General features: G+C 70.9%; 45 protein-coding genes and 3 pseudogenes. 25 read left to right on the top strand and 23 right to left on the bottom strand.

Annotated elements, in window-relative coordinates:
- The coding region (locus FM076_RS09170; protein ID WP_180217741.1) for a BTAD domain-containing putative transcriptional regulator at positions 1-3,083 on the top strand (3,083 nt) is incomplete at its 5' end.
- Positions 3,084-3,107: 24 nt separating this feature from the next.
- Here the strand turns inward: FM076_RS09170 and FM076_RS09165 are convergent.
- The 3 genes from FM076_RS09165 to panB all read right to left on the bottom strand — a co-directional run bounded on the left by FM076_RS09165 (position 3,108) and on the right by panB (position 5,980).
- Positions 3,108-3,989 (bottom strand): ABC transporter permease, encoded by an 882-nt coding sequence (locus tag FM076_RS09165; protein ID WP_428814762.1) that lies wholly within the window; start codon positions 3,987-3,989, stop codon positions 3,108-3,110.
- The gene (locus FM076_RS09160; protein WP_173869419.1) at positions 3,986-4,987 is read right to left on the bottom strand and encodes an ATP-binding cassette domain-containing protein; all 1,002 of its coding nucleotides are present in this window, start codon (positions 4,985-4,987) and stop codon (positions 3,986-3,988) included. Before FM076_RS09160 ends, FM076_RS09165 begins: the two co-directional genes overlap by 4 nt.
- Before the next feature lie 165 nt (positions 4,988-5,152).
- Positions 5,153-5,980, bottom strand: a complete 828-nt coding sequence (gene panB / locus FM076_RS09155; RefSeq protein WP_173869418.1) for a 3-methyl-2-oxobutanoate hydroxymethyltransferase — start codon at positions 5,978-5,980, stop codon at positions 5,153-5,155.
- 331 nt (positions 5,981-6,311) lie between these two features.
- On the opposite strand from panB, the gene FM076_RS09150 reads away from it, so the two are divergent.
- On the top strand, positions 6,312-7,370 hold the full coding sequence (locus tag FM076_RS09150) for an endonuclease/exonuclease/phosphatase family protein (RefSeq protein WP_173869417.1): 1,059 nt from the start codon (positions 6,312-6,314) through the stop codon (positions 7,368-7,370).
- Positions 7,371-7,579: 209 nt separating this feature from the next.
- A complete protein-coding gene (locus FM076_RS09145) occupies positions 7,580-8,779 on the top strand; it encodes an MFS transporter (protein ID WP_173869416.1) in 1,200 nt (399 codons plus the stop codon).
- Positions 8,780-8,914: 135 nt separating this feature from the next.
- On the opposite strand, the gene FM076_RS09140 is transcribed toward FM076_RS09145, so the two are convergent.
- Entirely contained in the window at positions 8,915-9,559 is a 645-nt protein-coding gene (locus tag FM076_RS09140) for a TetR/AcrR family transcriptional regulator (protein WP_173869415.1), read from the bottom strand.
- Between the two features lie 358 nt (positions 9,560-9,917).
- Here FM076_RS09140 and FM076_RS09135 point away from each other — a divergent pair, with 358 nt between their 5' ends.
- Positions 9,918-10,085: a hypothetical protein gene (locus tag FM076_RS09135; RefSeq protein ID WP_173867890.1), complete on the top strand. Its 168-nt coding sequence runs from the start codon at positions 9,918-9,920 to the stop codon at positions 10,083-10,085.
- Positions 10,086-10,141: 56 nt separating this feature from the next.
- Entirely contained in the window at positions 10,142-10,861 is a 720-nt protein-coding gene (locus FM076_RS09130) for an SDR family NAD(P)-dependent oxidoreductase (protein ID WP_173869414.1), read from the top strand.
- A gap of 107 nt (positions 10,862-10,968) precedes the next feature.
- On the opposite strand, the gene FM076_RS09125 is transcribed toward FM076_RS09130, so the two are convergent.
- Positions 10,969-12,720, bottom strand: a complete 1,752-nt coding sequence (locus FM076_RS09125) for an NAD+ synthase (RefSeq protein ID WP_173869413.1) — start codon at positions 12,718-12,720, stop codon at positions 10,969-10,971.
- A 195-nt stretch (positions 12,721-12,915) separates the two neighbouring features.
- Here FM076_RS09125 and FM076_RS09120 point away from each other — a divergent pair, with 195 nt between their 5' ends.
- Both FM076_RS09120 and FM076_RS09115 read left to right on the top strand, forming a co-directional pair.
- Positions 12,916-13,992 carry a LuxR C-terminal-related transcriptional regulator gene (locus tag FM076_RS09120; protein ID WP_173869412.1) on the top strand — a complete coding sequence of 359 codons (1,077 nt, stop codon included), beginning with the start codon at positions 12,916-12,918 and terminating at the stop codon, positions 13,990-13,992.
- Between the two features lie 124 nt (positions 13,993-14,116).
- Positions 14,117-15,331, top strand: coding sequence for a S8 family peptidase (locus FM076_RS09115; protein WP_173869411.1), 1,215 nt, complete (start codon positions 14,117-14,119; stop codon positions 15,329-15,331).
- A 163-nt stretch (positions 15,332-15,494) separates the two neighbouring features.
- Here the strand turns inward: FM076_RS09115 and FM076_RS09110 are convergent, their stop codons facing one another.
- Both FM076_RS09110 and FM076_RS09105 read right to left on the bottom strand, forming a co-directional pair.
- Positions 15,495-15,683, bottom strand: a complete 189-nt coding sequence (locus tag FM076_RS09110) for a hypothetical protein (protein ID WP_173874615.1) — start codon at positions 15,681-15,683, stop codon at positions 15,495-15,497.
- Positions 15,684-15,688: 5 nt separating this feature from the next.
- On the bottom strand, positions 15,689-15,850 hold the full coding sequence (locus tag FM076_RS09105) for a hypothetical protein (RefSeq protein ID WP_173869410.1): 162 nt from the start codon (positions 15,848-15,850) through the stop codon (positions 15,689-15,691).
- Positions 15,851-15,982: 132 nt separating this feature from the next.
- Here FM076_RS09105 and FM076_RS09100 point away from each other — a divergent pair, with 132 nt between their 5' ends.
- Together FM076_RS09100 and FM076_RS34925 are read left to right on the top strand one after the other, a co-directional pair.
- Positions 15,983-16,933 (top strand): helix-turn-helix domain-containing protein, encoded by a 951-nt coding sequence (locus FM076_RS09100; protein ID WP_428814761.1) that lies wholly within the window; start codon positions 15,983-15,985, stop codon positions 16,931-16,933.
- Positions 16,890-17,012: pseudogene (locus FM076_RS34925) on the top strand (DUF397 domain-containing protein); the annotation flags it as partial. The gene FM076_RS09100 and the pseudogene FM076_RS34925, both read left to right, overlap by 44 nt.
- On the opposite strand, the gene FM076_RS09095 reads toward FM076_RS34925, so the two are convergent.
- Complete coding sequence (locus FM076_RS09095) at positions 16,984-17,232, bottom strand: hypothetical protein (RefSeq protein ID WP_207730266.1); 249 nt, start codon at positions 17,230-17,232, stop codon at positions 16,984-16,986. The pseudogene FM076_RS34925 and the gene FM076_RS09095 overlap by 29 nt on opposite strands.
- Positions 17,233-17,477: 245 nt before the next feature.
- On the opposite strand from FM076_RS09095, the gene FM076_RS09090 reads away from it, so the two are divergent.
- The 4 genes from FM076_RS09090 (at position 17,478) to FM076_RS09075 (ending at position 20,746) form a co-directional block, all read left to right on the top strand.
- Entirely contained in the window at positions 17,478-17,954 is a 477-nt protein-coding gene (locus tag FM076_RS09090; protein WP_173869407.1) for a hypothetical protein, read from the top strand.
- An 80-nt stretch (positions 17,955-18,034) separates the two neighbouring features.
- Positions 18,035-19,363 carry a hypothetical protein gene (locus FM076_RS09085; RefSeq protein WP_173869406.1) on the top strand — a complete coding sequence of 443 codons (1,329 nt, stop codon included), beginning with the start codon at positions 18,035-18,037 and terminating at the stop codon, positions 19,361-19,363.
- Between the two features lie 407 nt (positions 19,364-19,770).
- Entirely contained in the window at positions 19,771-19,950 is a 180-nt protein-coding gene (locus FM076_RS33135; protein WP_207730265.1) for a hypothetical protein, read from the top strand.
- 55 nt (positions 19,951-20,005) lie between these two features.
- On the top strand, positions 20,006-20,746 hold the full coding sequence (locus FM076_RS09075; protein WP_173869404.1) for an ATP-binding cassette domain-containing protein: 741 nt from the start codon (positions 20,006-20,008) through the stop codon (positions 20,744-20,746).
- Between the two features lie 647 nt (positions 20,747-21,393).
- Here FM076_RS09075 and FM076_RS09070 read toward each other — a convergent pair.
- Entirely contained in the window at positions 21,394-21,582 is a 189-nt protein-coding gene (locus tag FM076_RS09070; RefSeq protein ID WP_173874615.1) for a hypothetical protein, read from the bottom strand.
- Positions 21,583-21,587: 5 nt separating this feature from the next.
- Positions 21,588-21,749 carry a hypothetical protein gene (locus FM076_RS09065; RefSeq protein WP_173869403.1) on the bottom strand — a complete coding sequence of 54 codons (162 nt, stop codon included), beginning with the start codon at positions 21,747-21,749 and terminating at the stop codon, positions 21,588-21,590.
- A 138-nt stretch (positions 21,750-21,887) separates the two neighbouring features.
- Here FM076_RS09065 and FM076_RS09060 point away from each other — a divergent pair.
- Positions 21,888-22,676: pseudogene (locus FM076_RS09060) on the top strand (helix-turn-helix domain-containing protein); the annotation flags it as partial.
- A gap of 28 nt (positions 22,677-22,704) precedes the next feature.
- The gene (locus tag FM076_RS33565; protein ID WP_243274389.1) at positions 22,705-22,902 is read left to right on the top strand and encodes a DUF397 domain-containing protein; all 198 of its coding nucleotides are present in this window, start codon (positions 22,705-22,707) and stop codon (positions 22,900-22,902) included.
- A 7-nt stretch (positions 22,903-22,909) separates the two neighbouring features.
- On the opposite strand, the gene FM076_RS09050 is transcribed toward FM076_RS33565, so the two are convergent.
- Entirely contained in the window at positions 22,910-23,557 is a 648-nt protein-coding gene (locus FM076_RS09050; protein ID WP_173869401.1) for an FMN reductase, read from the bottom strand.
- Positions 23,554-24,747 (bottom strand): LLM class flavin-dependent oxidoreductase, encoded by a 1,194-nt coding sequence (locus FM076_RS09045; protein ID WP_243274388.1) that lies wholly within the window; start codon positions 24,745-24,747, stop codon positions 23,554-23,556. The genes FM076_RS09050 and FM076_RS09045 overlap by 4 nt, the downstream gene beginning before the upstream one ends.
- 328 nt (positions 24,748-25,075) lie before the next feature.
- Here FM076_RS09045 and glnA point away from each other — a divergent pair, with 328 nt between their 5' ends.
- Entirely contained in the window at positions 25,076-26,437 is a 1,362-nt protein-coding gene (glnA, locus tag FM076_RS09040) for a type I glutamate--ammonia ligase (RefSeq protein WP_173869400.1), read from the top strand.
- A 75-nt stretch (positions 26,438-26,512) separates the two neighbouring features.
- Here glnA and FM076_RS09035 read toward each other — a convergent pair whose 3' ends face one another.
- The 6 genes from FM076_RS09035 to FM076_RS09010 form a co-directional block, all read right to left on the bottom strand.
- On the bottom strand, positions 26,513-27,778 hold the full coding sequence (locus tag FM076_RS09035; protein ID WP_173869399.1) for a tyrosine-type recombinase/integrase: 1,266 nt from the start codon (positions 27,776-27,778) through the stop codon (positions 26,513-26,515).
- Between the two features lie 375 nt (positions 27,779-28,153).
- A complete protein-coding gene (locus FM076_RS09030; RefSeq protein ID WP_173869398.1) occupies positions 28,154-28,354 on the bottom strand; it encodes a helix-turn-helix transcriptional regulator in 201 nt (66 codons plus the stop codon).
- Complete coding sequence (locus FM076_RS09025; RefSeq protein WP_345944932.1) at positions 28,351-29,931, bottom strand: DNA primase family protein; 1,581 nt, start codon at positions 29,929-29,931, stop codon at positions 28,351-28,353. Before FM076_RS09025 ends, FM076_RS09030 begins: the two co-directional genes overlap by 4 nt.
- A gap of 80 nt (positions 29,932-30,011) precedes the next feature.
- Positions 30,012-30,332, bottom strand: a complete 321-nt coding sequence (locus FM076_RS09020) for an HNH endonuclease (RefSeq protein WP_173869397.1) — start codon at positions 30,330-30,332, stop codon at positions 30,012-30,014.
- Entirely contained in the window at positions 30,329-30,787 is a 459-nt protein-coding gene (locus FM076_RS09015) for an XRE family transcriptional regulator (protein ID WP_180217739.1), read from the bottom strand. Before FM076_RS09015 ends, FM076_RS09020 begins: the two co-directional genes overlap by 4 nt.
- Complete coding sequence (locus FM076_RS09010) at positions 30,784-31,200, bottom strand: helix-turn-helix domain-containing protein (protein ID WP_173869396.1); 417 nt, start codon at positions 31,198-31,200, stop codon at positions 30,784-30,786. Before FM076_RS09010 ends, FM076_RS09015 begins: the two co-directional genes overlap by 4 nt.
- Before the next feature lie 213 nt (positions 31,201-31,413).
- Here FM076_RS09010 and FM076_RS09005 point away from each other — a divergent pair, with 213 nt between their 5' ends.
- From FM076_RS09005 to FM076_RS08990, 4 genes and pseudogenes are all read left to right on the top strand, one after another.
- Complete coding sequence (locus tag FM076_RS09005) at positions 31,414-31,746, top strand: winged helix-turn-helix domain-containing protein (protein ID WP_173869395.1); 333 nt, start codon at positions 31,414-31,416, stop codon at positions 31,744-31,746.
- A gap of 160 nt (positions 31,747-31,906) precedes the next feature.
- Positions 31,907-33,154 carry an XRE family transcriptional regulator gene (locus tag FM076_RS09000; protein WP_173869394.1) on the top strand — a complete coding sequence of 416 codons (1,248 nt, stop codon included), beginning with the start codon at positions 31,907-31,909 and terminating at the stop codon, positions 33,152-33,154.
- A 1,886-nt stretch (positions 33,155-35,040) separates the two neighbouring features.
- Positions 35,041-35,127: pseudogene (locus FM076_RS08995) on the top strand (glutamine synthetase); the annotation flags it as partial.
- A gap of 131 nt (positions 35,128-35,258) precedes the next feature.
- A complete protein-coding gene (locus tag FM076_RS08990; RefSeq protein WP_173869392.1) occupies positions 35,259-38,255 on the top strand; it encodes a bifunctional [glutamine synthetase] adenylyltransferase/[glutamine synthetase]-adenylyl-L-tyrosine phosphorylase in 2,997 nt (998 codons plus the stop codon).
- 104 nt (positions 38,256-38,359) lie between these two features.
- Here the strand turns inward: FM076_RS08990 and FM076_RS08985 are convergent, their stop codons facing one another.
- From FM076_RS08985 to FM076_RS08975, 3 genes are read right to left on the bottom strand one after another with little or no spacing between them, the layout of a single operon-like run.
- Positions 38,360-39,238 (bottom strand): phosphatase PAP2 family protein, encoded by an 879-nt coding sequence (locus FM076_RS08985; protein WP_173869391.1) that lies wholly within the window; start codon positions 39,236-39,238, stop codon positions 38,360-38,362.
- A 36-nt stretch (positions 39,239-39,274) separates the two neighbouring features.
- A complete protein-coding gene (locus FM076_RS08980) occupies positions 39,275-40,348 on the bottom strand; it encodes a substrate-binding domain-containing protein (protein ID WP_173869390.1) in 1,074 nt (357 codons plus the stop codon).
- Between the two features lie 25 nt (positions 40,349-40,373).
- Positions 40,374-42,071: a glycoside hydrolase family 13 protein gene (locus tag FM076_RS08975; protein WP_173874611.1), complete on the bottom strand. Its 1,698-nt coding sequence runs from the start codon at positions 42,069-42,071 to the stop codon at positions 40,374-40,376.
- Between the two features lie 251 nt (positions 42,072-42,322).
- Here FM076_RS08975 and FM076_RS08970 point away from each other — a divergent pair, with 251 nt between their 5' ends.
- The 5 genes from FM076_RS08970 to FM076_RS08950 are packed head-to-tail and all read left to right on the top strand — an operon-like array spanning position 42,323 to position 48,166.
- Positions 42,323-43,594: an extracellular solute-binding protein gene (locus FM076_RS08970; protein WP_173869389.1), complete on the top strand. Its 1,272-nt coding sequence runs from the start codon at positions 42,323-42,325 to the stop codon at positions 43,592-43,594.
- A 52-nt stretch (positions 43,595-43,646) separates the two neighbouring features.
- Positions 43,647-44,573 (top strand): carbohydrate ABC transporter permease, encoded by a 927-nt coding sequence (locus FM076_RS08965; protein WP_173869388.1) that lies wholly within the window; start codon positions 43,647-43,649, stop codon positions 44,571-44,573.
- Between the two features lie 5 nt (positions 44,574-44,578).
- Complete coding sequence (locus FM076_RS08960; RefSeq protein ID WP_173869387.1) at positions 44,579-45,409, top strand: sugar ABC transporter permease; 831 nt, start codon at positions 44,579-44,581, stop codon at positions 45,407-45,409.
- A 46-nt stretch (positions 45,410-45,455) separates the two neighbouring features.
- Positions 45,456-47,108, top strand: coding sequence for a glycoside hydrolase family 13 protein (locus FM076_RS08955; protein ID WP_173869386.1), 1,653 nt, complete (start codon positions 45,456-45,458; stop codon positions 47,106-47,108).
- Positions 47,105-48,166 carry a LacI family DNA-binding transcriptional regulator gene (locus FM076_RS08950; RefSeq protein ID WP_173869385.1) on the top strand — a complete coding sequence of 354 codons (1,062 nt, stop codon included), beginning with the start codon at positions 47,105-47,107 and terminating at the stop codon, positions 48,164-48,166. Before FM076_RS08955 ends, FM076_RS08950 begins: the two co-directional genes overlap by 4 nt.
- On the opposite strand, the gene FM076_RS08945 is transcribed toward FM076_RS08950, so the two are convergent.
- Entirely contained in the window at positions 48,112-48,792 is a 681-nt protein-coding gene (locus FM076_RS08945; protein WP_173869384.1) for a response regulator transcription factor, read from the bottom strand. The genes FM076_RS08950 and FM076_RS08945 overlap by 55 nt on opposite strands.
- A gap of 178 nt (positions 48,793-48,970) precedes the next feature.
- Entirely contained in the window at positions 48,971-49,558 is a 588-nt protein-coding gene (locus tag FM076_RS33560) for a hypothetical protein (RefSeq protein ID WP_243274386.1), read from the bottom strand.
- Positions 49,559-49,992 lie beyond the last annotated feature (434 nt).

Below are 49,992 nucleotides of genomic sequence, written 5' to 3'. Positions count from 1 at the left end.
CCGAGGCCGTGCTGCCGACGGTACGGCAGCTGGCCGCCGAGCACCCGCTGGACGAACCGCTCCAGGCCCTGCTGCTGCGCGCCCTGCGGGACGCGGGCCGTGCCGCCGAGGCCCTGGCCGCGTACGAGGACATCCGTGCCCGCCTCGCCGAGCGGCTCGGCACCGACCCCGGCGCCGAGCTCCGCGCCCTGCACACCGAACTGCTGTCCGGGGGCCACCCCGCACCCCCGTCCCCATCCGCACCCTCGACCCCACCCGCTGCCCCCTCCTCCCCGTCCCCCTCCCACCACGCTCCGTCCCCCTCCCACCACGCTCCGGCGCCCTCCCACCACACGCCGACGCCGATGCCGATGCCGGCTCCGGCCCCGACTCCGAAGGCGGCCCAGGCCCCCGCCCCGGCCCCGGCGGACCCCCGGCACCCTGGCGCCCCGAGGGCCGCCGACGCCCCGCGTACTCCGGGTGGTGCGGTGGGCCGGGGAGCCCCGCGCGTCCCGGCGGGTGTGGGCACCCCCGGTGCCCTGCGCGCCCGGCTGACCTCCTTCGTCGGGCGCGAGGAGGAGATCCGCGTGCTGGGGAAGGAGCTGGGTGCCGCGCGGCTGGTGACGCTCACCGGGCCGGGCGGCGCGGGCAAGACGCGGCTGTCCCTGGAGGCCGCCGCCCGGGCGAGCGCCGGGCCCGGGTCCGGGTGGGAGGACGGCGTGTGGGTGGTCGAACTGGCCGCCGTACGCGAGCAGGACGGCCACCGGGCCACGGCCGAGGCCGTCCTCACCGCGCTGGGCGGACGGGAGACCGTGCTGACCGGCTCCACCGCCGAGGGGCTGCGCGCGGCGGCCGACCCGGCCGCCGGCGATCCGCTGGCCCAGCTCGCCGAGTACTGCGCGGCCCGGCGCATGCTGCTGGTGCTGGACAACTGCGAGCACCTCATCGACGCGGCGGCGCGGGTCGTCGAGACGCTGCTGGTGGAGTGCCCCGGCGTCACCGTGCTGGCCACCAGCCGCGAACCCCTGGGCGTGCCCGGCGAGTCGGTGCGGCCCGTCGGGCCGCTGCCCGATCCGGTCGCGCTGCGGCTGCTGGCCGACCGGGGCGCCTCGGCGCGCCCCGGCTTCAGCACGGACGAGGACCCGGAGGCGTGCGCGGAGATCTGCCGGCGCCTCGACGGGCTGCCGCTGGCGATCGAGCTGGCGGCGGCGCGGCTGCGGTCCCTCACGCCCCGCCAGCTCGCCCAGCGGCTCGACCACCGCTTCCGCCTGCTGACCAGCGGCAGCCGCACCGTGCTGCCCCGCCAGCAGACGCTGCGCGCGGTCGTCGACTGGTCGTGGGAGCTGCTGGGTGAGCGGGAGCGGGCCGTGCTGCGGCGGCTGTCGGTCTTCGCGGGCGGCTGCGCGCTGGAGCAGGCCGAGGAGGTCTGCGCGGATCTCGACCCGGCGGGTGAGGAGGCGGGCGGCGGCATCGCCGCGCTGCTGGGTTCCCTTGTCGACAAGTCGCTGGTGACGGCCGTACCCGGTGAGGACACCGGCGGCATGCGCTACCGGCTGCTGGAGACCGTCGCCGAGTACGCCGCCGAGAAGCTGGAGGAGGTCCCCGGCGAGCGGGAGCGGGCCGAGCGCCGCCACCTGGTGGCCTACCGCGAACTGGCCCGCACCGCCGACCCGCTGCTGCGCGGACCGCGGCAGGCGGCGTGGCTGGAGCGGCTGGAGCGCGAGCACGACAACCTCCGTACGGCGCTGCGCCGGGCACTGGCCGCCCGCGACGAGCACGAGGCGCTCTGCATGGTGCTGTCCCTGAACTGGTTCTGGCAGCTGCGCGGCCACCGCGGCGACAGGCAGACCTGGGCCACCGCGTCCCTCGCCCTCGGGCCCGACCCCTTCGCCTCGCCGGTGCGCCCCGCGCCGCCGCTGTACGAGTCGTGCACCCAGTCGCCCCCGCCCATGAGCGAGGAACTGCTGTGGGAGGCCAGACGCGGGGTGCGGCTGATGCTGCTGACGGACGCCGAGGAGGGCATCGAGCAGTTGCGGAGCCCCGAGCGGCAGGCCGAGCTGCGCAACATCACCCGCGTCTACAGCCCCGGCATGCCCCAGGTCTGCCGGCTGCCCGGCTGCATGTGGCTGTTCGCCTGGCTGATGACGGACAGCTTCGACGCGCTGCGACGGCTCGCCGACGCGGCGGTGGAGGGCTGCCGCCGGCTGGGCTACGAGTGGGAGCTGGCCTATGTGCTCCAGCTACGGACCAAGATCACCAGTGACCGTCCCGCCTCCTGGGACCAGGCCGCGGCGGACGCGGCCGAGAGCCTGGAGATCTTCCGCAGGGTCGGGGACGCCTGGGGCGAGGCCGAGGCGCTCTCGGGCCGGGCCGAGGCGCTCACGGCCCGCGGCCGGTTCGCCGAGGCCGCCGAGGACTGCCGGCTGGCCATCGCGCGGGCCGAGCTGCTCGGCGCGCACAGCCAGGTGCCCTACCTCAAGGCGCGGCTCGGCTCCGTCCTGGTGGAGCTGGACGACCCGGAGCAGGCAGCGGAGGGCGAGCGGCTGCTGCGGAAGGCGGCCGAGGAAGCCGAGCGCCTGCCCGGGGACGGCCCCAACTTCGCGGCGATCCAGCTGGCCGTGCACCTGACCCGCACGGGCGAGGCCGCGCGGGCCCGGGAGCTGCTGGAACCGCTGGAGGCGGAGTTCGAGGACCGGGCGCCGCAGCTGTTCGCGGGCATGGTGCAGGGCATCCTGGCGTGGACGTACCTCGTCTCGGGCGAGCCGGCCGAGGCGCTGGCCAAGGTGCGGGTCTCCATCGGCAAGACCCGCGACCTGATGGCGGACGCGATCACCCCGCACCTGACGCTCAGCCAACTGCTGACGGCGGCGCGGGCGCTGGCCGCGCTCGGCCGGGGCGAGGAGGCGGGCAGGCTGCTGGGCGCCTACGACAGCCTCACGGGGCTGCCGCCGGGGTGCTTCCCGCTCCCCGTCGAGCGCGAGTCGCGGCAGGCCGCCGAGCGGGCGGTGCGCGAAGCGCTGCCACAGGAGGCGTTCGCCGCCGCCCACGCCGCGGGCGACGGCCTCCGTCTGGAAGAGGCCGTCGCCCTGGTACGGGAGGCGTGACGGGCCGCGCCTGCGCACCCGGCGTCAGACCTTGCTGCGGAACTTGGCGATGGCGAACGGCGCCGTCACCAGCGTCAGGCCGACGGACCAGATCACCGTCCACATCACCGGGCCGGCGATCCCGCCGTGGCCCAGCATCAGGCCGCGGGCCGCGTCGGCCAGGTGCGTGAGCGGGTTGACGTCGGTGAACGCCTTCAGCCAGCCGGGCATCGTGCCGGGCGGCACGAAGACCGAGGAGCCGAACTGCAGCGGCATCAGCACCAGGAAGGAGACGCCCTGCACCGCCTGCGCGGTGTTCATCGTCAGACCCAGCAGGATGAATATCCACAACAGCGAGGCCCCGAACAGCGCGGTCAGGCCGATGGCGCCGAGCATGCCCAGCCAGTGCCCGTGGATCTCGAAACCGCACAGGAAGCCCACGGTCAGCAGCACGACGATGGCCACCAGCATGCGGCCGACCTCGACCAGGGATTTGGCGATCAGCACCGAGGAGCGGGCGATCGGCATGGACCGGAAGCGGTCCATCACGCCCTTGCGGAAGTCCTCGTTGATGCCCGTGCCGACGGCCATCGCGATGGACATGCCCATCATGCCCATCATGCCGGGGATCAGATACTGCACGTACTGCTGCCGGCCCTGGCCGCCGCCCTGGCCGCCGATGGCGCCGCCGAAGACGTAGACGAACAGCAGCGTGAAGACGATGGGCATCAGCAGCGCGTCCATCATCGACTCGGGGTCCTGCTTGATCTGGAGCGCGTTGCGGCGGACCAGCGCCCCGATGTGCCGCAGGTTGGCCCGCAGCCCGATACGGCCCTCGTCCGCTCCGGGCTTCTGCGGCGCCGGGGTGCGGCCGGGCGGGATCCGGGTCTCCTCGGCGCGGGGCGTCTTGACGGTGGCGGTGCTCACGCCGCGACCTCCTCGAGCTCGTTCTCGTCGTCCTGGTGGGTGGCCTTCTGGCCGGTGAGGGCCAGGAACACCTCGTCCAGGCTGGGCAGATGGGTGGCGATGTCGGCGATGGCGAAGCCGCGCTCGCCCAGCAGGCCCACCACGGCCGTCAGCTGTTCGTCGCTGACGATGGGCACGCTGACCACGCCCGCGTCCTCGCTGGCCGTCGCGCCCGCGATCCCGTCCAGACCCGACTGGGCCAGGGCGCCGACCATCCGGGCCAGCTCGCCCGGGTCGGCCGGCCGGATCTCCAGCGTGCGGCCGCCGACCTTCGCCTTCAGCTCGGGCACCCGCCCCTCGGCGATGACCCGGCCCCGGTCGACGACCGTCAGCTCGCTGGCGAGCTGCTCGGCCTCCTCCATGTACTGCGTGGTGAGCAGCACGGTGTTGCCGTCGGCGACGATGTTCTTCACCTCGTCCCACACCTCGTTGCGGGTGCGCGGGTCGAGGCCGGTGGTGGGCTCGTCCAGGTACAGCACCTTCGGGCGGCCGATCATGGAGGCCGCCAGGTCGAGCCTGCGGCGCATACCGCCGCTGTACTTGCTCGCGGGGCGCCGGGCCGCCTCGGTGAGGGAGAACCGCTCCAGCAGCTCGTCGGCGCGCTTGCGGGCCTCCGAGCGGGGCAGATCGAGCAGGCGCCCGATCATGTAGAGGTTCTCCCAGCCCGACAGCTTCTCGTCGACCGAGGCGTACTGCCCGGTGAGGCCTATCGTGCGGCGGAGCTGGCGGGGCTGGCGCACCACGTCGTAGCCGGCGACCCTCGCCGTGCCCGCGTCGGGCGGCAGCAGGGTGGAGAGCATCCTCACGAGCGTCGTCTTGCCCGCACCGTTGGGACCGAGCACGCCCATCACGGTGCCCTCGCGCACATCGAGGTCGATGCCGTCCACGGCCTTCGTCTCCCCGAAGTGTTTGACCAGTCCGCGGACCTCGACCGCGTTCGTCGTCTTCTCTCGCGTCATGTCCGACAATGTGCCAGACGCCACCGACAGCCGACCGACAGCGAGCCGACAGCCCGCTCGCGGGGGCTGTCGGCCCGCTGTCGGTGCGGGTGCCCGGCTCCTCGGCGGGCCGGGCCCCGGTGGGTGCGCGGGGCCCGGCCCGCCGTCACCGGGGCCCGGTCTTTGTCACTCGAAGGAGTGCTCCGGTGCCGGGAAGGCCCCCGAGGTGACGTCCTCGGCGAAGGCGCGGGCGGCCTCGCCCAGGGCGCCGCGCAGCTCCGCGTACCGCTTCACGAAGCGGGGGAGCCTGCCCGGTGTGAGGCCCGCCATATCGGTCCAGACCAGGACCTGGGCGTCGCAGTCGTGGCCGGCGCCGATTCCGACGGTCGGCACGTGCAGGGCCTGGGTGACCTCGGCGGCGACGGGCGCGGGCACCATCTCCATGACCACGGCGAAGGCCCCCGCGTCCTGGACGGCCTTGGCGTCGCGCAGCAGCTGCTGCGCCGCCTCCTCGCCGCGGCCCTGCACCCGGTAGCCCATCGCGTGCACGGACTGCGGGGTCAGCCCGATGTGGGCCATCACCGGGATGCCGGAGCGCACCAGCAGGTCGATCTGGCCGGCCGAGCGTTCGCCGCCCTCCAGCTTCACGGCCTGGGCCCCGGCCTCCTTGACCAGCCGGGTGGCGCTGCGCAGCGCCTGGACCTCGCCCTCCTGGTACGAGCCGAACGGCAGGTCGGCGACGACGAGGGCGCGGCTGGTGCCCCGTACGACGGCCGCCGTGAGCATGGCGATCTCGTCCATGGTGACGGGTACGGTCGTCTCGTAGCCGAGGTGGCAGTTGCCCATCGAGTCGCCGACGAGCAGCACCGGGATGCCCGCCTCGTCGAAGACGGAGGCGGTCATCGCGTCGTACGCGGTGAGCATGGGCCACCTCTCGCCCCGCTCCTTGGCGAGTGCGAGGTCGCGCACGGTCACACGACGGTTACGGGTTCCCCCGTAAAGGGTCTGTGGCATGACTGGGTCTCCTGGATGTCGTCTCGAAGCGCCCTGACGGCGTCTCCGGAACCGCTGTCCATGCTGGCACGCCCCTCCGGCCACCGGTAGGGGCCCGGCGGCGGCCGGAGCGATATGCGCGTTCTGTCACAACCACTGATCCGCCCTCACCTGCCGGAACCCGACGGCCGCCTCCTCTCGTCCTCCCAGCAGACCCGCACCGGAACACCGGTCTCCGGGCGGCGGGAACGGACTCGGGCGAAACGGCGGTCGGACCGAGAGGTTCACCTTGATGAGAACCGCAATCGCCTATGGTTCATCGGGCACCAGCACAGGCAAGTGAGGACGGCGGATGGCGCGCGCGTACACGTCGGAGGCCAGGTACAGCGAGGACGGCGACTCCAGGACGGGGTTCCTCGCCCGGCTTTCACGGCACACCGACGACCGGGGCCGCGGCGTCCTGAGAGGGTGGTCGGGCCCGGGGAAGTGGCGGCGCGGCTGGATCCTGGCGGCGGTCGCCGTGATCCTGGCGCTCGCGCTCTCCCTGCACGCCGAGATCCCCAACTCCATCGGCAACCTGGGCTCCCTGTGGGAGACGTTCCTGCCGTGGGGCGGGGTGCTGATCGTCGTGCTGCTCGTCCTGGCCCTGCTGCGCCGCTCCACCACCGCGCTGATCGCGCTGGTGCTGCCGACGCTGGTGTGGCTGAACCTGTTCGGCGGGGTGTTCGGGGACAAGACCTCCGGGGCGTCCGGGGACCTCACCGTCGTCACCCACAACGTCAACGCGGACAACCCCGACCCGCGGGGCACCGCCCGGGCGCTGGCGTCCTCCGGCGCCGACGTGGTCGCGCTGGAGGAGGTCTCCTCGGCGCAGGCCGGCGTCTACCGGACGGGGCTGCGCAAGGCGTACCCGTACCACAAGCTCACCGGCACGGTCGGGATCTGGAGCAAGTACCCGCTGAGCGACGCCCGGCCTGTTGACCTCAAGATCGGCTGGCCCCGCGCCATGCGCGCCACCGTCGCGACACCCAAGGGGAAGGTGGCCGTCTACGCCGCGCACCTGCCGTCCGTCCGCGTGCAGTTCCGTGCGGGCTTCACGGCCGGACAGCGGGACGGCAGCGCCGACGCGCTCGGCGCGGCCATCTCCCACGACCCGGCCGGCAAGGTCGTCCTCCTCGGCGACCTCAACGGGACCATGAACGACCGCGCCCTGGCCCCCATCACGGCCCAGCTGCGCTCCGCGCAGGGCGCCGCGGGCAACGGCTTCGGCTTCAGCTGGCCTGCCTCGTTCCCGATGGCGCGGATCGACCAGATCATGGTGAAGGGCGCGGACCCCGTCTCGGCGTGGACGCTGCCCCCCACCGGGAGCGACCACCTGCCCGTCGCGGCCAAAATCGACCTGACGGACTGAGGGGAGCCCGGGTTCGTCCGCGCGTAACGCCGCGTTTTGCACCCTGGAACATCCGGCTGCGAGACTTTGTTGCACGGCAAAACATAAAGGGGTGGCTGCGCGCCGCCCCGAGGCGGGCCGTCACGGCGGCCCGCCTCTCCGTGTCCGCTCAGCAACGTGACCACTCAGCAACGCATCGCAGTCCTTACGCGTCGAAAGGTTCTTTCCGCATGCCTCTGGCTCTGCTCGCACTCGCCGTGGGCGCCTTCGGGATCGGCACCACCGAGTTCGTGATGATGGGCCTGCTGCCGAACGTCGCCGACGATCTCGGCACGTCCGTACCGACCGCGGGGTACCTCGTCTCCGCCTACGCCCTCGGTGTCGTCCTCGGCGCACCCCTGCTGACCGCCGTCGGCGCCCGCGTCCCGCGCAAGCTGATGCTGCTGCTGTTGATGGGACTGTTCACCCTCGGCAACCTCGCCTCCGCCCTCGCCCCCGGCTTCGCCACCCTGCTGGCCGGACGCGTGCTGGCGGGACTGCCGCACGGCGCCTTCTTCGGCGTCGGCGCCGTGGTCGCGGCGCGGCTGGTCAAGGAGGGCCGGGCGGCCCGCGCGGTGGCCACCATGTTCCTCGGGCTGACCGTCGCCAACATCGTCGGCGTCCCCGGCGGCACCGCGCTGGGCCAGCAGCTCGGCTGGCGGGCCACCTTCGTCGTCGTCACCCTCATCGGGCTGGTCGCGATGGTCTCCCTCGCCCTGCTGGTGCCGCGCCTGCCGCTGGAGCACCAGGGCGGCGTCAAGCACGAGCTGCGGGCGCTGGGCAACCGCCAGGTCGTCCTCGGGCTGCTGACCGCCGTCTTCGGCTTCGGCGGGGTCTTCGCCGTCTACAGCTACCTCGCCTCGATGATGACCGAGGTCACCGGCCTCGCGGAGTCCTCCGTGACCTGGGTGCTCGCCCTCTTCGGCATCGGCATGACGCTCGGCACCCTGGTGGCCGGGCCGCTGACCGACCGCGCCCCGCGCCGCACCCTCTACACGGCGCTCGGCCTGATGGCGGCGCTCATGCTCACCTTCCACTTCGCCGCCCCGGTGAAGTGGGCCGCGCTGGTGCTGGTGGGGCTGCTGGGGGCCGTCGGCTTCCTGATCACCACGCCCGTCCAGATGCTGGTGATGCGGGCCGCCTCCGACGCGCCGACGCTGGCCTCGGCCTCCAACCACTCCGCGTTCAACCTCGCCAACGCGGGCGGCGCCTGGCTCGGCGGCGTCGTCATCGCGGCCGGCTGGGGCTGGATGTCCCCGACCCTCGTCGGCGCGGTGCTCGCCCTGGCGGGGCTGGCCATCGCTGTCGTGGCCGGTGCCCTCGCGCGGGGCGAGTCCCGGGTGGTCGCCCGCGCGGGTGAACTCCCCCTGGAAGCGCACTCTTCCCACTAGCCGGTTCCCCGCGCCCCCCACGGGGCGCGGGGAACCGCGCGCCCGGCCGGGTCGGACTCGCGGTCCGCGTCCTACGCGAGGGGCACCCTTTGACCGGCCCGGCCCCGGGCGCACCCGGCCCAGGAGCGGGTGCTGTCAGCGGCGGTCGGGGGTCTGCAGATAGGCCAGGGTCATGTCGCTGAGCTGGTCGGCGTACCAGCTCCAGGAGTCCTGGTCGTCGAGGCCGTCGGGGCGCAGTGCGGCGTGGACGCAGGCTCCGAGCACGGTGCGGGCCACGGCGTCGAGGGCCGCGTGGGGATCAGTGCGCCGGATCTCGTCCAGGTAAGGGGTCGCGGCCTCGTGCAGGAGGCGGCGGACCTCGGCCGCGGTCCGCGCGGCCCGCTCGCTCAGGCCGACCGCCTGGCCGGGCAGCAGGCCGGCGATGAAGCGGCTGCCGGACGCGTAGGAGTACGCCAGAGCGTGGGCGAAGGCGTCCAGCACGCCCGGCAGTGAGGGTTCGCAGTCGTCGAGCCGCGCGGCCAGGTGGGCTTCCAGCCGCTGGAGGGTGCGCTCGCTCAAGGCGGTGAGGAGCTGGTCCTTGCCTTCGAAGCGCCGGTAGATCGATCCGACCGCAACGCCGGCGCGCTGCGCGACCCGCGTCATCGTCAGCTCTTCCACCCCGTCCGTGGTGACCAGGTCCTCGGCTGCCTGCAGTACGCGCTGCAAGGTCTCGCGGCTGCGTGCCTGGCGAGGCTCCCGGTAGTGCTTCCGAGCCTGAGGGTCGTCGATCACACCCGGCATCCTACTGAGCGTTCCCCGCGCGCAGCCCTTGACAGCGGTCATCACCCGCGTATTATGTGAATGTGAATTCGCATTCACGACAGTGGTCCGAAGAGGCGGGATCCGCCCCGCCTGGCCGGTGTGAGCCGCCGGCTCGCGTGCACGGTGGACCGGTTCCTCCCCGGCGGGGACCACGTCATCGCCGCCGCCGTCGCCGACGCACACGCCGGCGACACCGCAGGCCCTCTCACCCACCACTGTCACCGGTTCGGCACCCATGCCGTGGCCAGAGGCCTGACCGCAGGACGAACAACGTCGAACGCATCGCCGGACGCTCCGACAGCGCCGGCGCGCTTCACCGCACCACGAAGGGAACACCATGAACACCAGCACCGATGCGCACATGGACACCGGCACCGGCGCGGATGTCGTGGTACGCGTCATCTACCCGTCCGCCGCCCCGGACTCGACGATCGAGGGGCACTGCGAACACCTGGCGATCGAATTCCGCAGCTGGATCCGCAACGCGGCGGCTGCGCCCCGATGACCGGCCGGCGACCTGTGTTCCTCCGCCCCGAAGACACGCTCACGGAAGACACACCGATGGATTTCAGGGGAAAGAAAGCCCTGGTCACCGGCTCCGGCGCGATCGGTGGGCTGGGGCACGCGGTGGCGAAGGTCCTCGCCGCCGGTGGCGCGGACGTGACGGTCAGCGGACGCGACCCGGAGCGCGGCGCCCGGGTCGTCGAGGACATCGGCGGTCACACCGGCTTCCTGCGGGCCGACCTGAACGAGAGCGAGGAGGTGCGGCGGCTCGCCGACGCGGCCCAAGACGTCGATGTCCTGGTCAACAACGCGGCTGTCCTGCTCGGTGCGACGCGGGATCTCGACGCGTACGACGAGGCATTCGCCGTCAACGTGCGGGCACCGTTCCTGCTCACTACAGCCCTGGCACCACACATGGCCGCACGTGGAGGCGGAAGCATCGTCAACATCTCCTCGACGGCCGCCGGGATCGGCATGCCCGGCATGGCCGTCTACGGTGCGACCAAAGCGGCACTGGAATCCCTGACCCGCGCCTGGGCGGCCGAGTACGCCCCCATGAAGGTGCGCGTCAACGCCGTCTCCCCCGGCCCGATGCGCTCCACGAAGGCAGTCGCCGAGCTGGGCCAGGACGTCGGCGGTTTCGGCGAAACGGTGCCGATGGCTCGCGCGGCCGACCCGGCGGAGGTCGCCGAGGTGGTTGCCTTCGTGGCCAGTCACCGGGCGGGGTTCGTCACCGGCGCGACCGTCGCCGCCGACGGGGGCCGCTCAGCGATCTGACCGCCCGCCGCTGCCTGCCTCACTCACTCTCGCGGTGAGCCGGGCAGCGGCCCACGAGACCAGCTCGCGCCGCCGGGATTGTGGAGCATGGGGCCCGTAAGGGGGCCTCAGTCCTCGCGCCAGGCGTTGGTGATCGGCAGGCGGCGGTCCTTGCCGAAGCCCTTGGGGGAGATCTTGGTGCCCGGCGGGTACTGGCGCCGCTTGTACTCGGCGCGGTCCGTCATCCGCAGCACCCGGCCGACCGTCCCGGCGTCGAAGCCGGCCGCCACGATCGCCGCGGCCCCCTGGTCGCCGTCCACGTACCGCTTCAGGATGCGGTCGAGGACGTCGTAGTCGGGCAGCGAGTCGGTGTCCACCTGGCCCGGGGCCAGCTCGGCGCTCGGCGGCTTGGTGATGGAGCGCTCGGGGATGGGCGGGGTCTCGCCGCGCTCGCGGGCCGCCCGGTTGCGCCACTTCGCCAGCCGGAAGATGTTCGTCTTGTAGACGTCCTTGATCGGTCCGTAGGCGCCCACCGAGTCCCCGTAGAGCGTCGAGTAGCCGACGGCCAGCTCGGACTTGTTGCCCGGCGCGAGCACGATGTGCCCCTCCTGGTTGGAGACGGCCATCAGCAGGGTGCCGCGCAGCCGGGACTGGAGGTTCTCCTCGGCGAGCCCGGTGAGGCCCAGCGCGTCCATGTACGCGGTGAACATCGGCTCGATCTCGACGGTGCGGAAGTTCAGGCCGGTGCGCTCGGCCAGCTCGGCGGCGTCCTCCTTAGAGTGCTCCGAGGAGTAGCGGGAGGGCATGGCGATGCCGTACACGTTCTCCGCGCCCACCGCGTCGCAGGCGATCGCGGCGGTGAGCGCCGAGTCGATGCCGCCGGACAGGCCGATCAGTACGGAGGGGAAGCCGTTCTTGACGGCGTAGGCGCGCAGGCCGACCACCAGCGCGGTGTAGATCTCCTCGTCGTCCTCCATGCGCGGCGCCTCGCTGCCGAAGAAGGCCGGCTCGTAGGCGGGCGGCGGCTCGGCGGAGACGGTCCGGTGCTCGACGCGCAGCCCGTCGTCCACCACGCCCGAGGGCGCCGCGCCGGCCGCGGCGGGCAGCTCCAGGTCCAGGAGCAGGCAGGTCTCCTCGAACTGCGGGGCCCGGGCGATGACCTGCCCGTCCGCGCCGACGACGATCGAGTCGCCGTCGAAGACCAGCTCGTCCTGGCCGCCCGCCATGGCCAGGTAGGCCGTGGTGCAGCCCGCTTCCTGGGCGCGCTTGCGGACCAGCTCCAGGCGGGTGTCGTCCTTGTCGCGCTCGTAGGGCGAGGCGTTGACCGACAGCAGCAGCCCGGCGCCCACGGCGCGCGCCGCCGGGACCCGGCCGCCCTCCTGCCACAGGTCCTCGCAGATGGCGAGCGCCACATCGACGCCGTTGACCCGTACGACGGGCAGGGTGTCGCCCGGCACGAAGTAGCGGAACTCGTCGAAGACGCCGTAGTTGGGCAGGTGGTGCTTGGCGAAGGTCAGCACCACCTCGCCGCGGTGCAGCACCGCCGCAGCGTTCTGCGGGGCGCCGGCGGGCTGGCCGTACCGGGGCTGGGCCTGCTCGCAGCGGTCCAGGTACCCGACGACGACGGGCACCTCGCCCAGCCCCTCGTCGGCCAGCCGCCGGGCGAGGTCGTGCACCGCCGTGCGGCTCGCCTCGACGAAGGAGCGGCGCAGGGCCAGGTCCTCCACCGGGTAGCCGGTCAGCACCATCTCGGGGAACGCGACGAGATGGGCGCCCTGCTCGACGGAGTGCCGGGCCCACCGCAGGACGCGGGAGGCGTTGCCCTCCAGGTCGCCGACGGTGGAGTCGGTCTGATTCAGCGCGAGACGTAGTTGAGCCACGCAGCCGAGTGTAATCGTCGGGATGACGTTATGGGCCGGGGGCCCGGTCGGACCGCGCCGTCCTCGTATGTGCCCCGGGGAGGCGGCGCGCCTGGGGGTACGAGGGCGGTTCTGAAGGGTTCCTGTGTATTTGGCGGGGTGCTGGCGGCGTTCGGTCATTGACGTGAACTCGCCACCGCACTCAGGATGCCCAGCATGTTGGAGGCACTGGATCTCGACCCCGTCCAGCAGCAGGTCTACGAGGCGCTGGTGGACGGCGCCGTCACCGTCGCCGAGCTGCGCGCCGCGGCGGGACTGAGCGCCGGACGGGTGCGCGCGGCGCTGGCCTCCCTGGAGAAGCTCAACCTGGTCGGCCGGTTCTCGGCGGACCGGGGGGAGGAGCGCTATCTGCCGGTGGCCCCCGAGATCGCGTTCGAGTCGCTGCTGCTCGCCCGCGAGGAGGAGATCCACCGCACACGCCGCCACATCCAGCACCTGGCCGCGCGGTTCCGGGCGAACGCGGTGGGCCGCGACCCGCTGGACCTGGTCGAGATCGTCACCGGCCGGGCCGCCGTCATCCGGCAGGTCGACCAGCTCCAGCGCAGCGCACGCAGCCAGATACGGGGCATCGACCGCCCGCCGTACGCCAACAGCGACCCCGACCGGCTCGACCCCAAGACCGGAATGATGCCGGTGCAGGCGCAGATGCTGCGCCGCGGGGTCGGCTACCGCGTCATCTACGACACCGAGGGACTGGCCGCCTCGCACCGTTTCGAGGGTGACATCGGCGCTGCGGCCCAGCTGGGTGAGGACGCACGGGTGATGGCGGACACCCCCACGAAGATGCTGATCGCGGACGACCGGATCGCGCTGATCCCGCTGCGGGCGGCACCGCACGAGCTGGCCAGCAGCGTCGTCGTGCACCCCTCCGGACTGCTGGAGGTGCTGTGCGAGTTCTTCGAGGTGCTGTGGGGCAGGGCGCTGCCCATCTCCGACTACCTGGCGGGCCGGCGGCCGGGCGCGCCGGACGGTCCCAGCCCCGAGGAGGCCCGGCTGCTGGCGCTGCTGACCACGGGGATGACCGACCAGGTGATGGCCCGGCAGCTCGGCATCAGCTACCGCACCTTCCAGCGGCGGCTGCACGGGCTGATGGAACGTCTGGGCGCCACCACCCGTTTCCAGCTGGGCATGCGCGCCGCGAGCCTGGGCTGGGTGCCGCAGACGCCCGGTGGGGCATCGGGTGCCGGCTCGGTCAAGACGCCCCCTGTCCGAGCCGCCAAGAATGCGCCGTAGTTCGGCATTTGGCCGTTCGACCGTCCGTACAGGCCCCCTCTTGTCCCCCTCGAACCGGTGCGCCTAGCGTTCCGAACGCGCCACCCCACAGGCGCCACCCCCCACACGAGGAGGAACCCTCCCCATGGCAGTGACGCGCAAGAAGGTTGCTCTCGGCATAGCGGCGGCCGTGGCCGCCGCGGCCATCGGTACCGTCACGGCGCTCCCCGCGAACGCCGCGCCGGAGGACCGCGCGGAAGGCACCGTCGTCGGTGCCGGCTCGGCCCACGCCGTCAAGGGCAGCTACATCGTCACGATGAAGAAGTCGGCCGTCTCCACCAAGACGGCCGCCGCCAAGGGCAAGTCGGTCATCGCCGGCCACGGCGGCAAGGTCCGCAGAACCTTCACCAAGGCACTCAACGGCTACTCGGCGAAGATGTCCGCGAGCGAGGCCAAGGAGCTGGCCGCCGACCCGGCGGTCGACAAGGTCTACGCGAACCAGAAGCATACGGTCACCGGTGAGCAGGCCAACCCGCCCTCCTGGGGCCTGGACCGCATCGACACCCCCGAGCTGAACCTGGACAAGAAGTACGTCTACCCCGACAGCGCGGGCGAGGGCGTGACCGCCTACATCATCGACACCGGCGTGCGCACCACGCACAAGGACTTCGGCGGCCGTGCCAAGAGCGGCTTCGACGCGGTCGACGGTGACGAGGACGCCAACGACGGCAACGGCCACGGCACGCACGTCGCCAGCACGGTGGCGGGCGAGGCGCACGGCGTCGCCAAGAAGGCGGACATCGTGGCCGTCCGCGTCCTGGACGACCAGGGCTCCGGCACCACCGAGGGCGTCGTCGCGGGCATCGACTGGGTGACCAAGAACGCCAAGGCCCCCTCGGTCGCCAACATGTCGCTCGGCGGCGGCGCCGACGAGGCGCTCGATGAGGCGGTGCAGAACTCCATCAAGGCGGGTGTCACCTTCGCGGTGGCCGCCGGCAACGAGGGCACCGACGCGGGCAACAGCTCGCCCGCCCGCGTGCCGGAGGCGCTCACCGTGGGCGCCACCGACAACAAGGACGCGCAGGCCGACTTCTCCAACTACGGCAAGGCCGTCGACCTGTACGCCCCCGGCGTGGACATCACCGGCGCCTGGAACACCGGTGACGACGCCACCGACACCATCTCCGGCACCTCCATGGCCTCCCCGCACGTCGCGGGTGCCGCGGCGGTCTACCTCTCCGGCCACAAGGACGCCAGCCCGGAGGCCGTCTCCAAGGCCCTCACGGACGGCGCCTCCAAGGACGTCGTCGGCAACCCGGGCCCCGGCTCGCCGAACCTCCTGCTGAACGTGGTCGAGTAACGACCCTCCGAGTGAACCCCCCACCGCCCGCGGCCCGGTGTGTCCCACACACCGGGCCGTGGGTGTGTGTGTGACGCCCGGCGCCCGCGTGCGCGTAGGGGGCCGGGGTCCCTTGTGGGGCATACCGGCTGGTCGGTTTGCGGAAGTCGTGGTGGGTGGGGGGTCATTCGGTCCGGGCTGGTGTGGCAGTGGGTACGTGTCGCAGTTGGTCGCCGTAGCGGTAGATGACGATGGGCGGTTCGCCCTCGTAGAGCTTGACGCGGTAGATGAAGGGTGCGGGTCCCGTGACCTGGATGACCTCGCCTGTCTTCCCGGTCCTCCGGTCCTGGACGACCTCGCCCACCGCCCACATCCCGCTCACCGCAGCGTGTGCTCGTGGCGCAGGTGCGCGCCGAAGAGCGCCTCGAAGTCGGCCCGGGGTACCGGGTCGTTGGCCGCGTCCTTGATCTGCGACCGATACCACGCGCACTTCTCGCACGGGCCTTCTTCGCGGACTTCAGTCGTTTCGGATTGCTGCATCGTCCTCACCTGGTACGTGTTGGTCACTGCCTGTGTTGAGGACAACACGCAGTTGCCTGCGATGGTGCGGGTTGAACAGGAGTGTTCAACCCTGGGAGAACGGGATTTCCCGGCGTGGGAGGGTGGTCGGGCATGTCAGCTCGCCGGATGAGCCAACCTGGCAATGCAAGGTTGAATCGATCGTTGGGCGGAGCCTTGGGAGAGGATGTTCGGCGGTTCCGGGAAGCACGGGGCATGTCGCAGGAGGCACTGGCGCATGCGACCGGGTACAGCAAGAGCTATGTGAGCAAGGTCGAGTCGGGCTCCGTCCTCCCCTCGCAGCGCTTCGCGGAGGGATGCGACAAGGTGTTCAGCACCGGCGGCCTCTTCGCCCGCCAACTGCGCCGCCTCACCGAGGGCGAGCATCCCTCCTGGTTCGCGCCGTTCATCGAGGCGGAGCGCGAAGCGGACGTCATCGAGGACTACTCGACCCTCTTCGTCTTCGGCCTGCTCCAGACCCCCGAGTACGCCCGGGCGGCGTTGGGGGCCGTCACGTCGGGTGCGGACCCCCGGGACCTTGACGCCAAGGTGGCAGGCCGCATGCGTCGCCGCGAGATCATGGAAAGGGAGGAGCCTCCCCAGGTGTGGGTCGTCCTGCACGAGGCATGCCTGCGGGCGAACGTCGGAACGCCGGAGGTGATGGCAGCACAGCTCCGATTCCTGTGTACGGCGGCGACGCGGTACAGGACGCTGACGCTGCAAGTGCTGCCGTTCTCCGAGTCGGCTGCTGCAAGGGCGACTCCGTTCACGCTCCTGGCGTTCGACGAGGGGCCTCCCAGACTGCACGTGGAAGGTCCGCAGAGCGCGCGCTCGTACGATGACAAGGCCGCACTGCGCAACTCGCGACGGATCTTCGATCACTTGCGCGCGTGCTCCTTGAGTCCGCATGCTTCCTTGGACTTCATCGACACCGTGAGGGAAACGCATGAACGCCAGTCACGTATGGATCAGGTCCAGCTACAGCGACGGCGAGGGGGGCAACTGCGTCGAGTGGGCCCCGGGGCTCGTGTCCGTCGAGGGCGGCGTCCCGGTGCGGGACAGTAAGGACACCAGCCGTTGCCCCCTCGCGTTCTCTCCCACCGCCTGGCAGGCGTTCATCGAGGAGGTGAAGCACTCCGCGTAGGGCCGATGCCCGGTCTTACAAGCTTGGGGTGACTGAGTTCAGGGGTGTGCTGGTCCTGGCCGGAGAACTCGTTGGCCAGGCCCCGGTAGCCCTCCTCGACCTCGGTCTTGATCTTGGGGTGCCGGTGGAACTGCTCGGCGACGCCCTCGGTGCGCCCGGCGGTCTGGTCGTGCATGCGGCCCGGCCGGAGCACTCCGACGAACAGGGTGCGACCCTGCACATCCTCCAGTTCGCCCGCACCGTCCGCGGCCGGGAGCTGCCTGACGGGGCCCGTCCCCGGCCTCGCCCGCCTCACCTACTGCCACCCCAAGCCCCCGTCGGCGCCTCAAATAAGAAGGAAGGAGGCGGAACATAAGCCTCCAATTCGAGTGAGTTGTCTGAAACATGACGATCGCTGTTGACCTTCACTCTTCGCTCGCCATAGGTTCACGCACCGTACGTGTACACAAGCGAAGGGGAGCGTTAATGCGTGCACACGTCACTCAGGCGCGTATCGGGGCGGTCGCCGGCATCGCGGCCGCCGCGATTCTGGGGGGATCGCCTGCGGCGTCCGCTGTCACTGCTCCGCCGTCAGAGGAAGGGGCGCAGGTCCAGAACTGGAGCAGCAGTATGTACGACGTCCTGACTGGCTTTCAGTCGAGACGCTGGCACGACGAGGACTACTCCCAGGTGTGGTTCACCAAGTGTCGCGTGTCGGGGGCCACTGGCACGAGCACCCACGTGGATCTGCGGTGGGACCGTACGGCGCAGCCCGACGTCAGCTGGGGCACTAAGAAGTACACACAGTGCTTCGAGGGAAGTTCCGGCAAGAGCAACGGCGAGTGGCACAACCTCAGCTCTGGCAATCACTTCTTCCAGATCAAGCTGATCAACGGTTCCAGCTCGGGGTTGGCACTGAGCGTCAGCAAGGTCACCGTGGACACCTCCAAAGCTGACAGCTGAGCCTGGACAACCGCCCGGATAGAAGGAGGGGCGCGGTCAGCGCTCCTCCTTCTGCACCGCGAAGGACCCTTACCAGTCCGATGAATCTGCCCAAGCAGCTCCGTATCAGCAGTGCGTTGTGGGCATCGCCTGTAGCACTCGGGCTCACGCTGTTCTATTTCTACGTCACCTTCACCGACGATTACCCTAACTCCAGGGGGGAGATTGACTACGCGCCCGAGGTCGTCTCCTTCGCGCTGAATCCCGCTTCAGCGCTTGCCTATGCGGCAGCCGCCGCGCTCGCCGCGTGGGAGAGCGGCAGACTCACAGCCGGCGGGGTCTGGGCAGCAGCCCCGGCCCGCAGCCCCTACCACGTCGCCGCGCAAGCTCTGTTCCCGGTACTGCTCCTTTCCTGGCTGATGCTGCTGATCCCTGTTGTCGGTGGACTGATCAGTGAGGGGGTGAGCCCCACCCTTGCCTGCCTCCCCTTGTTGGGAATGAGCATGTTCGTGACGATTGCTCACTGCGTCATCGGGTTCGCCCTCGGAAGGGCCGTGCCCAGACTGATCGCTGCTCCTGCCTTGGCAATGGCGGTCTTCTACGCCGTCGCAGCCTCTGCCTCGTCCGGAGAGACATTCTGGCCTCGGCATGTGCTGGGGGAATACCACGGTGTGCTCGCCTTCGGGACTACTTTGCCTCTCAAGGCGCTGGCCCCGCACATGATCTTTGCAGGTGGTATCGCTGCCGGAGCCGCTGTCTTGTTGACCAGGCCTCGTAGCTACCGTACGAGGCTGGCTCTGCCTGCCGTAGCTGCTGTGATGGCCGTCGCTGGCCCGACAGCAGCCTACGCCCAGGTGAGCAGCTGGGGCGCGTCCACACCGGTGTCTGTCGGACACGCGCAGATGACCTGTCAAGGAGACAAACCCGAGGTATGTGTCCCCGCGGCTGGTAGTGCCGACCCCGGCCGGGCGCGGGCAGACGTGGTCGCGGTGGTGGCCGACCTTGCCAGGGCCGGCGCTGTGGTGCGCATGCCCACGACTGTCCAGGACAGCATCATCAACGGGAACCAGTCCCGCTCGTCCACAACAAGAACGTGGTTGCTGCCGTTGACTTCCAGCCAGCGGCACGGCACCACACGCTACGAAACCCTGAGCCAGGCTGTCCGCTACCCATGCCCTGAGCCCAAGGAAGAAGTAGCAAGCCGCAGCGTCAAGCTGTGGGCAGCGCAGATCGCGGGAGTCTCCCGGCACTACATGAAACAGCAGCGCGCGGAGATCAACCAGATCGCCAACGGCGACGAGCTTCTGCGGGTGGTTCAAAAGCGCGTGGAAAGAGTCCGCGCGATGCCTGCCGAGCGGCAGGCCGCCTGGTACCGGCACGAGCTGAAGCGTGCGTGTGTCGCACCGCCCGACACAGAAGGGGCCTCTTGATGCGATGGTGGCTCAAAGCACGGAGGATCCACACTACGTTACTGACCTCCTACGCGGTTTTCGTAGCGCTGGTGCTCCTTCTCCAGGATGTGGTTGCCGACCTGCCTTCCTTCCTTACTGGCGGTGACAACCCAGTCGTGGCGATCTTGATGGCTCCCGTACCCCTGTACGCCGCCCTGATGGTGTCTTTGGAATCTCGCCTACCAGCTGCTGAAGACACTGGGACACGCCCGGTACGCCTCATGGATGCCGGGCTTGTGCTGACAGTCATCGCTGCCGCGGCATTGGCAGGGACAGTGATCGGACTCTCCTTCGCTTCCTCCAGCGCACTCGCGGTGGGCCGCAACACGGCCTTCCTCGTGGGACTGACACTCTGTACGCGTCCCCTCATCGGCTCCCCTGCCGTCATGACGCCTGTCGCGTGGCTGCTCGCCGTTATGCTCTTCGGTTTCGATCACGGGCACCCTTACTTCTGGAGCGTCCTGCCGCGAGCCAACGACGACCCCATCGCGCTCACGGCAGCAGCTGTGAGCCTGGCCCTCGGCCTCGTCGGCCAGATGACGCTGCGCCCACGGGCCATCTCCTGAGCATGACGGACCGACGAACAGCCCCTTGGACCGCTGCCAGAACGGAAGAGAAGACGTGACCCTTGCCTTGTCCTCTTGCACATACTCGTACCGCCCCTGGTCACCTCCGGTCCTGAGCCGTCTCAACTACTCCCTGGCTCCCGGACTGACCATCCTTCTCGGGCCTAACGGAGCAGGAAAATCCACCCTCCTGCGCCTCGCAGCCGCAGTGACGTACCCCCGTTCCGGCACCGTCACCTACCAGGGCATCCCCTCGCACAAGAAGGTCTACCGAGCCGCAGTTGCCTGGATGCCACAGCAGATCACCTCGATGAGCGGACTCACCGCCCGAGAACAAGTCGCATACACCGGCTGGTTGAAAGGGATGAACAAGCGAGACGCCTGGGAATCAGCGGCACAAGCGCTCTCGCGCGTGGACCTGCGCGCACAGGCCGACATCAAGACCAAAAGATTGTCGGGGGGCCAACTGCGCCGGGTCGGAGTCGCCTCCGCACTCGTCCACAACGCCCGCGTACTCCTGCTGGACGAACCCACAGCTGGCATGGACCCGAAGCAGCGTCGGATCTTCCGCGACATCCTGGCCACTCTCGCCGACGAAGTGCAAGTACTTCTCTCCACACATGACGTCGCCGATCTGGCAGAGGAATGCGACCAGGTCACCGTTCTGGATGCGGGACGCATTATCTTCACCGGCGACACACGGGCATTCCTCGCCCATGCCCCTGCTGGCACCGCACCCGGCCGCGCTGCCGAGGCTGCCTACTCCGTGCTGAGCGACACGGGCGCACGTCTGTAGCCCTGGCCACCCGGCGACCGCAGAAAGGACCGTCCGGACTGGGCAAGCGTGCCTACTTCGCCGGGCGCTGCGGCCTGGACGGTGGCTGTTTCGCGGACGCCTGCACCCCGATCGCGCCGAGCCGTGTGCCCCGCTGGCGGCAGCAGCGAACGAGGGCGGGTTGAGCTGCCCTGGTCTTGTGGGGGTCCGGTGATTTTGGTTCAGGCGGACTGGGGGATGGCTTTCGGCTTTCTGTTGTCGCCACCACTCGCGTTCGTACTCGGCGAGCGGTACGTAGCCGAGGGTGGAGTTGAGCCTTTCTCCATCGCTTCCGAGGCCGTTGCTTTTCCGCCCGCCGGACGGCCGACTGCTGTGTGGGAAAGGCCACTTCGGGTTCTACCCGGCCGGGAAGCGGTTCCCTTTGTGGCTCCGGGCAGCCCCGTGAGTTTGCCGCCTGCGCTGGTGAACCGGTAGGGGAGGGGGCGCAGCGTCCCTCCGCCGACTCGGCTGGGACGCCTGGAGACAAAGGCAGGAGTGTCCTGGTCGTGGTGCTGGGGGCTGGGCTGCTCGAGCGCGTCACTCCGCTGGTCTCCTCTCTCTGAGGGCTCCGGCCCACTTTGTGGGGCATACCGGCTGGTCGGTTTGCGGAAGTCGTGGTGGGTGGGGGGTCATTCGGTCCGGGCTGGTGTGGCAGTGGGTACGTGTCGCAGTTGGTCGCCGTAGCGGTAGATGACGATGGGCGGTTCGCCCTCGTAGAGCTTGACGCGGTAGATGAAGGGTGCGGGTCCCGTGACCTGGATGACCTCGCCTGTCTTCCCGGTCCTCCGGTCCTGGACGACCTCGCCCACCGCCCACATCCCGCTCACCGCAGCGTGTGCTCGTGGCGCAGGTGCGCGCCGAAGAGCGCCTCGAAGTCGGCCCGGGGTACCGGGTCGTTGGCCGCGTCCTTGATCTGCGACCGATACCACGCACACTTCTCGCACGGGCCTTCTTCTTGTGATTGTGCGGTTTTGGGTTGCTCCATCGTCCTCACCTGGTTCTCTTGGTGACGCCTTGTGATGAGAACAACACGTGCGAGTCTTCGACGGCTCGGTATGAGCGTGATTTCTCATGGCGCAGTGCAGGGCTTGATTGCTGCGGGCGGAAGTTGAGGCAGGTCAGAATGGGTGAGCAACGTAAGCGGCCGAAGGGTATGAGTATCCCGCCGAGTCTCGGTGAAGACGTCCGACGAGTGAGAGAAGCGCGCCGGATCTCCCAGACCGCTTTCGCAGCGGCCACTGGCTATACCCAGAGCTATGTGAGCCGTGTCGAGTCCGGCGAACTCATGCCTTCTGTGAAGTTCGCCGAGGCGTGTGACCGAACCTTCGGCACCGGAGATCTGTTCGCGCGGCAGCGCAGGCGTCTGGTCGACGGGGAGTATCCCGAGTGGTTCGCCCCGTACATCGACGCGGAGCGGACAGCGGTCTCCATCCGGGACTTCTCAACCATCTTCATCATGGGGCTGTTGCAGACCGAAGCGTATGCGCGTGCATCGCTCAGTGGCGGGCGGCCCAGTGTCTCCGAGAGAGACCTCGACGCGAAGGTGGCCAGTCGCCTCCGGCGCCGGGAGGTTCTGGAGAGGCCCGATCCTCCTCGCGTCTGGGTCGTCCTGTGCGAGGCCTCCTTGCGGGCCGAAGTCGGCTCACCGCGAGTAATGGCAGATCAGATGAAGCACCTGTTGGAGCAGCTGCGGCGGCACCAGTCCCTCACGGTTCAGGTGATGCCGTACGCCGCGACGGAAGCTGGGATCGGAACTCCGTACGTTTTGTTGGACATTCCCGGCAGCAAGCCATGTGTCTTCGTCGAAGGGCCCCAGGGTGGGCGGCCGTATGACGGTCCAGAGACTGTCGCCAACGCTGCCCACCTCTACGATCACATCCGGGCAAGTTCGTTGAGTCCGCGTGAATCAGTGGCCTTCATCCGCGCCGTAAGGGACAAGCATGAGCGAAACGCAGTGGGTCAAGAGCAGCTACAGCGACCAGCAAGGGGGCAACTGCGTCGAGTGGGCCCCGGGTCTCCGGTCCGTCGTCGGCGGCGTCCCGGTGCGGGACAGTAAGGACACGGGGCGGGGCCCCCTCGCGTTCTCTCCCACCGCCTGGCAGGCGTTCATCGAGGAGGTGAAGTGTTCCGGGCGCTAGCCCGGCCTCATTCCTCGACCCGCAGGGCGGCCAACTGCTGTTCGAAGGGGATCACTTCGGGCTCTTCCGGCCGGGAGGCCGCCTCCTCGGTGGCCCGGGGAGCGAGCAGTTCCGCGAGTTCGCCGCCCGCGCGGGCGATGCGGCGGGGGAGGGACGGGGCCACCCCGTCGTCGGGGGCGGCCCAGTCGTCCGTCGCCGCGTACACCGCCGTGGGCACCGTCACCGTCCGCAGGTAGGCGAAGAGCGGCCGCATGGCGTGTTCCAGTACCAGGGAGTGGCGGGGTGTGCCACCGGTGGCGCCCAGCAGTACCGGCTTGCCCGCGAGGGCGTCGGGCTCGATCACGTCGAAGAACGACTTGAACAGCCCGCTGTAGGACGCGGAGAAGACGGGCGTGACGGCGATCAGCCCGTCCGCCTCCGTCACGCGCTCGATCCCGTCCCGCAGCGCCCCGCCCGCGAAGCCGGTGGTGAAGTTGTGGGCGATCCCGGTGGCCACGTCCCGCAGTTCGAGCGTCGTCACCTCGGCGTCGGTGTCCTGGTCCGCCAGGGCCACTCGTGTCGCCTCGGCCAGCCGGTCGGCCAGCAGCCGGGTGGACGAGGGCTGCCCCAGCCCGGCCGAGACGACGGCCAGCCCCACACGCTTCCGGGTCGTCATACGGAAACCTCCTCATTCTCCGCGCCAGTGGCCCCAGCGGCACCAGTCGAACCAGCTACCCCAGTCGAACCAGCGGCACCCGCCGCGCCAGCGGCACCCGCCGCCGCGACACGGGCCGCGTGCGTGGGTGCGTCCGCGGTCCCGGCCGGCCGCCCGGCGGCCATCTCCTTCCGCAGGACCGGCACGACCTCCTCACCCAGCATGTCCAGCTGCTCCAGCACGGTCTTGAGCGGCAGTCCCGCGTGGTCCATCAAGAACAGCTGGCGCTGGTAGTCGCCGAAGGACTCGCGGAAGGTCAGCGTCTTCTCGATGACCTCCTGGGGGCTGCCGACGGTCAGCGGCGTCTGGTCGGTGAACTCCTCCAGGCTCGGCCCGTGCCCGTAGACGGGCGCGTTGTCGAAGTACGGGCGGAATTCGCGTACCGCGTCCTGCGAGTTGCGCCGCATGAACACCTGTCCGCCCAGGCCGACCAGCGCCTGCTGCCGCGTTCCGTGCCCGTAGTGCTCGAAGCGGTCGCGGTAGAGGTTGATCAGCCGCTTGAAGTGGTCCTTGGGCCAGAAGATGTTGTTCGCGAAGAAGCCGTCACCGTAGTAGGCGGCCTGCTCGGCGATCTCCGGGCTGCGGATGGAACCGTGCCAGACGAAGGGGGGTACGCCGTCGAGCGGGCGCGGGGTGGAGGTGAAACCCTGGAGGGGGGTGCGGAAGCGGCCCTGCCAGTCCACGACGTCCTCGGTCCACAGCCGGCGCAGCAGCGCGTAGTTCTCGATCGCGAGCGGGATGCCCTGCCGGATGTCCTGCCCGAACCAGGGGTAGACGGGTCCTGTGTTGCCGCGGCCCATCATCACGTCGACGCGGCCGTCGGCGAGGTGCTGGAGCATCGCGAAGTCCTCGGCGATCTTCACCGGGTCGTTGGTGGTGATCAGCGTGGTGGAGGTGGACAGGGTCAGCCGCTCGGTCCTGGCGGCGATCCAGCCGAGCATGGTCGTCGGGGACGACGGGACGAACGGCGGGTTGTGGTGCTCGCCGGTGGCGAAGACGTCGAGTCCGACCTCCTCCGCCTTCAGGGCGATGGCCAGCATCGCCTTGATCCGCTCGTGCTCGGTCGGCGTCCGCCCTGTGGTGGGGTCGGGTGTCACGTCGCCGACGGTGAAGATCCCGAACTGGAGAGGGGTGGTGGCCGTGGCCGTCATGGTGCTCGCCGTCCTTGGTCGGTGCGCTCGGTCGGTGCTTTTCGAGCGGTGCTTCCGATCGATGCTCTCGATCGGCTCGGTCGATCGGCTCGGTCGGTGTGCTCGATCGTACGAAATGGTTGAGGATTCAACTAAGGGAGGAACCGATCCCGCCGTCCGGAAATTCCCGCGTCGGTGATCGCCGGGCGGGCCGGGCGGGTCGCGGGTGCGCTGTGTCACGATCGGATCAGGGCGCGCAATCCCCGCGCAACGCCGCGGTGGGATGCTGAAATGGCCCCGTTGCGCCAGGGGACCCGAGCGAACCCCTCTGACCTGCAAGGATAGGCCCATGGACAAGCAGCAGGAATTCGTCCTCCGCACTCTGGAGGAGCGGGACATCCGCTTCGTCAGGCTCTGGTTCACCGATGTCCTCGGCTTCCTGAAGTCGGTGGCGGTGGCCCCCGCCGAGCTTGAACAGGCGTTCGATGAGGGGATGGGTTTCGACGGCTCGGCCATCGAGGGATTCGCCCGCGTCTACGAGTCCGACATGATCGCCAAGCCCGACCCCGGCACCTTCCAGATACTGCCGTGGCGGGCCGAGGCACCCGGCACCGCGCGGATGTTCTGCGACATCCTCATGCCGGACGGATCGCCCTCGTACGCCGACCCGCGTTACGTCCTCAAGCGTGCGCTGGCCAAGGCCTCCGACCTCGGGTTCACCTTCTACACCCATCCGGAGATCGAGTTCTTCCTGCTCAAGGAGAAGCCGGTGGACGGCACCCGCCCCGTCCCCGCGGACTCCTCCGGCTACTTCGACCACACCCCGCAGAACGTCGGCATGGACTTCCGCCGCCAGGCCATCACCATGCTGGAGTCCATGGGCATCTCCGTGGAGTTCTCCCACCACGAGGGCGCCCCCGGCCAGCAGGAGATCGACCTGCGGTACGCCGACGCGCTGTCCACGGCCGACAACATCATGACGTTCCGCCTGGTCATGAAGCAGGTCGCCCTGGAACAGGGCGTGCAGGCCACCTTCATGCCCAAGCCGTTCTCGGAGTACCCCGGCTCGGGCATGCACACCCACCTCTCCCTCTTCGAGGGCGACCGCAACGCCTTCTACGAGTCCGGCGCCGAGTACCAGCTCTCCAAGGTCGGCCGCAGCTTCATCGCCGGTCTGCTCAACCACGCCGGTGAGATCTCCGCCGTCACCAACCAGTGGGTCAACTCCTACAAGCGCATCTGGGGCGGCGCCAACCGCACCGCGGGGGAGGGCGGCGAGTCCCCGTCCTACATCTGCTGGGGCCACAACAACCGCTCGGCGCTCGTCCGGGTGCCCATGTACAAGCCGGGGAAGACCGGCTCCACCCGCGTCGAGATGCGCTCCCTTGACTCCGGCGCCAACCCCTACCTCGCGTACGCGGTGCTGCTGGCCGCGGGCCTCAAGGGCATCGAGGAGGGGTACGAGCTGCCGGCCGGCGCCGACGACGACGTGTGGGCGCTCTCCGACGCGGAGCGGCGCGCGATGGGCATCGAACCCCTGCCGCAGAACCTGGGCGAGGCCATCAGCCTCATGGAGCGCAGCGAGCTGGTCGCCCAGACGCTGGGGGAGCACGTCTTCGACTTCTTCCTGCGCAACAAGAAGCAGGAGTGGGAGGAGTACCGCAGCGAGGTGACCGCCTTCGAGCTGCGCAAGAGCCTGCCGGTGCTGTAATCGCAGGTCAGAGCCAGAATGCGCGGTTGTGACGCACGGGCGACGGCTCGCCGACCGTCGCCCGTGCGGCTGGCCTTAACCCCCGTGGGCCGTCTGTGGGCCGTCCGACTCGGAATCCACGCGTTCGTAGAGCCGATCCACGGCCTTCCGGGTTCGCCCCTCACTGCTGGGCATCAGGTGCGTGTACGTCCGCAGAGTGAAGCCCGGGTCCTTGTGCCCGAGGTACGCACTCAGGGCCCGGATGCTTTCCCCGGCGTCGAGGAGGACCGACGCGTAGAAGTGCCGTAGGGCGTGCATGCCGTGCTCGCGTACCGGCTCGTACTTGCCGGCGACAGGTGCCGGGATGACACCGACCGCCGCCAGTGCGGGCTTCCACACTCGCGTGTTGAAGTCGTTCCGGCGTACAGCGCCGCCGCCGTCGAGACGGGTGAACAGCAGGCGCTTCGTCACCGGCCGACCGTCCGGCCGAAGCCATGGCAGGGCGACGGCGGTGGGCGGGTGCTGCTCGGTGTGCTCCCGGAGGATCTGAGCGACCCGAGGTGGCAGAGGCACGTCACGCAGCTTGCCCCGCTTGGGCGGTCCGAAGACCAGCTTGCCCTCGGACACCTTGACCTGTAGGACGACGTGCAACCATCCCGTCTCGAAGTCGATGGCGTCGACGGCCAACCCGAAGATTTCGCCCTGCCGCAAGCCGCACCCAGCGCCCAGGTCCACCATGGCTCGGTACTGCGCCGGAAGCGCGGACCGTACGGCGAACGTGCGCTCCGACGACCACGGCACGACTCGGCCGTCACCCCGGGCGGGCGCACGGACGGAGCGGGCGCGGCAAGGGTTCTTTGCTAGGTGACCGTCATCGACCGCGGCAGTGAAGAGACTGGAGACGGTAGAGAAGATCACGCGCCGGTACGACGAAGCGGGCACTGCCTTCTCCAGCTTGCTCAGCCAGTCCCGGATGTGCTCCGGCTGGAACGAACCCAGAGGGCGCGTACCCAGGTAAGGGATCGCGTGCAGCCGTACCTGCGCGCTCACCGGCTCGCGCGTCGTCGCGTCCGTTGTCTGCGTCGCCAGCCAGTTCTCCGCGTACTGCCGGAAGGTGGTGCGTGCCGCCTTCGGGTCCACGTACTGGCCGCTGTCCATGTCGGCCTCGGTCTTGGACAGCCACTTCTCTGCCCGGCGCTTCTGCCCGTCGGGGAAGCTCTTGGACTTCTCGGTGCCGTCCGGGCCGACGTAGCGGGCGCGGTAGCGCATGCCGGTGCCGTGGCGGTCGGTCCTCACGCGTCGAGGCTTGCCGTCATCGTCGGTTTCGGTCTTGTACCAGCGGTCTTGGATGTGGCCAGCCATGGGGGCTGACTCCCTTCTCGGTAGCAGGGCGCGGCGGGCCCAATTGGGCTCGACCGGCCGGATTCGGGGTGTGCTGGGCCAGGCCCGCGGCTTGTACGGGCCTGAGCGTTTGGCGCGCTGAGGTGCTGGGAGAGGCGTTGTCGGCGGCAGTCGCCGGCGTGCCGCTCGGGGAGGTTGAGGGAAGGGCCCGGGAAGCGCTCTGAGGGCGTTCTCAAGGGGCCGCCGGTGCACCTCCCCGCCTCCCCGAGCGGCTGTATGTGCTGGTCAGCCGGGGGAGGTGGGGGTGGGGAGGCGGTTGGGGAGAACTCCCCGCATCCCCGCCGCCTCCCCGGGATCGGGGAGGCGACTTTCCGGGCCTTTTCGTTGCGGGTTTCGTTACGCGGCTTCGTCGAGTGCTGTCTGTTCGGTGACCCACGCTTGGACGGCTGCGGGGTCGTAGCGCACGTGCTTGCCGACGCGGAAGCCGGGCGGGCCGGTGCGGTGCTTGCGCCAGCGGTAGACGGTCTCCAGCGGCACACTCAGCAGGTCGGCTACGTCCTGGGGGGTGAGGTAGCGGTCCGGGAGGCTGGTGCTCATGCGGCGCCCCTCTCCTGCTGCTGCGTGCCGCTGTCGGGTGCGATGCCGAGGTAGGTGGGGGTCTGCTTGCCGTCGGGGCCGCGCGGCTTGCTACGGCGCAGCTGCGGGACGACCGAGAGCAGGTTCCTGCCCAGCATCTGTTTGGTGCCGGGCGGGATGCCGCTGTCGTCGGCCCACTCCTTCCAGACCGCCCACAGTCGGTCCACGGGCACTGCGAAGGAGGCTCCGACGCGGCAGCGTTCGCGGACGAACGCGGAGACCGGTGAGGCGGTGTCCTGCATGGTGGTGACCGCCTCGCGGGAGGAAGCCGGTTCGGTCAGCCTCCCCGTGCTCTCCAGCCGTGACAGGCCGTCCAGAGCCCAGTTGAGAATGCCGGGCATCTCAGCGGTGAGCTTGTCGGTGAGGGTGGTGTCCTCCCGCCCGAGCCAGGAGGCGGTCATGCTCAGGACGACGAACCGGCGCGCGATGACGCCGCTGCTGTCACCGAAGTTGGGCAGCTCGTTGGACAGGATCATCAACCGGGTCGGCAGCTTGCCCGTCCACGGGTCGCGAAACTTGCGGTCGATGTCGATGGTGTCCTCCCCGCTGATGGTCAGCAGGCGTTCGACCACCTGATGCCCGTCCCGGCCGGACAGGCGCGCATCGGAGATGACCGCCAGGGATTTGCCCAGCAACGGGGACAGGCCGAAGTTCGTGCCCAGGCTCGCCAGCGTCGGGCCCGCGAGGTTGCCCGCTCCGACCAGGGAGGCCAGCACCCGGGCGATGGTGCCTTTGCCCGACCTGGTGGGCCCCACGATCAGCAGGATCTTCTGCTGGTCGGTGCGGCCGGAGAGCACGTAGCCGAACCACTCCTGCAACGCGTCGATGGCGTCCGGTTCGTCGGGCCACAGCCGTTGCAGGAAGCTGTGCCAGGTCGGTGCGGTGGCGTGCGGGTCGTAGTCGAAGGGGACCGACACGAGGTTGAACAAGGCGGGGGTGTGGTCCCTCAGCGTCCTGTCGGCCACCGACAGCAGACCATTGGAGCAGGCGACCACCGGCCCCGCGTGGCCCATGCTGCGGGTGCCGCGCCCGAAGGTGTCCGGCTCTCCGGGTACCCAAGCCGGCGGGTCCAGAGCCGGGGGCAGGTGGCAGACAGCCGCCAGGGCGTGCATCAGGTCGGCCACCTTCCGCGAGGTGGGCGCCCACTCCCGCACCTCCGGCTCCCCCTTCTTGTTGACGCTCTCGTAGGTGGCGTGTTCCAGGTGCTTGTAGAGCCAGGCCCTCAGCTCCTGGTCGCCCAGCTCGCGCCAGTGCGAGTAGTCCCAGCACATCCACGTGCCGCGCCAGTGCCTCAGGGTCGGCAGCCCGAAGTAGCGCCAGTGCGGGGACAGGTGCCGGGCGACTGCCATGGGGTTGGTCGGCGCCGGTACCGGTTCGTCGCTGCCCGACTGGTCGGGGGTACCGTCGGCCGACTGGTCCCCCTGACTCCGGCTCGACTCGCCCGCACGGTCGGTCCCTGACCAGTCGGTGTGTCGGGCCGACTGGTCGGCGTTCACCGGGCGCGGGTCGGTGTTCACGGGGCGGGGGTCGGTGTTCACGGGGCGGTCCGTTGCGTTCGCGGCGCCGTCCCACGCGTTCACGGGCTGGGCCGCTCCGTTCACGGGCTGGGTTGCTGCGTTCACGCCGCCTCACCGACCTCAGCGCGGGTGAGCGGTCGGCAGGCCACCGAGTAGCGGCACAGCAGCCACGCCAGCGTCAGCGGCAGGGCGTCGGCCTTCCGCTGGTTGCACGGAACGCAGGCCAGAACGATGTTGCGCGGCTTGTTCATCGGCCACAGGCAGTATGGGATGTAGTGGTCCAGTGTCACCCCTGTCAGGTCCTCCCCGAACGGCGCCCGGCAGTAGTGGCACTGCCTCCCGTCCCGCTCAGCGACGTACTCACGGATCTGGCGGCGGGTGTCACCTCGCAGTACGGGCTTGGCCACTCGCGCCCGGCTCATCGCGCACCCCCGTCCATGACCGCGCAGAGACGGTCCGAGAGCTCCCGTACGAGGTCTTCCAGCGACTCCACCCGCTCGCGCAGCTCCTGCGTCGCTGCCTGGTGCTGGCTCTTGGAGACGGTGACCGCCGGGGCGGCACGGCCGGCGGTGAATCCCAGTTCCTCCGGCGTCGTCCGGTAGACGGCGCACAGCAGGACCTGGTACATCTCGCCGGGGCGCCGCTGCTGGTGCTCCCAGCCGTGCAGCATGACCTTCAGCGAGGTCTCCGCCGCCACCTCCCAGCCCCACTGGTCGGCGGTCAGCACAAGCGCGCGTACGGCCTTGGCCTGCGACCAGCCACGCCGCGCGCGGGCCCGTCCCAGCGGAGTATCCGGGCAACGCAGCGGGACAGAGGACGGCTGATGGGACGGGACGGGGGGAGCGGTCCAACGGCGCTCCGGCGTCACGACGCTCATGCTTCCTCCGCCTCTGCCTCAAACGCGCTGAGGACCGCGCGGAGGGACGCGGACAGGGCCCCGACGTGCATGGCCAGCTCAACCGTGCTCGCGGTGGTCACGTCCACCTTTTCCACCTGCGCCAGCACCTCGCGTGCCGCACAGGCCGACCGAGGAACGGCCGGGGCCGCCTGCGACTGCGGGCTGCGCATCGCGGGCCACAGCTCCCACGGGTCAACACCCAGCACCTGACCAACCGCATAGGCGTGGTGGGCGTAAGGGCGTCGGCCGGGCTCGTACACCCAGCGCTGCACCGTCTTCGGGTCCAGCTTCAGTCGGTCGGCCACCTCCTCATACGTCAATCCCGACTCCACGATCGCGGCGTGCAATCGCGGATTGCCCAGCTTCGGCTTCTGGATGGTTCCAGGCATCATGGAACTACCCCTTCGAGGGTCGGGGAGCGGCGTTTCTGCTTGGCGGTAGAGGGCGCCGCTCCTTGTTTTTCCTGGCTTGACCAGGACTTTTTCAGCGGGGATGTCACCTCTTCCGGGGTGCCGCTTGCTGACTAGCTTGCACTAGTGCGCTGTGATGCACAACCCGTGTGCAGTGGCGTGCACTAGTTCGCTGTGGTGGGTACGCTTCAACGCATGACAGCCACAGGGGGCCCCAAGCCGAAGGCGGCACAGGTCGCAGACGCCCTTCGCGAAGACATCAAGAGGATGAAGCCGGGAGACCGGCTGCCGTCCCAGCGGGAACTCATGGAGCGCTTCGGGTACGCCAGCCAGACCATCCAGAACGGCTTGGCCGCGCTTCGGTCCGAGGGGCTGATCGTGTCGGCCGGCAACCTCGGCAACTTCGTGGGCGACGGCTCCACACCCAGCAGCGACGTGCGAGACGACATCACGGAAATCCGCTCCCAGATTCAGGCGTTGACTGAACGACTCGAAGCGCTGGAACGCTCCGTGTCCGGTGGTGCGTGATCTGCAACCAGAATGCGGGCGGTCAACGGCGTGCGGTAAGTGACACTGAGAGGGCAGCGCCGCGGAAGGGGGACACGTCCCCTGTCACCCCGCCGTCCCCTTCCGTGTCCCCAGGGGACCCAGGGGAGACTCGGAGCCGGTAGCACTCGGAGGTGGACGGATGACCGACGACAGGCCCGCATGGGCACGGCGTATTGCGGCTGAGCGCGCTGCTCGCGACTGGTCGCAGCGGGACGCTGTGAAAGCGCTCCGGGCGCACACTCCGGAAGAGCTCCCGGCCGACGACAGCATGATCCGGCAATGGAAGCGATGGGAAGCGGGCCAAGTCCCGAACGACTTCTACAAGCCCCTTATCGCTGCCGTCTTCGGCACTGTGACTCACGCGCTTTTCCCTGCGCCGGCACGTCGAGACGGTGACCGGGAGATTCTTGCCGCGAGCGGCATGGAGACGCTTGAGATCGTGAGCCGTCTCAACCGCTCCGATGTCGATGCGGCCACGCTCGACGCGCTGCGAATCACCGCCGATCGCCTCTGCTCTGAGTACCCGTTCATGCCGAGTGAACAGCTACTCATCGAGGGGCGGCAGTGGCTGCGCCGCGTGGTGGAACTGCACTCCAAGAGCCTCACGCTTGCGCAACACAGGGAAGTGCTGGCGCTCTCCGGCTGGCTTGCGCTGTTGGTCGGATGCGTCGAGTACGACACGGGTGCGCGCCACGCTGCCGAATCGACGCGGCAGGCTGCTCTCTCCCTCGCAACCGAATCTGACAATGCCGAGATTGCAGGCTGGGCGCATGAGATGCGGGCTTGGTTCGCTCTCACGACTGGCGACTACCGGGGCGTCATTGCGGCCTCTCAAGCTGGGGCAGAGCTTGCCGCCCACCACGGTGTCGCTGTTCAGCTCGCGGGGCAGGAAGCGAAGGCGTGGGCCCGACTCGGGGACCGTCGACAGGTCGAAGTGGCTCTGGACAAGGGGCGGCGGCTACTCGAAGGGATGCCGCGCCCGGAGAACCTGGATAACCACTTTGTGGTGGACCCTGCCAAGTTCGACTTCTACGCGATGGACTGCTATCGCCTGGTGGGCGAGGACCGGCTGGCACGCACGCTTGCGGACGAAGTTCTCCGAGCCGGAACGGACTTCGACGGTACCGAGCGCAGCCCAATGCGCAACGCGGAAGCGCGGGTGACGCTGGGCGTCACGGCTGCTCGTGAGGGCGACCTGGAGCAAGCGCTCATCATGGGGGAGCGGGCGTTGGAAGGCGACCGCCAGTCCGTTCCGTCGCTCATCATGACGAGTCGAGAGCTGGCCGCAGAGATGAAGCGGCGCTATGCGTCCGAGCCAGCAGCCCAGGACTACCTTGCGCACCTGCACGACCTCGGCCAAGCGAACCCCGGCTTCATGCCACGGTAGCCAGTCGGCGTAGGAGCCCAGACGCGTCACGCCTGTGACGCCGTGACGCACGGGGGCGTGACGCCTCTCCTGTGAGCAGTTGAGTCTCATGTAGGCGGTACAACTTCGAATTTGTGCGGCTCAAGCGGCTCAAGCGGCTCACTGCGGCTTTGAACTGCGGTTTTGCTGCGCTCGCGGGCGCGGGTTCGTCCGGCTCAATCGCGGCTCCCGTCCGGCTCAGCCCGGCTCACAGCGGCGTGACGCCCCCGTGACGCCGGGGCGGGCCAGCGTGTGACGCCCGCCTGCTCGGCATCCCACCCGAGACCCAACTCGGTGAGCGGGTCAGCCTGCGCCGGATCGCCCTCCGCACGTCAGGTACGGTCCCGGGCTGCGCGCGGGGTACGTACTCGGCGTGTACCCGCTGCCGAGTACAGCCGTACTCGGCAGCGGGTACGGCTGTACTCCGAGCGAGTACGGCGGGTTGATCGGCGTACTCGCTCGGCCGGTTCCGGGGCCCCGCCATGGGGCACGAACGCCACTTCGGCCGGCGGGGGAGAGAAGACAAGAAGGAGCGGCCTTCGGCCGCGCGTTCTTCGGGCGCCCACGGTCGTCGCATCGGCCCTGAATTGGCGGGTGCGGCCCTCAGCGTGGCTGGGAGGGCCTTCCAAGCGGGTTGGGGCCGGGCGCACGGCGTCCACAGGCAAGAGGAGCACGGCGGGCCGTGGGGTGCTCCTCTTGCCTGGTGACGCACGGGCGTCACTCCCCACAGGAGCCCTAGCGGCTCGTGCTTCCTGCGTGGAGGCGGAATCACGCGCCTGTTGGCTGACGGAGGAATCGCCTGCTAGGTGCTAATTGGCTGGTCAGAGCCTGAATTCCCCGCTAGCGGAGGTGCTAGGTCTAGCACTTGCCGGTGCTAGACCTAGCAGTGGCTTGGCCCATCGCCCCCCTACTAAGAGCCCTGCCGCGCCCGAATGAAGAGACCACCCCGCGCGCGGGCGGGGTGGTCTCTTCACTGCCGCTGGGGCACGGGACTGCGCTCTTAGTAGGGGGGGCGCCCACCTCGGTCGTCACGTGCTGTGTTCGTACTGGCTAGTGACTACTGCCTACTGGCTAGTGGCAAACCCGCTGGTGAAAGCCGCCCTCGGTGGCCTTTGAGGGCCGCCTACTGGCTACTGGCAAGTTGCCGGTAGCCAGTAGGCACTAGCTCTCTGTAATCGTCTGGCGGGTCCCGTGCTGCGGATCGCCGGGCCGCCCCGACTGAAAGTCGTCCCAAAGGCTGGAGGGGAAGAGGAGCACGGTCGGGGGCCGCACCCTTGGGAAGGTCCTCCCAGCCACGCTGAGGGCCGCACCCGCCAATTCAGGGCCGATGCGACGACCGTGGGCGCCCGAAGAACGCGCGGCCGAAGGCCGCTCCTTCTTGTCTTGTCACTTGTCGTTTGTCGTCCACCCCCTCCAACCACCCCTGGCCCTGGGGAACGGGGCTCTGGCCTGGGAGGCGACAAGCGACAAGACAAGACAAGCGACAAGGCACGACAAGCGCCGGCCGGGCCGAGCCGCCCGGGAACGCGCTTCACTGACGCCTCTGGCGCTGAGCCGCGCTGAGCCGGACGTGAGCCGCGCCGAGCCGAACGAATCCGCAACTGAGGATATAGGAAAACCGCAGGTCAAGGACTAGTTGAGCCGCTTGAGCCGCTTGAGCCGGGCAGATTCGGAGTCGTACCCTGAGCGCGTCCTTACGAGGGACGGCGGATCTCTCAGGCCGTCGCCGCTTAGTACGAAGCCGGGGCCGCCTGTGGGCCGTGCGAGGGGGACCAACGACGGCCAACAGCGACCAACGACGACTTCTACGCCGCAGCTCAGAACGCTGGAGTGTGGAGGAGCGCCAGGTGGCATCATGGCGGCACCAGTTCCTGCGCAACAAGAAGCAGGAGTGGGAGGAGTACCGCAGCGAGGTGACCGCCTTCGAGCTGCGCAAGTCCCTCCCCGTGCTGTGAGGGAGCCGGCGCTGTGAGGGAGCCCGTGCGGTGAGGGAGCCGTGCGGTGAGGGAGCCCGTGTGAGGGAGTGGCCACGCACCGTGCACGACCGACAAGGAGTGAGCGTGACACCAGGGGGCAGGGAGTGACCGTGACACCAGGGGGCAGGCGCCACACGCCGTACGCCCGGCTGCTGCGACGCGGCTTCACCGATCCGGAAGCCGCGACCCGCCTCCTGGACAGCCCCCAGCTGTCCGCCGTCCGCGACGACGCCCTCTTCCTCGACGCGCTGGGCGCCACCGCCGACCCGGACCTGGCCCTGCTGGGTCTGCTGCGGCTGGTCGAGGCGCTGGAGGCCGCGGACAAGGACGCGCAGCCCCTCCTCGACACCCTGCTGGGCTCGAAACCGCTGCGCGACCGGCTGCTGGGCGTCCTCGGCGCCTCGGACGCGCTCGCCGACCACCTCGCCCGCCACCCCCACAACTGGGAGTCGCTGGTCACCTACGAGTCGGCCGACCTGCACCCGGGGATCGAGGAGTTCGAGGCGGCCCTCGCGGACGCCACCGACCCCGACACCCTGCGCATCGCCTACCGCCGGGCCCTGCTGGCCATCGCCGCCCGCGACGTGTGCGGCACCATCGAGGTGGCGCAGACAGCCGCGGAGCTGGCGGACCTGGCCACCGCCACCCTCCGCAAGGCCCTCACCCTGGCCGAGGCCGAAGCGCCCGAGGACGCCGCCGCCTGCCGGCTGGCCGTCATCGCGATGGGCAAGGCCGGAGGGCACGAGCTGAACTACGTCTCCGACGTGGACGTGATCTTCGTCGCCGAACCGGCCGGCCCCGCCGAGGAGACCGAGCACGCCGTCCAGGCCGCCACCCGCCTGGCCGCGCACATGATGCGCGTCTGCTCCGACACCACCGCCGAGGGCACCATCTGGCCCGTCGACCCCAACCTGCGCCCCGAGGGCCGCAACGGGCCCCTCGTCCGCACCCTCAGCAGCCATCTGGCCTACTACCAGCGCTGGGCCAAGACGTGGGAGTTCCAGGCGCTGCTCAAGGCCCGGCCGGTGGCGGGCGACGCGCAGCTGGGCTACGAGTACGTGGACGCCGTCGCGCCCCTGGTGTGGCAGGCGGCCGAGCGGGAGAACTTCGTCACCGACGTCCAGCAGATGCGCCGCCGCGTGGTGGCCAGCATCCCGGCCGCCCAGCTGGACCGCGAACTGAAGCTGGGCCCCGGCGGGCTGCGGGACGTCGAGTTCGCCGTCCAGCTCCTCCAGCTGGTGCACGGCCGCAGCGACACCTCGCTGCGCAGCCCCACCACCCTCGAAGCCCTCGACGCGCTGGCCGCCGGCGGCTACGTGGGCCGCCAGGACGCGGCGGCCCTGGACGCCGCCTACCGCTTCCTGCGCACCATGGAGCACCGCATCCAGCTCCACCAGCTGCGCCGCACCCATCTGATGCCCGAGTCGGAGGCCGACCAGCGGCGGCTGGGCCGCTCCCTGGGCTACCGCAGCGAGCCCGTCACCGAGCTGCACAAGGCCTGGCGGCGGCACGCCTCGGCCGTCCGCCGGCTGCACGAGAAGCTCTTCTACCGCCCGCTGCTGGACGCCGTCGCCCAGCTGGAGGCCGGCCACGAGCGGCTCTCCCCGCAGGCGGCCCGCCAGCGCCTGGAGGCCCTCGGCTACGCCGACCCGGCCTCCGCGCTGCGCCACCTGGAGGCGCTCGCCTCCGGGGTGACCCGCAAGGCCGCCATCCAGCGCACCCTGCTGCCGGTGCTGCTGGGCTGGTTCGCCGACTCCGCCGACCCGGACGCCGGACTGCTCGGCTTCCGCAAGGTCTCCGACGCCCTGGGCAAGAGCCCCTGGTATCTGCGGCTGCTGCGCGACGAGGGCGCCGCCGCCGAGAACCTGGCCCGCGTGCTGTCCGCCGGCCGCTTCGCCCCCGACCTGCTGCTGCGCGCCCCCGAGGCCGTCGCGCTGCTCGGCGGCGAGAACGGGCTGCGGCCCCGCTCGCGGGAGGCCCTCGTCCAGGAGACGCTGGCCGCCGTCGGCCGCGCCGAGGGCGCCGAGGCGGCCGTCGCCGCCGCCCGCGGCGTCCGCCGCCGGGAGCTGTTCCGCACCGCCGCCGGGGACCTGATCGGCGCGTACGGCACCGAGGACGTGGCCCAGCAGGAGCCGGGCGAGGCCCTCGACCGGGTCGGGGACGCGCTCACCGACATCAACGCCGCCACCCTGGCCGGCGCCCTGCGTGCCGCCGTCCGCGAGCAGTGGGGCGACGAGCTGCCCACCCGGTTCGCCGTCATCGGCGTCGGCCGCTTCGGCGGCCACGAGATGGGCTACGGCTCCGACGCCGACGTGCTCTTCGTCCACGAGCCGAGGGACGGGGTGAGCGAGCACGAGGCGGGCAAGGCCGCCTTCGCGGTGGCCACCGAGATGCGGCGGCTGCTCCAGCTGCCCACCTCCGACCCGCCGCTGGTGATCGACGCCGATCTGCGGCCCGAGGGCAGGTCGGGGGCGCTGGCCCGCTCCCTGAACTCCTACGCGGCCTACTACGACCGCTGGTCGGTGGTCTGGGAGAGCCAGGCGCTGCTGCGGGCCGAGTACGTGGCCGGGGACGAGGAGCTGGCCGCGCGGTTCCTCGCACTCGTCGACCCGCTGCGCTACCCCCTGGGCGGACTCGGTGAGGACGCGGTGCGGGAGATCCGCCGGCTCAAGGCCCGGATGGAGAGCGAACGCCTCCCGCGCGGCGCCGACCCCACCACCCACGCCAAGCTGGGGCGCGGCGGTCTGACCGACGTCGAGTGGACCGTGCAGCTGATGCAGCTGCGGCACGGCGCCGAGGTCCCGGCACTGCGGACGACCCGCACCCGGACCGCGCTGGCCGCCGCCCGGGAGGCCGGACTGATCGACACCGACGACGCCGAGGTGCTCGACGAGGCGTGGGTGCTGGCCTCACGGGTGCGCAACGCCGTGATGCTGGTGCGCGGCCGGCCGGGCGACACCTTCCCCTCGGAGTCGCGGGAGCTGGCCGCCGTGGGGCGCTACCTCGGGTACGAGCCCGGGCACGTGGGGGAGATGCTGGACGACTACCGCCGGGTGACGCGCCGGGCCCGCGCGGTGGTGGACCGGCTGTTCTACGACGCTGAGTGACCGGAGCGCGCCCCCGCCCCGCGACGGCCGGGCCCCCCTCCTGCCACGGCGCCGCTCAGGCCGGGCGCCGTTCAGACCGGGCGCCGTTCAGACCGGGGCGCCGCTCAGGCCGGGGCGGTGGCCAGCCGGGGGAGGCGGTAGGAGACGCGCCCGTACCAGAAGTAGGAGAGGGTGAAGCCGAAGCCGAGGCAGAGCAGCCCGCCGACGGCGTCGAGCCAGAAGTGGTTGGCGGTGCTGACGATGACCAGCAGGGTGGTGGCCGGGTAGAGGGCGCCGAGGATCTTGGCCCACAGGGGCCGGGCCAGCATCGCGATGGTGATGCCGCACCAGACGGACCACCCTATGTGCATCGAGGGCATGGCCGCGTACTGGTTGGACATCTGCGCCAGGTTGCCGGAGGCCATGGAGCCCCAGGTCTGGTGGACCTGGACGGTGTCGATGAAGTGGCCGCCGCCCATCAGGCGCGGGGGTGCCAGGGGGAAGAGGTAGTAGCCCAGCAGGGCGGTGCCCGTGGTGGCGAAGAGGACCAGCCGGGTGGCGGCGTAGCGGCCCGGGTGGGTGCGGTAGAGCCAGACGAGGACGCCGATGGTCACCACGAAGTGGAGCGTGGCGTAGTAGTAGTTCATGCTGACGATCAGCCACGTCACCGAGCCGATGGCGTGATTGACGGAGGCCTCGACGGCGATGCCGAGCGCATGCTCCGTACGCCAGATCCAGTCGGCGTTGCGCAGCGCCTCGGCCCGCTGCTCCGGCACCGCGTTGCGGATGAGGGAGTAGACCCAGTAGCTGACGGCGATGAGGGCGATCTCGAACCACAGCCGGGGATGCCGGGGGGAGCGCAGCCTGACCAGGGCACCGGCCAGGGAGCGCGCGGAGCGGTCCGCCCCCTCGCGATCCGCGCGTGCGGGCGCCCGGTCCGCCGCGGCCGCCTCGGTGTCGTCCTGCCGGGTGTCGTCTTCTGTCCTCGTGGTCGGTACCCCCATAGGCCGATAGTCTGCCAGACGGGGGCACCCGGCCGATCATCCTGCGGTCGGGTCTTCGCGGCCGGGCCTCGTCCCCTCGGCGGACGCCGCCGGGCCGGGTCTCCTACGGGATGCGGTGGAGCCGCGCACCACCAGTTCGGGCAGGAAGACGAACTCGCTGTGGGGCGCCGGGGTGCCGCCGATCTCCTCCAGCAGGGCGCGGACGGCGGCCTGGCCCATGGCGGTCACCGGCTGCCGGATGGTCGTCAGCGGCGGATCGGTGAAGGCGATCAGGGGCGAGTCGTCGAAGCCGATCACGGAGACGTCGCCGGGCACCGCGAGGCCCCGCTGCCGCGCCGCGCGGATCGCGCCGAGCGCCATCATGTCGCTGGCGCACACGACGGCGGTGCAGTCGCGCTCCAGCAGGGCGGAAGCCGCGGCCTGGCCGCCCTCCAGGGTGTAGAGGGAGTGCTGGATCAGCCGCGCGGCGTCGAAGCGGTCGCCGAAGTGCTCGCGCATCGACCGGGTGAAGCCCTCGATCTTGCGCTGCACGGGGACGAACCGTTCGGGGCCGAGGGCCAGGCCGATGCGCTCGTGCCCCAGGGACACCAGGTGGGTGACCGCGAGCCGCATGGCGGCGCGGTCGTCGGGCGAGACGAAGGGGGCGCGCACCCCCTCGGAGAAGCCGCCCACGAGGACGAAGGGGACGCCCCGCCCGTGCAGCCGCTCGTACCGCCCGGTGTCGGCGGTGGTGTCGGCGTGCAGTCCGGAGACGAAGATGATCCCGGCGACGCCGCGGTCCACCAGCATCTCCGTCAGCTCGTCCTCGGTGGAGCCGCCGGGTGTCTGGGTGGCCAGCACCGGGGTGTAGCCCTGCCGGGTCAGGCCCTGCGCGATGACCTGCGCGAAGGCCGGGAATATGGGGTTCTCCAGCTCGGGGATGATCAGCCCGACCAGGCCCTCGCTGCGGCGGCGCAGCTTGACGGGGCGCTCGTAGCCCAGCACGTCGAGCGCGGCCAGGACGGATTCGCGGGTGGCCGCCGCGACGCCCGGCTTGCCGTTGAGAACCCGGCTGACCGTTGCCTCGCTGACCCCCGCCTGCGCTGCGATGTCAGCTAGCCGTGCGGTCACAGGAGGGGACCTTACCGGCAGTGCCTCACGCTGCCCACCAGGTGCAGGAATTCGCGGGCAGCCGCAGCCGTCCCGGGCCGGCGCCGGCCTCCATCGACTCCCGCGACTCCTCGGGTACCGAGCACAGCAGCAGCTCGCCCGGGGCGGGCATCTCCACCGCCGCCGGGCGGGTGTTGAGCACGCACACCAGACCCGGCCGGGACAGCGCGAGCACGCCCTCGGGCGCCCGGAGCCACTGCATCGCGGTGTCGCCGAGTCCGGGCAGCAGCCGCCGCAGCCGCAGGGCCGTGCGGTACAGCTCCAGGGTGGAGAGCGGGTCGCCGGTCTGGGCCTGGACCGACAGGGTGCCCCAGCCGGGCGGCTGCGGCAGCCAGCTCTCCCCGGGGCCGAAGCCGAAACTGGGCCCGCCGGCGGTCCACGGCATCGGCACCCGGCAGCCGTCGCGCAGCCCCTCCTGGCCGCCGGCCGTCTCCCGGGCGGCGCGGAGGAAGGCGGGGTCCTGGCGCACCTCGTCGGGCAGTTCGGTCACCTCCGGCAGGCCCAGCTCCTCGCCCTGGTAGAGGTAGACGGAGCCGGGCAGCGCCAGCATGAGCAGCGCGGCGGCGCGCGCCCGGGCCAGCGAGCCGAGCCGGGTGCGGTGGCGGACGACGTCGTGGTTGGAGAGCACCCAGGTCGTCGGGGCGCCGACGGTGGTGGCCGCCGCCATCGACTCCTCGATCACCGCCCGCAGCTGCGCCACGTCCCACCCAGCGCGCAGGAAGTGGAAGTTGAACGCCTGGTGGCACTCGTCGGGGCGGACGTAGAGCGCCAGCCGCTCCGGGGTGGGCGCCCACGCCTCGGCGACCCCGATCCGGTCCGGGCCGTAGGACTCCAGCAGGCGGCGCCAGGCACGGTGGATCTCGTGGACGCCGTCCTGGTCGAAGAACGGCAGCTCCTGCGCGCCGACCATGCGGGCCTGCGCGCCGGTGCCGATGTCCGGGAGCCCCTCGGCCTTGACCATGCCGTGCGCCACGTCGATGCGGAACCCGTCCACGCCCAGGTCGAGCCAGAACCGCAGCACCGCGTCGAACTCCTCGTGGACGCGCGGGTTCCGCCAGTTCAGGTCGGGCTGCTGGGGCGCAAACAGATGGAGGTACCACAGCCCGGGTTCGCCGGGCACCCGGCTCCAGGCGGGGCCGCCGAAGACGGACTGCCAGTCGTTGGGGGGCTCCTCGCCGCGCACGCCCTTGCCCCGCGCGAAGTGGTAGCGGTCCCGCGCCCCGGCGTCGCCCGCCAGGGCGCGCTGGAACCAGGGGTGCTGGTGGGAGGTGTGGTTGGGGACGATGTCGAGGATGACGCGCAGGCCGAGCGCGTGCGCCTCGTCCACCAGCGCCTCGGCGTCGGCCAGGTCCCCCAGCCGCGGGTCGACGGCGCGGTAGTCGGCCACGTCGTAGCCGCCGTCGGCCTGGGGCGAGGCGTAGAACGGCGTCAGCCACAGCGCGTCCACGCCGAGTTCGGCCAGGTAGGGCAGCCGCTTGCGTACGCCGGGCAGGTCCCCGACGCCGTCGCCGTCGCTGTCGGCGAACGAGCGGACGTAGACCTGGTAGATGACGGCGTCGCGCCACCAGCCGAGGGAGGGGGTGCGGTGTGCGGGCGCCGGTCCTGGGTCCGCGGCGGTCCGGGGGGCGTCCGCCGGGGCCGTGGCCGGGGTCGTCGGCCGGGGGGTCGCGGGGCGCGGGGTCATGGCGTGCTGGGTCACAGGTCTTCCCCATCGGGCGGGAGCCGGCGGATCGCGCGAGCGCGGGCAATCCGGTGGCAAGGGTGTCGAGGGTGACAACGCGGACAGCGGCCCGGGGTTACGAGCCGCCGGGTGGACCCCGGCTTTCTTGCAGAAATTTACCGCAAGGCCTTTCGCCGCGCCGGGACCGCTGTTACCTTCCTCCGCAGCCGGGCGCCGCCTCAGGCGCACGCTTTCACCTTGCGGAGGGATCGGACATGCGGCGTGGCATAGGCGCCACCGCGCTGATAGCGGGACTGGCTCTTGCGGCAACGGCTTGCGGCGGCGACCCGGAGGGCGGCAACGGCGCCGGCGGCAAGGTCGAGGGAACCGTCACCTACTGGGACACCTCGAACGAGGGCGAGAAGGACACCTACCGGAAGATCGCCGAGGACTTCGAGAGGGAGCACCCGAAGGTGGACGTCAAGTACGTGCACGTCAACTTCGGCGACGCCAACCAGAAGTTCAAGAACGCGGCGGGCGGCAACTCCGGCGCCCCCGACGTGATGCGCACCGAGGTCGCCTGGGTCGCCGACTTCGCCCGCCTCGGCTACCTCGCCCCGCTGGACGGCACCCCCGCCCTCGACACCATGTCCGACCACCTGGCGACCGCGGCCGGCTCCACCAGGTTCGAGGGCAAGACGTACGCCGTCCCCCAGGTCACCGACACCCTCGGCCTCTTCTACAACAAGCGGCTGCTGAAGAAGGCGGGCGTGCGGGTGCCCGAGTCCTTCGCGGAGCTGAAGAAGAACGCGGGGAAGATCAAGGACAGGACCGGCGCCACCGCCCTCTACCTGCGCGGCGACGACCCCTACTGGTTCCTGCCCTACCTCTACGGCGAGGGCGGCGACCTCATCGACGCCAAGCGCAAGAAGGTCACCGTCGACGACGAGCCCGGCGTCCGCGCCCTGGCCACCATGAAGGACCTGGTCGAGAGCAAGGCGGCGGTCACCGACTCCAGCGACGGCCAGGAGAACGGCATCAAGGCCTTCCAGGACGGCAAGGTCGTCATGATCGTGGACGGCCCCTGGGACATCGCCTTCGCCCGCCAGGGCGAGGAGTTCGAGGGCGGGCGGAAGGACAACCTCGGCGTGGCGCCCGTCCCCGCCGGCAGCAGGGCGCAGGGCTCCCCGCAGGGCGGCTGGAACCTGTCCGTGTACGCGGGGTCGAAGAACCTCCGCGCCGCGCAGGAGTTCGCCAAGTACATGAGCAGCGCCGAGGTGCAGGCCCGCACCACGAAGGAGCTGTCGCTGCTCCCGACGCGGAAGTCCGTCTACGAGCGGCCCGCCGTCCGGGACAACGAGATGGTGCGCTTCTTCCGTCCCGCGGTAGGCAAGGCCGTGCAGCGCCCGTGGATCGCCGAGGGCAACTCGCTCTTCGAGCCCATCCGCGTCGGTGTCGACGGCGTCCTGGCCGGCGGCAAGTCCCCAGAGGCCGCCGCCAGGAAGACCGGCGACGAGTTCCGCAAGCTCCTGAAGGACTACGAGTAACAAGGGGACCGCCCCAGGCCCTCGAAAGGCTCCAGCCCTCGAAAGGCTTCATATGAAGCGGATCATCGCCCTGTCGGCGAGACACTGGTACGCGTGGACCATGGTCGCCCCGGTGGCCCTCGTCCTCGGCCTCATCGTCGGCTACCCCCTCGGCCGCGGCGTCTACCTCTCCCTCACCGACGCCGACGAGGCCAACGTGGAACGCCACATCGGCGTCAACCACATCCCGGCCAGCTACGAGTTCGTCGGGCTGGACAACTACCGAAGCATCCTCACCGACGGCGTCTTCTGGGACCGCCTGGGCTGGACGGCCCTGTGGACCGCGGCCTGTGTGGGCCTCACCTTCGCCCTCGGCCTCGGCCTGGCCAACATGCTGAACCGGACGGTGCGGGGCCGGGCCTTCTACCGGGTGGCGATGATCGTGCCCTGGGGCATCCCCGCCTTCGTCTCGGTCTTCGCCTGGAAGATGCTCTTCAACGAGAAGAACGGCCTGCTGAACAAGGTCCTCGACGGCGGCGGCATCGACGGCGTCCCGTGGCTGGGCGACCCCACCTGGGCCAAGGTCGCGGTGGTCGCGGTGAACGTGTGGCTGGGCGTGCCGTTCATGATCGTGGCGATGCTCGGCGCGCTGCAGGCCATACCCGGCGAGCTGTACGAGGCCGCGGAGATGGACGGCGCCGGCCCCTGGCAGCGCTTCCGCCACATCACACTGCCCGGGGTGCGGGCGGTCAGCGGCACGGTGATCCTGCTCAGCACCATCTGGACGTTCAACATGTTCCCGGTGATCTTCCTGCTCACCAGGGGCGGGCCCGAGGACTCCACCGAGATCCTGGTGACGTACGCGTTCCGGCTCTCCTTCGTCAACAGCCCCCGCGACTTCGCCACCTCGGCCGCCTGGGGCGTGCTCATCCTGCTGCTGCTCTCGCTGTTCACAGTCGTCTACCGGCGGGCACTGCGCCGCCAGTCAGAGGCGTGGTGAATCCGATGCGTACCCGGAACCGGAAACCGGCGGCGTCCGTCGCCCTGCACGCGGGACTGCTGCTGGGCACCGTCTGCGCCCTCTTCCCGCCGCTGTGGCTGCTGGTGACCTCCCTCAAGCCCAGCAGCGAGTCGTTCTCGACCGCGCTGGTCAAGGACCTCACCCTCGGCAACTACCGGCACGTGGTGGCCGACACCCACTTCCTCACCTGGTTCGGCAACTCGCTGATCGTCGTCGTCGGCACCACCGCCGTCGGCGTGTTCATCGCGGCCACCACGGGATACGCGCTCAGCCGGTTCCGCTTCCCCGGGACGCGTCCGCTGATGTGGGTCCTGCTGATCACGCAGATGTTCCCGATGGCCGTGCTGATCGTGCCGCTCTACACCACGATGGCGAACCTCGGCCTGCTCAACCAGCCGCTCGGACTGATCCTCACCTACCTCACGGTGGCCGTGCCGTTCTGCGCCTGGATGATGAAGGGCTTCTTCGACACGATCCCCGTCGACATCGACGAGTCGGGACGGGTGGACGGGCTCAACCCGTTCGGCACCTTCTGGCGGCTCGTCCTGCCGCTCGCCAAGCCCGGCATCGCCGTCACCGGCTTCTACACCTTCGTCACCGCCTGGGCCGAGGTCGCCTACGCCACCGCCTTCATGACCGGCGAGGAGAACCTCACCCTGGCGGGCGGACTGCAGACCTTCGTCAACCGCTACGGCGCCGACTGGGGCTCGATGACCGCGGCCGCCGTCATCATCGCCGTCCCGGCCGGACTCGTCTTCGGCTTCGCCCAGCGCCACCTGGTGTCCGGCCTGACGGCCGGCGCGACGAAAGCCTAGCCCTCTCCCGCCCACGCGGCGGGGCAACGATTGGGACCTCGAGGACATGAACCAGTACGACAGCGCGCCCGCGCCGCAGACCCGGACGGCGCCGCGGCACAAGGAAGCACCCGCCCCCACCCGGTGGTGGCGCGACGCGGTGATCTACCAGGTCTACCCGCGCTCGTTCGCCGACGGCAACGGCGACGGCATGGGCGACCTGGCCGGCGCCCGCCGACGGCTGCCCCACCTGGCACAGCTGGGCGTCGACGCCGTCTGGCTCAGCCCCTTCTACGCCTCCCCGCAGGCGGACGCGGGCTACGACGTGGCCGACTACCGCGCCATCGACCCGATGTTCGGCACCCTGGAGGACGCGCGGGCCCTCATCCGGGACGCGCACGCGCTCGGGCTGCGCGTCATCATCGACATCGTCCCCAACCACTCCTCCGACCAGCACGAGTGGTTCCGGCGCGCCCTCGGCGGCGACACCGCCGCCCGCGCGCGCTACCACTTCGTACCCGGCAGGGGCGAGCGCGGCATCGAACCCCCCAACGACTGGGAGTCCGTCTTCGGCGGCCCCGCCTGGAGCCAGGTGCCCGGCGAGCCCGGACTGTGGTACCTGCACCTGTTCGCCCCCGAACAGCCCGACTTCAACTGGGACCACCGCGCCGTGCGCGACGAGTTCCGCTCCGTGCTGCGGTTCTGGCTCGACCTGGGCGTGGACGGCTTCCGCATCGACGTGGCCCACGGGCTCGTCAAGGCGGCCGGCCTCCCCGACATGGGCGCCCCGGGACAGCTGAAGCTGCTGGGCACCGCCGAGCTGCCCTTCTTCGACCAGGACGGGGTGCACGAGATCTACCGCTCGTGGCGCCGGGTGCTCGACGAGTACCCCGAAGAGCGCATCGGGGTCGCGGAAGCCTGGACGCCCAGCGCCGAGCGCACCGCCCTGTACGTCCGCGAGGACGAACTGCACCAGGCGTTCAACTTCCACTACCTCAACACCGGCTGGGACGCCGAGGCGCTCCGCGAGGTCATCGACGCCTCCCTCACCTCCCTCGGCGCCGTCGGCGCGCCCGCCACCTGGGTGCTGTCCAACCACGACGTCGTCCGCCACCGCACCCGGCTGGGCGGCGGCCACGCCCGGGGACGGGCCGCCTCGCTGCTGATGCTCGCCCTGCCCGGTTCCGCCTACGTCTACCAGGGCGAGGAGCTGGGCCTGCCGGAGGTGACCGAACTGCCCGACGAGGCCCGCCAGGACCCCTCGTTCTTCCGCGACAGCGGGCAGGACGGGCTCCGCGACGGCTGCCGGGTGCCGCTCCCCTGGGAGGAGGAGAGGACGGCGGGCGGCGGCGACTCCTACGGCTTCGGCAGCGGTGGCAGCTGGCTGCCTCAGCCGCCCGGCTGGGGCGCCCTCTCCGTCGCCGCCCAGACCGGCGACCCCTCCTCCACGCTGGAGCTGTACCGCACCGCGCTGCGGCTGCGCCGCGAGCGGCCCGAACTGGGCGACGGCGAGCCGCTGGAGTGGCTGCCCGCGCCCGCCGGGGTGCTGGCGTTCCGCCGCGGCGGGTTCGTCTGCGCGGCCAACACCCGCACCGCACCGGTGCGGCTGGAGTCGGTGAGCGGCGAACTGCTGCTGGCCAGCGGACCGTTGCCGGCCGACGGGGCACCCGGCGGGACCGTGCTGCCCGGCGACACGACCGCCTGGTGGGCCCGCGGATGACCGGTGCCCTGACCGCGCGCCTCGCCGACATCGCCGCCCAGGCGAAGGTCAGCGAGGCGACGGCCAGCCGCGTCCTCAACGGCAGGCCGGGCGTGGCCGCGGCCACCCGGCAGCGGGTGCTGGCCGCGGTGGACGTCCTCGGCTACGAGCGCCCGGCCCGCGCCCGGCAGCGCAGCGCCGGCCTGGTCGGGCTGGTCATCCCGGAGCTGACCAACCCCATCTTCCCGGCCTTCGCCCAGGTCATCGAGCAGTGCCTGTCGGGCTACGGCTACACGCCGGTGCTGGGGACGCGGATGCTGGGCGGCGCCACCGAGGACGAACTGGTCGGCCAGCTCGTCGCACGGGACGTGGCCGGCATCGTCTTCCTCTCCGGACTGCACGCCGATCTGACCGCCGACCCGGCGCGCTACGAGCGACTGGCGGCGCGCGGCGTCCCCTTCGTCCTCGTGAACGGCCGCAACCCGCGCATCCGCGCACCCTTCGTCTCCGCCGACGACCGGGCCGCCGCCGCCCTGGCCGTCGGCCACCTGCGCCAGCTGGGGCACCGGCGCATCGGGCTGGCCGTCGGCCCCGAACGGTTCGTGCCCACCCGGCGCAAGGTGGAGGGCTTCGTCCGCGCGACGGGGCAGGAGCGGCCGCACATCCGGCACACCCTCTTCACCGTCGAGGGCGGGCAGGCGGCGGCCGAGGCGCTGCTGGAGGCGGGCTGCACGGGACTGGTGTGCGGCAGCGACCTGATGGCGCTCGGCGCCGTACGGGCCGCGCGCGGGCGGGGGCTGCGGGTACCGGGGCAGGTGTCGGTGGTCGGCTACGACGACTCGGAGCTGAACGCCTTCACCGACCCGCCCCTGACCACCGTCCGCCAGCCGGTGCGGGCCATGGCCAAGGCCGCCGTGGACGCCCTGCTGGAGCCGCTGCGCGGCGGCCCGGTGGCCGAGACGGAGTACGTCTTCCAGCCGGAACTGGTCGTCCGGGGCTCGACCGCCCACGCGCCCCGGACCGCTCAGGAGGGACCAGGGCCGTCCGGGGAGGAGCCGGGCACGAGACCCGCCTCGTAGGCCAGGATCGCTGCCTGCACCCGGTTCCTCATCTCCAGCCGGGCGAGGATCTGGCTGACGTACGTCTTCACCGTGCCCTCGACCACGTGCAGCCGCGCGGCGATGTCGGCGTTGGACAGGCCCGCGCCCACCAGGCCCAGCACCTCCCGCTCGCGCGGGGTGAGCGCCGCCGTGCGGGCCCGCGCGTCCGCGCGGCGGCCCAACTGCCCCGCGGCCATGTGCGTGATCACGTGCCGTGCCACCGCGGGGGAGAGGTAGGCGCCGCCCTCGTGCACGGCCCGCACCCCCGCCAGCAGCTCCCGCGGATCACCGGACTTGAGCACGAAACCGGCGGCGCCCGAGGCGAGAGCCGTGGCGATGTACTCGTCCTCGTTGAAGGTGGTCAGCATCATCACGGCCGTCCCGGGGCAGGTGCGGCGCACCTCGGCCGCCGCGCGCAGGCCGTCCAGGCGCGGCATGCGGATGTCGAGCAGGCACACATCGGGGCGGTGCCGCCGCGCCGACTCGACGGCGGCGCGGCCGTCGCCCGCCTCCGCGACCACCTCGATGTCCCCGGCCGACGCCAGGATGGCCCGCACCCCGGCCCGGATCATCCCCTCGTCGTCCGCCAGCAGTACCCGGATCATCGTCCCTGCGCCCCCGCTCCCGCCCCGTGTGACACCAGCACGCTAACCCAGACGCGGACCTCGCCCGCGCCCTGCGGGGCTGCCCCCCTCCGCGCCGCGCCGTCGCGCACCGCTGCCGCCGCCTGGTGGGGAGCCAGGTGCTGCGCCGCCGCGACGCGTGAGGGACGGCGGACCGGGATCAGCGCGGCGGGCGGGCCCGTGAGCCGTCCGCGCGCTCGCCCGACAGCCGCACCGAGGCGCTCCGGCCCACCGCGCGGACGGCCAGCGTGTTGCCCTCCGCCTCCGCGGGACCGTCCGCCAGGCCCCTGCCGCGGGCCCGCAGGCGCGTCACCTCCCGGTCGCCGGCGGCCAGCAGGTACCAGTGGCCCCGGGTGGACTTCCACAGCAGCCCGGTGAGGACCTTCCGGGAGCGCGGCCCGCACACCCGGGTGTCCTCGGCGCGGGAGGTGACCGCGCCGGGGCGCCCGGGCACGGCAGCGGGCGGCTGGAACTGGGTCATCACCCGGGCGCCGGTGCCCCGCCAGGTCACCGCCCTGGTGCACACCCACGCCGCCATACCGTCCCCCTCGGGCAGCGTCTGGCGGGCGAACTCCCAGGAGTTGAGGGACTTCACCCCGCTGTCGAGCACCGCCGGCAGATGGCAGGCCGTGCGCGCCAGCCGCCGCCGGGCCGCCGCCGAGGTGGCGGGCTCCCGCTCCCGTCCGTCCGTCAGCCGCACCGGGGTGGGCTCGCCCAGGTCCGTGTAGAGCTGGGGCGCCTCGGCCACGTGCGCCGCTGCCGGCCAGCGCCAGTCCCGGCCAGCGGTCGCAGTGGCGGGGCTGGGTGACCGGCAGCGGCACCGGCTCGGTGACCCCGTCGGCGTCCCGGGACAGCGCCCGGCCCGGTTCGTCCTCCGGGTCGAGGAGGTCCACCTCGCTGACGCGCCGGATCCACGGTGCCGTCAGATAGCGGACGTCCTCCTCGCCCCGCCGCACGGCCAGCGCCCCGGCCGCGGCGGCTTCCGCGCCCGCGGTACGGGCCAGTTCCAGCGAGACGCCGTCCCGCGCGGCCCGGGAGCCGCCGTCCGGCTCCCACGGCTCGGCGTACCGCGCCACCCGCAGCCCGTCGTACAGCACGACCACCGCCATACCGTCCAGTCGGTCCGCGTACAGCAGGTGGGGCGGGCCGGGCGGCGCGCCCGCCGGGGTGCCCGGCGTGGCG

Origin of the sequence: Streptomyces albus subsp. chlorinus (genome assembly GCF_013302895.1) — a bacterium.
GTDB classification, from domain to species: Bacteria; Actinomycetota; Actinomycetes; order Streptomycetales; family Streptomycetaceae; genus Streptomyces; species Streptomyces chlorinus.
Note: the sequence above shows the minus strand (reverse complement) of the source record. Positions and strands in the feature narration are given on the sequence as shown.

What these genes read in the sequence shown, in the direction of transcription:
- FM076_RS09160 (WP_173869419.1), bottom strand. Translation starts at nt 4,987, where the DNA reads ATGACGCGAGAGAAGACGACGAACGCGGTCGAGGTCCGCGGACTGGTC.
- panB (WP_173869418.1), bottom strand. Translation starts at nt 5,980, where the DNA reads ATGCCACAGACCCTTTACGGGGGAACCCGTAACCGTCGTGTGACCGTG.
- FM076_RS09150 (WP_173869417.1), top strand. Translation starts at nt 6,312, where the DNA reads ATGGCGCGCGCGTACACGTCGGAGGCCAGGTACAGCGAGGACGGCGAC.
- FM076_RS09145 (WP_173869416.1), top strand. Translation starts at nt 7,580, where the DNA reads ATGCCTCTGGCTCTGCTCGCACTCGCCGTGGGCGCCTTCGGGATCGGC.
- FM076_RS09140 (WP_173869415.1), bottom strand. Translation starts at nt 9,559, where the DNA reads ATGCCGGGTGTGATCGACGACCCTCAGGCTCGGAAGCACTACCGGGAG.
- FM076_RS09135 (WP_173867890.1), top strand. Translation starts at nt 9,918, where the DNA reads ATGAACACCAGCACCGATGCGCACATGGACACCGGCACCGGCGCGGAT.
- FM076_RS09130 (WP_173869414.1), top strand. Translation starts at nt 10,142, where the DNA reads ATGGATTTCAGGGGAAAGAAAGCCCTGGTCACCGGCTCCGGCGCGATC.
- FM076_RS09120 (WP_173869412.1), top strand. Translation starts at nt 12,916, where the DNA reads ATGTTGGAGGCACTGGATCTCGACCCCGTCCAGCAGCAGGTCTACGAG.
- FM076_RS09115 (WP_173869411.1), top strand. Translation starts at nt 14,117, where the DNA reads ATGGCAGTGACGCGCAAGAAGGTTGCTCTCGGCATAGCGGCGGCCGTG.
- FM076_RS09110 (WP_173874615.1), bottom strand. Translation starts at nt 15,683, where the DNA reads ATGTGGGCGGTGGGCGAGGTCGTCCAGGACCGGAGGACCGGGAAGACA.
- FM076_RS09105 (WP_173869410.1), bottom strand. Translation starts at nt 15,850, where the DNA reads ATGCAGCAATCCGAAACGACTGAAGTCCGCGAAGAAGGCCCGTGCGAG.
- FM076_RS09100 (WP_428814761.1), top strand. Translation starts at nt 15,983, where the DNA reads ATGTCAGCTCGCCGGATGAGCCAACCTGGCAATGCAAGGTTGAATCGA.
- FM076_RS09090 (WP_173869407.1), top strand. Translation starts at nt 17,478, where the DNA reads ATGCGTGCACACGTCACTCAGGCGCGTATCGGGGCGGTCGCCGGCATC.
- FM076_RS09085 (WP_173869406.1), top strand. Translation starts at nt 18,035, where the DNA reads ATGAATCTGCCCAAGCAGCTCCGTATCAGCAGTGCGTTGTGGGCATCG.
- FM076_RS33135 (WP_207730265.1), top strand. Translation starts at nt 19,771, where the DNA reads ATGACGCCTGTCGCGTGGCTGCTCGCCGTTATGCTCTTCGGTTTCGAT.
- FM076_RS09070 (WP_173874615.1), bottom strand. Translation starts at nt 21,582, where the DNA reads ATGTGGGCGGTGGGCGAGGTCGTCCAGGACCGGAGGACCGGGAAGACA.
- FM076_RS09065 (WP_173869403.1), bottom strand. Translation starts at nt 21,749, where the DNA reads ATGGAGCAACCCAAAACCGCACAATCACAAGAAGAAGGCCCGTGCGAG.
- FM076_RS33565 (WP_243274389.1), top strand. Translation starts at nt 22,705, where the DNA reads ATGAGCGAAACGCAGTGGGTCAAGAGCAGCTACAGCGACCAGCAAGGG.
- FM076_RS09050 (WP_173869401.1), bottom strand. Translation starts at nt 23,557, where the DNA reads ATGACGACCCGGAAGCGTGTGGGGCTGGCCGTCGTCTCGGCCGGGCTG.
- FM076_RS09045 (WP_243274388.1), bottom strand. Translation starts at nt 24,747, where the DNA reads ATGACGGCCACGGCCACCACCCCTCTCCAGTTCGGGATCTTCACCGTC.
- glnA (WP_173869400.1), top strand. Translation starts at nt 25,076, where the DNA reads ATGGACAAGCAGCAGGAATTCGTCCTCCGCACTCTGGAGGAGCGGGAC.
- FM076_RS09035 (WP_173869399.1), bottom strand. Translation starts at nt 27,778, where the DNA reads ATGGCTGGCCACATCCAAGACCGCTGGTACAAGACCGAAACCGACGAT.
- FM076_RS09030 (WP_173869398.1), bottom strand. Translation starts at nt 28,354, where the DNA reads ATGAGCACCAGCCTCCCGGACCGCTACCTCACCCCCCAGGACGTAGCC.
- FM076_RS09020 (WP_173869397.1), bottom strand. Translation starts at nt 30,332, where the DNA reads ATGAGCCGGGCGCGAGTGGCCAAGCCCGTACTGCGAGGTGACACCCGC.
- FM076_RS09015 (WP_180217739.1), bottom strand. Translation starts at nt 30,787, where the DNA reads ATGAGCGTCGTGACGCCGGAGCGCCGTTGGACCGCTCCCCCCGTCCCG.
- FM076_RS09010 (WP_173869396.1), bottom strand. Translation starts at nt 31,200, where the DNA reads ATGATGCCTGGAACCATCCAGAAGCCGAAGCTGGGCAATCCGCGATTG.
- FM076_RS09005 (WP_173869395.1), top strand. Translation starts at nt 31,414, where the DNA reads ATGACAGCCACAGGGGGCCCCAAGCCGAAGGCGGCACAGGTCGCAGAC.
- FM076_RS09000 (WP_173869394.1), top strand. Translation starts at nt 31,907, where the DNA reads ATGACCGACGACAGGCCCGCATGGGCACGGCGTATTGCGGCTGAGCGC.
- FM076_RS08985 (WP_173869391.1), bottom strand. Translation starts at nt 39,238, where the DNA reads ATGGGGGTACCGACCACGAGGACAGAAGACGACACCCGGCAGGACGAC.
- FM076_RS08975 (WP_173874611.1), bottom strand. Translation starts at nt 42,071, where the DNA reads ATGACCCCGCGCCCCGCGACCCCCCGGCCGACGACCCCGGCCACGGCC.
- FM076_RS08970 (WP_173869389.1), top strand. Translation starts at nt 42,323, where the DNA reads ATGCGGCGTGGCATAGGCGCCACCGCGCTGATAGCGGGACTGGCTCTT.
- FM076_RS08965 (WP_173869388.1), top strand. Translation starts at nt 43,647, where the DNA reads ATGAAGCGGATCATCGCCCTGTCGGCGAGACACTGGTACGCGTGGACC.
- FM076_RS08960 (WP_173869387.1), top strand. Translation starts at nt 44,579, where the DNA reads ATGCGTACCCGGAACCGGAAACCGGCGGCGTCCGTCGCCCTGCACGCG.
- FM076_RS08955 (WP_173869386.1), top strand. Translation starts at nt 45,456, where the DNA reads ATGAACCAGTACGACAGCGCGCCCGCGCCGCAGACCCGGACGGCGCCG.
- FM076_RS08950 (WP_173869385.1), top strand. Translation starts at nt 47,105, where the DNA reads ATGACCGGTGCCCTGACCGCGCGCCTCGCCGACATCGCCGCCCAGGCG.
- FM076_RS08945 (WP_173869384.1), bottom strand. Translation starts at nt 48,792, where the DNA reads ATGATCCGGGTACTGCTGGCGGACGACGAGGGGATGATCCGGGCCGGG.